General features: G+C 40.7%; 61 protein-coding genes and 4 pseudogenes (1 of these 65 running past the window's edge). 52 read left to right on the top strand and 13 right to left on the bottom strand.

Annotation, left to right across the window (positions count from 1 at the left end):
- The 29 genes from R0K30_RS09770 to R0K30_RS09630 all read left to right on the top strand — a co-directional run.
- Positions 1-412 carry the 3' portion of a hypothetical protein gene (locus R0K30_RS09770; RefSeq protein WP_144521587.1) on the top strand. Its footprint begins 53 nt before the window's first position, so the window shows 412 of its 465 coding nt (coding positions 54-465); its start codon lies beyond the left edge, outside the window; its stop codon occupies positions 410-412.
- 156 nt (positions 413-568) lie between these two features.
- The gene (locus R0K30_RS09765; protein WP_410610396.1) at positions 569-1,042 is read left to right on the top strand and encodes a hypothetical protein; all 474 of its coding nucleotides are present in this window, start codon (positions 569-571) and stop codon (positions 1,040-1,042) included.
- Positions 1,042-1,497 carry a hypothetical protein gene (locus R0K30_RS09760; RefSeq protein ID WP_410610394.1) on the top strand — a complete coding sequence of 152 codons (456 nt, stop codon included), beginning with the start codon at positions 1,042-1,044 and terminating at the stop codon, positions 1,495-1,497. Before R0K30_RS09765 ends, R0K30_RS09760 begins: the two co-directional genes overlap by 1 nt.
- Before the next feature lie 153 nt (positions 1,498-1,650).
- Positions 1,651-1,818, top strand: a complete 168-nt coding sequence (locus R0K30_RS09755) for a hypothetical protein (RefSeq protein WP_410610392.1) — start codon at positions 1,651-1,653, stop codon at positions 1,816-1,818.
- Between the two features lie 48 nt (positions 1,819-1,866).
- Positions 1,867-2,586 carry a phage terminase small subunit gene (terS, locus tag R0K30_RS09750; protein ID WP_409481927.1) on the top strand — a complete coding sequence of 240 codons (720 nt, stop codon included), beginning with the start codon at positions 1,867-1,869 and terminating at the stop codon, positions 2,584-2,586.
- Positions 2,573-3,877, top strand: coding sequence for a PBSX family phage terminase large subunit (locus R0K30_RS09745; protein ID WP_410610389.1), 1,305 nt, complete (start codon positions 2,573-2,575; stop codon positions 3,875-3,877). Before terS ends, R0K30_RS09745 begins: the two co-directional genes overlap by 14 nt.
- Positions 3,874-4,149 carry a hypothetical protein gene (locus R0K30_RS09740; protein WP_410610387.1) on the top strand — a complete coding sequence of 92 codons (276 nt, stop codon included), beginning with the start codon at positions 3,874-3,876 and terminating at the stop codon, positions 4,147-4,149. Before R0K30_RS09745 ends, R0K30_RS09740 begins: the two co-directional genes overlap by 4 nt.
- Before the next feature lie 3 nt (positions 4,150-4,152).
- On the top strand, positions 4,153-5,613 hold the full coding sequence (locus R0K30_RS09735; protein ID WP_410610385.1) for a phage portal protein: 1,461 nt from the start codon (positions 4,153-4,155) through the stop codon (positions 5,611-5,613).
- Positions 5,594-6,514 (top strand): phage minor head protein, encoded by a 921-nt coding sequence (locus tag R0K30_RS09730; protein ID WP_410610383.1) that lies wholly within the window; start codon positions 5,594-5,596, stop codon positions 6,512-6,514. Before R0K30_RS09735 ends, R0K30_RS09730 begins: the two co-directional genes overlap by 20 nt.
- Before the next feature lie 3 nt (positions 6,515-6,517).
- Positions 6,518-6,784, top strand: a complete 267-nt coding sequence (locus R0K30_RS09725) for a hypothetical protein (RefSeq protein WP_410610381.1) — start codon at positions 6,518-6,520, stop codon at positions 6,782-6,784.
- Positions 6,785-6,933: 149 nt separating this feature from the next.
- Positions 6,934-7,599 carry a phage scaffolding protein gene (locus R0K30_RS09720; RefSeq protein ID WP_410610379.1) on the top strand — a complete coding sequence of 222 codons (666 nt, stop codon included), beginning with the start codon at positions 6,934-6,936 and terminating at the stop codon, positions 7,597-7,599.
- Positions 7,600-7,611: 12 nt separating this feature from the next.
- Positions 7,612-8,598: a coat protein gene (locus R0K30_RS09715; protein WP_144521573.1), complete on the top strand. Its 987-nt coding sequence runs from the start codon at positions 7,612-7,614 to the stop codon at positions 8,596-8,598.
- The gene (locus R0K30_RS09710) at positions 8,558-8,860 is read left to right on the top strand and encodes a fibronectin type III domain-containing protein (RefSeq protein WP_080673871.1); all 303 of its coding nucleotides are present in this window, start codon (positions 8,558-8,560) and stop codon (positions 8,858-8,860) included. Before R0K30_RS09715 ends, R0K30_RS09710 begins: the two co-directional genes overlap by 41 nt.
- Positions 8,861-9,052, top strand: a complete 192-nt coding sequence (locus tag R0K30_RS09705) for a hypothetical protein (RefSeq protein ID WP_410610377.1) — start codon at positions 8,861-8,863, stop codon at positions 9,050-9,052.
- A 4-nt stretch (positions 9,053-9,056) separates the two neighbouring features.
- Complete coding sequence (locus tag R0K30_RS09700) at positions 9,057-9,353, top strand: phage head-tail connector protein (protein WP_410610375.1); 297 nt, start codon at positions 9,057-9,059, stop codon at positions 9,351-9,353.
- Complete coding sequence (locus R0K30_RS09695) at positions 9,347-9,688, top strand: phage head closure protein (protein WP_144521567.1); 342 nt, start codon at positions 9,347-9,349, stop codon at positions 9,686-9,688. The genes R0K30_RS09700 and R0K30_RS09695 overlap by 7 nt, the downstream gene beginning before the upstream one ends.
- Positions 9,681-10,100, top strand: a complete 420-nt coding sequence (locus tag R0K30_RS09690; RefSeq protein WP_046526966.1) for an HK97-gp10 family putative phage morphogenesis protein — start codon at positions 9,681-9,683, stop codon at positions 10,098-10,100. Before R0K30_RS09695 ends, R0K30_RS09690 begins: the two co-directional genes overlap by 8 nt.
- Before the next feature lie 15 nt (positions 10,101-10,115).
- Entirely contained in the window at positions 10,116-10,514 is a 399-nt protein-coding gene (locus R0K30_RS09685; RefSeq protein ID WP_007496092.1) for a DUF3168 domain-containing protein, read from the top strand.
- 13 nt (positions 10,515-10,527) lie between these two features.
- Entirely contained in the window at positions 10,528-11,052 is a 525-nt protein-coding gene (locus R0K30_RS09680) for a phage major tail protein, TP901-1 family (protein ID WP_046526964.1), read from the top strand.
- Positions 11,039-11,314 carry a fibronectin type III domain-containing protein gene (locus tag R0K30_RS09675; protein ID WP_410610371.1) on the top strand — a complete coding sequence of 92 codons (276 nt, stop codon included), beginning with the start codon at positions 11,039-11,041 and terminating at the stop codon, positions 11,312-11,314. The genes R0K30_RS09680 and R0K30_RS09675 overlap by 14 nt, the downstream gene beginning before the upstream one ends.
- A gap of 68 nt (positions 11,315-11,382) precedes the next feature.
- The gene (locus R0K30_RS09670) at positions 11,383-11,889 is read left to right on the top strand and encodes a tail assembly chaperone (RefSeq protein ID WP_410610369.1); all 507 of its coding nucleotides are present in this window, start codon (positions 11,383-11,385) and stop codon (positions 11,887-11,889) included.
- A gap of 20 nt (positions 11,890-11,909) precedes the next feature.
- Positions 11,910-12,218: a hypothetical protein gene (locus R0K30_RS09665; RefSeq protein WP_410610367.1), complete on the top strand. Its 309-nt coding sequence runs from the start codon at positions 11,910-11,912 to the stop codon at positions 12,216-12,218.
- A 4-nt stretch (positions 12,219-12,222) separates the two neighbouring features.
- Positions 12,223-17,295 (top strand): hypothetical protein, encoded by a 5,073-nt coding sequence (locus R0K30_RS09660; protein ID WP_410610365.1) that lies wholly within the window; start codon positions 12,223-12,225, stop codon positions 17,293-17,295.
- Complete coding sequence (locus R0K30_RS09655) at positions 17,292-18,059, top strand: distal tail protein Dit (protein ID WP_230031731.1); 768 nt, start codon at positions 17,292-17,294, stop codon at positions 18,057-18,059. Before R0K30_RS09660 ends, R0K30_RS09655 begins: the two co-directional genes overlap by 4 nt.
- 14 nt (positions 18,060-18,073) lie before the next feature.
- Positions 18,074-21,427 carry a phage tail spike protein gene (locus tag R0K30_RS09650; RefSeq protein ID WP_410610363.1) on the top strand — a complete coding sequence of 1,118 codons (3,354 nt, stop codon included), beginning with the start codon at positions 18,074-18,076 and terminating at the stop codon, positions 21,425-21,427.
- A 15-nt stretch (positions 21,428-21,442) separates the two neighbouring features.
- Positions 21,443-21,856, top strand: coding sequence for a hypothetical protein (locus R0K30_RS09645; protein ID WP_230031729.1), 414 nt, complete (start codon positions 21,443-21,445; stop codon positions 21,854-21,856).
- A gap of 101 nt (positions 21,857-21,957) precedes the next feature.
- Positions 21,958-22,167 (top strand): hypothetical protein, encoded by a 210-nt coding sequence (locus R0K30_RS09640; protein ID WP_230031728.1) that lies wholly within the window; start codon positions 21,958-21,960, stop codon positions 22,165-22,167.
- Between the two features lie 40 nt (positions 22,168-22,207).
- The gene (locus R0K30_RS09635; protein ID WP_230031727.1) at positions 22,208-22,627 is read left to right on the top strand and encodes a phage holin family protein; all 420 of its coding nucleotides are present in this window, start codon (positions 22,208-22,210) and stop codon (positions 22,625-22,627) included.
- Positions 22,628-22,677: 50 nt separating this feature from the next.
- Entirely contained in the window at positions 22,678-23,478 is an 801-nt protein-coding gene (locus R0K30_RS09630; RefSeq protein WP_410610361.1) for a peptidoglycan recognition protein family protein, read from the top strand.
- Positions 23,479-23,507: 29 nt separating this feature from the next.
- Here R0K30_RS09630 and R0K30_RS09625 read toward each other — a convergent pair whose 3' ends face one another.
- Positions 23,508-23,720 (bottom strand): hypothetical protein, encoded by a 213-nt coding sequence (locus tag R0K30_RS09625; RefSeq protein WP_410610359.1) that lies wholly within the window; start codon positions 23,718-23,720, stop codon positions 23,508-23,510.
- Between the two features lie 16 nt (positions 23,721-23,736).
- Positions 23,737-24,330, bottom strand: a complete 594-nt coding sequence (locus tag R0K30_RS09620; RefSeq protein WP_410610357.1) for a hypothetical protein — start codon at positions 24,328-24,330, stop codon at positions 23,737-23,739.
- Between the two features lie 479 nt (positions 24,331-24,809).
- Between R0K30_RS09620 and R0K30_RS09615 the strand changes: the two genes are divergently transcribed.
- The 4 genes from R0K30_RS09615 to R0K30_RS09600 all read left to right on the top strand — a co-directional run bounded on the left by R0K30_RS09615 (position 24,810) and on the right by R0K30_RS09600 (position 26,691).
- Positions 24,810-25,052 carry a helix-turn-helix domain-containing protein gene (locus R0K30_RS09615; protein ID WP_410610355.1) on the top strand — a complete coding sequence of 81 codons (243 nt, stop codon included), beginning with the start codon at positions 24,810-24,812 and terminating at the stop codon, positions 25,050-25,052.
- A 226-nt stretch (positions 25,053-25,278) separates the two neighbouring features.
- Positions 25,279-25,896 (top strand): hypothetical protein, encoded by a 618-nt coding sequence (locus tag R0K30_RS09610; protein ID WP_410610353.1) that lies wholly within the window; start codon positions 25,279-25,281, stop codon positions 25,894-25,896.
- Positions 25,897-25,909: 13 nt separating this feature from the next.
- Complete coding sequence (locus R0K30_RS09605; protein WP_099663596.1) at positions 25,910-26,197, top strand: hypothetical protein; 288 nt, start codon at positions 25,910-25,912, stop codon at positions 26,195-26,197.
- Positions 26,198-26,214: 17 nt separating this feature from the next.
- Positions 26,215-26,691: a protein-export chaperone SecB gene (locus R0K30_RS09600; RefSeq protein ID WP_268452788.1), complete on the top strand. Its 477-nt coding sequence runs from the start codon at positions 26,215-26,217 to the stop codon at positions 26,689-26,691.
- 9 nt (positions 26,692-26,700) lie between these two features.
- Here R0K30_RS09600 and R0K30_RS09595 read toward each other — a convergent pair whose 3' ends face one another.
- Positions 26,701-26,892 (bottom strand): hypothetical protein, encoded by a 192-nt coding sequence (locus R0K30_RS09595; RefSeq protein ID WP_410610351.1) that lies wholly within the window; start codon positions 26,890-26,892, stop codon positions 26,701-26,703.
- A gap of 594 nt (positions 26,893-27,486) precedes the next feature.
- Between R0K30_RS09595 and R0K30_RS09590 the strand changes: the two genes are divergently transcribed.
- Positions 27,487-28,461, top strand: a complete 975-nt coding sequence (locus tag R0K30_RS09590; protein WP_256499377.1) for a tRNA dihydrouridine synthase — start codon at positions 27,487-27,489, stop codon at positions 28,459-28,461.
- Between the two features lie 109 nt (positions 28,462-28,570).
- A pseudogene (locus tag R0K30_RS09585) lies at positions 28,571-29,020 on the top strand (SMI1/KNR4 family protein); the annotation flags it as partial.
- 134 nt (positions 29,021-29,154) lie between these two features.
- On the opposite strand, the gene R0K30_RS09580 reads toward R0K30_RS09585, so the two are convergent.
- On the bottom strand, positions 29,155-29,919 hold the full coding sequence (locus tag R0K30_RS09580; RefSeq protein WP_410610348.1) for a MurR/RpiR family transcriptional regulator: 765 nt from the start codon (positions 29,917-29,919) through the stop codon (positions 29,155-29,157).
- A 148-nt stretch (positions 29,920-30,067) separates the two neighbouring features.
- On the opposite strand from R0K30_RS09580, the gene R0K30_RS09575 reads away from it, so the two are divergent.
- Together R0K30_RS09575 and R0K30_RS09570 are read left to right on the top strand one after the other, a co-directional pair.
- Positions 30,068-31,657, top strand: coding sequence for an alpha-glucoside-specific PTS transporter subunit IIBC (locus R0K30_RS09575; protein ID WP_367308183.1), 1,590 nt, complete (start codon positions 30,068-30,070; stop codon positions 31,655-31,657).
- Positions 31,658-31,674: 17 nt separating this feature from the next.
- Entirely contained in the window at positions 31,675-33,003 is a 1,329-nt protein-coding gene (locus R0K30_RS09570) for a 6-phospho-alpha-glucosidase (protein ID WP_268254903.1), read from the top strand.
- 114 nt (positions 33,004-33,117) lie between these two features.
- Here the strand turns inward: R0K30_RS09570 and R0K30_RS09565 are convergent, their stop codons facing one another.
- A complete protein-coding gene (locus R0K30_RS09565) occupies positions 33,118-33,489 on the bottom strand; it encodes a hypothetical protein (RefSeq protein WP_099727344.1) in 372 nt (123 codons plus the stop codon).
- A gap of 184 nt (positions 33,490-33,673) precedes the next feature.
- On the opposite strand from R0K30_RS09565, the gene R0K30_RS09560 reads away from it, so the two are divergent.
- Together R0K30_RS09560 and R0K30_RS09555 are read left to right on the top strand one after the other, a co-directional pair.
- Complete coding sequence (locus R0K30_RS09560) at positions 33,674-34,111, top strand: Rrf2 family transcriptional regulator (RefSeq protein WP_410610345.1); 438 nt, start codon at positions 33,674-33,676, stop codon at positions 34,109-34,111.
- A gap of 64 nt (positions 34,112-34,175) precedes the next feature.
- On the top strand, positions 34,176-35,096 hold the full coding sequence (locus R0K30_RS09555) for an NAD(P)/FAD-dependent oxidoreductase (RefSeq protein ID WP_410610343.1): 921 nt from the start codon (positions 34,176-34,178) through the stop codon (positions 35,094-35,096).
- Between the two features lie 10 nt (positions 35,097-35,106).
- On the opposite strand, the gene R0K30_RS09550 is transcribed toward R0K30_RS09555, so the two are convergent.
- Positions 35,107-35,313, bottom strand: coding sequence for a hypothetical protein (locus R0K30_RS09550; RefSeq protein WP_410610342.1), 207 nt, complete (start codon positions 35,311-35,313; stop codon positions 35,107-35,109).
- Positions 35,314-35,426: 113 nt separating this feature from the next.
- On the opposite strand from R0K30_RS09550, the gene R0K30_RS09545 reads away from it, so the two are divergent.
- Positions 35,427-36,074 (top strand): DUF3885 domain-containing protein, encoded by a 648-nt coding sequence (locus tag R0K30_RS09545; protein WP_410610340.1) that lies wholly within the window; start codon positions 35,427-35,429, stop codon positions 36,072-36,074.
- Between the two features lie 35 nt (positions 36,075-36,109).
- Here R0K30_RS09545 and R0K30_RS09540 read toward each other — a convergent pair whose 3' ends face one another.
- Complete coding sequence (locus R0K30_RS09540; RefSeq protein ID WP_410610338.1) at positions 36,110-37,438, bottom strand: 6-phospho-beta-glucosidase; 1,329 nt, start codon at positions 37,436-37,438, stop codon at positions 36,110-36,112.
- 205 nt (positions 37,439-37,643) lie between these two features.
- Here R0K30_RS09540 and R0K30_RS09535 point away from each other — a divergent pair, with 205 nt between their 5' ends.
- Positions 37,644-38,375 carry a MurR/RpiR family transcriptional regulator gene (locus R0K30_RS09535; protein ID WP_099727339.1) on the top strand — a complete coding sequence of 244 codons (732 nt, stop codon included), beginning with the start codon at positions 37,644-37,646 and terminating at the stop codon, positions 38,373-38,375.
- A 13-nt stretch (positions 38,376-38,388) separates the two neighbouring features.
- Here R0K30_RS09535 and R0K30_RS09530 read toward each other — a convergent pair whose 3' ends face one another.
- Positions 38,389-39,591, bottom strand: a complete 1,203-nt coding sequence (locus R0K30_RS09530; protein ID WP_410610335.1) for an MFS transporter — start codon at positions 39,589-39,591, stop codon at positions 38,389-38,391.
- A 145-nt stretch (positions 39,592-39,736) separates the two neighbouring features.
- On the opposite strand from R0K30_RS09530, the gene R0K30_RS09525 reads away from it, so the two are divergent.
- A complete protein-coding gene (locus R0K30_RS09525; protein ID WP_099727337.1) occupies positions 39,737-40,216 on the top strand; it encodes an aminoacyl-tRNA deacylase in 480 nt (159 codons plus the stop codon).
- A gap of 32 nt (positions 40,217-40,248) precedes the next feature.
- On the opposite strand, the gene R0K30_RS09520 is transcribed toward R0K30_RS09525, so the two are convergent.
- On the bottom strand, positions 40,249-41,157 hold the full coding sequence (locus R0K30_RS09520; RefSeq protein ID WP_099727336.1) for a LysR family transcriptional regulator: 909 nt from the start codon (positions 41,155-41,157) through the stop codon (positions 40,249-40,251).
- Positions 41,158-41,261: 104 nt separating this feature from the next.
- On the opposite strand from R0K30_RS09520, the gene R0K30_RS09515 reads away from it, so the two are divergent.
- Positions 41,262-42,464 (top strand): MFS transporter, encoded by a 1,203-nt coding sequence (locus R0K30_RS09515; RefSeq protein ID WP_099727335.1) that lies wholly within the window; start codon positions 41,262-41,264, stop codon positions 42,462-42,464.
- Between the two features lie 99 nt (positions 42,465-42,563).
- Here R0K30_RS09515 and R0K30_RS09510 read toward each other — a convergent pair whose 3' ends face one another.
- Both R0K30_RS09510 and R0K30_RS09505 read right to left on the bottom strand, forming a co-directional pair.
- A complete protein-coding gene (locus R0K30_RS09510) occupies positions 42,564-43,643 on the bottom strand; it encodes a DUF3900 domain-containing protein (RefSeq protein WP_099727334.1) in 1,080 nt (359 codons plus the stop codon).
- A 198-nt stretch (positions 43,644-43,841) separates the two neighbouring features.
- Positions 43,842-43,991 (bottom strand): DUF1540 domain-containing protein, encoded by a 150-nt coding sequence (locus tag R0K30_RS09505; protein WP_099727333.1) that lies wholly within the window; start codon positions 43,989-43,991, stop codon positions 43,842-43,844.
- Between the two features lie 352 nt (positions 43,992-44,343).
- Between R0K30_RS09505 and rfbF the strand changes: the two genes are divergently transcribed.
- The 5 genes from rfbF to R0K30_RS09480 are packed head-to-tail and all read left to right on the top strand — an operon-like array spanning position 44,344 to position 49,125.
- Positions 44,344-45,108: a glucose-1-phosphate cytidylyltransferase gene (rfbF, locus tag R0K30_RS09500; RefSeq protein ID WP_099727332.1), complete on the top strand. Its 765-nt coding sequence runs from the start codon at positions 44,344-44,346 to the stop codon at positions 45,106-45,108.
- 4 nt (positions 45,109-45,112) lie between these two features.
- On the top strand, positions 45,113-46,084 hold the full coding sequence (locus R0K30_RS09495; RefSeq protein WP_410610561.1) for a GDP-mannose 4,6-dehydratase: 972 nt from the start codon (positions 45,113-45,115) through the stop codon (positions 46,082-46,084).
- A 12-nt stretch (positions 46,085-46,096) separates the two neighbouring features.
- On the top strand, positions 46,097-47,008 hold the full coding sequence (locus tag R0K30_RS09490) for a putative nucleotide-diphospho-sugar transferase (RefSeq protein WP_410610330.1): 912 nt from the start codon (positions 46,097-46,099) through the stop codon (positions 47,006-47,008).
- Positions 47,005-48,195: a glycosyltransferase family 2 protein gene (locus tag R0K30_RS09485; protein WP_410610328.1), complete on the top strand. Its 1,191-nt coding sequence runs from the start codon at positions 47,005-47,007 to the stop codon at positions 48,193-48,195. Before R0K30_RS09490 ends, R0K30_RS09485 begins: the two co-directional genes overlap by 4 nt.
- Positions 48,196-49,125: a putative nucleotide-diphospho-sugar transferase gene (locus R0K30_RS09480; protein WP_410610326.1), complete on the top strand. Its 930-nt coding sequence runs from the start codon at positions 48,196-48,198 to the stop codon at positions 49,123-49,125.
- Between the two features lie 220 nt (positions 49,126-49,345).
- Here the strand turns inward: R0K30_RS09480 and R0K30_RS09475 are convergent, their stop codons facing one another.
- Positions 49,346-50,584 (bottom strand): MFS transporter, encoded by a 1,239-nt coding sequence (locus R0K30_RS09475; RefSeq protein ID WP_410610324.1) that lies wholly within the window; start codon positions 50,582-50,584, stop codon positions 49,346-49,348.
- Positions 50,585-50,755: 171 nt separating this feature from the next.
- On the opposite strand from R0K30_RS09475, the pseudogene R0K30_RS09470 reads away from it, so the two are divergent.
- Positions 50,756-51,157 (top strand): annotated as a pseudogene (locus tag R0K30_RS09470) (plasmid recombination protein).
- A gap of 129 nt (positions 51,158-51,286) precedes the next feature.
- Positions 51,287-51,853: pseudogene (locus R0K30_RS09465) on the top strand (lytic polysaccharide monooxygenase auxiliary activity family 9 protein); the annotation flags it as partial.
- A gap of 438 nt (positions 51,854-52,291) precedes the next feature.
- Here the strand turns inward: R0K30_RS09465 and pbp4 are convergent.
- Positions 52,292-54,331 carry a penicillin-binding protein PBP4(5) gene (gene pbp4, locus R0K30_RS09460; protein WP_410610322.1) on the bottom strand — a complete coding sequence of 680 codons (2,040 nt, stop codon included), beginning with the start codon at positions 54,329-54,331 and terminating at the stop codon, positions 52,292-52,294.
- 282 nt (positions 54,332-54,613) lie between these two features.
- On the opposite strand from pbp4, the gene R0K30_RS09455 reads away from it, so the two are divergent.
- On the top strand, positions 54,614-55,999 hold the full coding sequence (locus R0K30_RS09455) for an SLC13 family permease (RefSeq protein ID WP_180275513.1): 1,386 nt from the start codon (positions 54,614-54,616) through the stop codon (positions 55,997-55,999).
- Between the two features lie 54 nt (positions 56,000-56,053).
- A pseudogene (locus R0K30_RS09450) lies at positions 56,054-56,164 on the top strand (hypothetical protein); the annotation flags it as partial.
- Between the last annotated feature and the right edge of the window lie 151 nt (positions 56,165-56,315).

Genomic DNA, 56,315 nt, shown 5'->3' with positions numbered 1-56,315 from the left:
ATTTATGTTACGAGAGATCGACAGGCTCACAAGGCTCTTGAACCGTGTTGAATTCGCTGGAGGTCAAAAGCTAACGGCAACATACGGTGATGAAGCTGCAATGCCTAAAGGATCAGCAGGAATAAGCCAAGCTGAACTAAGACATCTTGACCGCAGAGAAAAGCGACTGCTCAAATACGAAGCCATTGCTAATTTCCTTAATAAAGCTGTGGATCAAATGCAAGAGGAAAGACATTTAATCGTGTATGACTGCATGATGACTGGAATGAGTTACACCGCTATATCTGATCACCTTGAATGCTCAAGAGACACAATCAGAAAAATCAAAACTGAAATAATCGGCAATATCGTCAAAGAAGTCAAGAAAGTCAATTTTCTTCAACATTTGAAATCACTTAAAACCGCAGTGTAAACTTGAAGGCAGGACGGGGAGGCATAATTTTCCCGTGTCTCCGCAAATTAATATATTTTCACTTGCTCTTGCGAGCTTGGGATTCGTTCGACAAATTTTGCGAACACCACAATTTTATCAAACTTCTCCGATATTAATGTCGAGGAGTGAGTGAAATTGAGTAAAAAGAAGAAAACCACAACTAATAATAAGCAAAAGAGCGAGCGAAAGAACGAGCAATTAAAGGAATTAGAAGATGTGATCTACACATATCCAGAGAAAGATTTAATTTCTTATTTTAAAAAGATATTCATATACGGTAATACGAAGGAGCATTATAAAAAGAACTTGGCTTTACTTCGCAACTTAGATATGGATTCCATAGATTTTGCAATTGCTAGATTTTATCATTTGGATAATAGCTTAGATCCTGTCAGAAGAAACTTAATGGCAGTGATTCCTTTATTCGTTGCATATCTTACGGCTGTATTTAATGTTAATGTAATTAAAATATTAGGATTTTTGTTGGTGACTATATCGGTTCTAATTGTACTAATACTATTAAATAAAGACAGAAAGAATAGAATTATTACAGGTTACATGTTAAAAACATTTGAGCAAGTAAAGGCAAGAAAAGAGGAGAAATACTAATGAGTGATTTAAATAAATTATTTGGACAGTCAATTTTTCCGAAAAACAAATTTGCTTTAAATGTTCCTAAACCTGATTTAAGTCAAATGGAAAAGGTTAGGGATCAACTGGTTTTACAAAATCAACAGAGGGAAGAAAAAGAAAAACAACAAGAGAAGGATGAAAAAGAGTATAGGGAGCAAATGCTACTTCTACTCGCTGGAATTGAAAAAAATACAGCAATATTAAAAGAAATTTCATTCCTTGTAAGGGAAAATAACAGTAAGCAGGAAGAGACTTTTGCTCTAGTTGTAGAAATGCTAGAAGTATTAAAAAGTACCAACCAAGAAGAAGCTTTAAGTAAATATAGAAAGATAATGAATAAGATTAGTGAATTTAACGGAGATACTGAAACTGTTAAAACGCTTTATAATGTTGGTTCAACAATATTCAGTATGGTGAACACTCTAGTATAAATAAAGAAAATTCACTACGCTTAATTGAGCATCCTAACGGGTGCTTTTTTTGTTCCCTGTAAACTGCTTCCGATAATTCTTTACACCAAGTATCGGCTTAAAGGTAGAATGCGGCGGCAGTTTAGAGTGAATAAAACAAAGGGAGTGAATGACATGACAAAGGAACCGCCTTTAGGTGTTATTCCTAAGTGGCTACATGATGAACGTAGAACAGAAGATATAGCAGCAGCGATCGAACGAAGAATATCAGCAAGGTCAGAAATTCCTCTTGAGTGGTTTGAAGAGTACAACAACCTCATCAAGTACCAAGTGAAGAAATAAAGATCCCGAAACAAACACGAATCAGAAGGAGGCGGCAGGTGAATGTAAATGGAATCGAAGCACATTCAGGCGGAGAAAGATTACGTCAAAGGTATGAAATACAAGGACCTTGCCGAGAAATACGGGGTGTCGATCAACACCATAAAATCATGGAAAAAGCGGCATGGTTGGGAAAGGAAAAAGGGTGCACCCAAAAGAAAAAGTGTGCACACAAAAAAGGGTGGTCAACCCGGTAACGTTAATGCGTTAGGTAATAGCGGGGGAGCAGCACCAATACGAAACCAAAACGCCAAGACACATGGCTTTTATTCAAAGCACATGCCAGCAGAAGCGTTTGAGATCATGCAGGACATTCAGGAGTTTTCGCCCGTTGATTTACTTTGGGAACAAATACAAATTCAGTTCACAGCAATTGTAAGAGCGCAGAAGATCATGTTCGTTGAAAGCAAAGACGAAATGATCAAAGAGCTGAAAAAGAAAAAGTCAGTTGTTTCAGATTCAGCTGATATTGAAGAAGAAGAATACGAATTCCAGTTTGCTTGGGATCGTCACGCTACATTCCTAAACGCTCAATCTAGGGCGATGTCTGAGCTTAGGGGCTTGATAAAGCAGTTTGACAACATAGCCCATGAGACAGACGAAAGACGGCTTAAACTTGAGCAGATGAGGCTCAACATTGATAAAACAAAAGCCGAAGTCGAGAAAATGGAATTAGGTGATGTTGCTCCAGTTTACATTGTTGATGATATAGGTGATGACGATGATTAAAGTATCGGAAGTGCTGGCACCGGCATTTCGTGAGTTTTGGAGATACAGAAGAGCAAAAGAGCATCTTCATTACGTTCTAAAGGGCGGCCGTGCTTCTGGTAAATCATTCAGCGTGGGCGTTGGTGTGGTAACAGATATTATCGAATACCCTGTTTCCGCTCTCGTGCTGCGTAAAGTCCAGAACACACTTGTTAAATCTGTTTTCGCACAGATAAAGCAAGCAACGGTAACGCTGGGAGTCTCTCATCTATTCAAGTTTGTTCCTTCTAGGTTAGAAATCACATACAAGCCGAGAGGGAACAAGATTTACTTTGCTGGTGCTGACGATCCTGAAAAGCTCAAATCAATCAAAGACGCTGATTTTCCAATAGGTGTTATGTGGATAGAAGAGCTTGCAGAATTCAAATCCGACGAGGAAGTAAGCACCATCATGAACTCGGTGTTACGTGAAGAACTTACACACAAAACAAAGCCGGAAAACCCACGTAAACGAGCAGGGAAATTTGATTATACGTTTTATTACACTTATAACCCGCCAAAGCGTAAGCAAAATTGGGTTAACAAGAAGTATGAAACGTCATTCCTTGCTGAGAACACGTATATTCATCATTCAACATACCTAGACAACCCTCATCTATCAAAAGCGTTTATCAATGAGGCTGAGACAACTAAAGCCAAAAACGAAAAGAAATATAGATGGGAATATCTTGGTGAAGCGATCGGAACTGGAGTTGTTCCGTTCGACAACCTTTATATTAAAAAAGGCTGCATAACTGATGATATGGTCCGCTCCTTTGATAATATACGTCAGGGCGTTGACTTTGGTTATGGTCCAGATCCGCTTGCTTTCGTCAGATGGCACTATGATAAGAAGCGAAGCAAAATATATGCACTTGCTGAATTATATGATCACAAGGTTTCAAATAGAGAGCTGGCGAAGTGGATTAAATCAAAAGGCTATGAAAGCAACGAGATCACAGCCGATAGTGCTGAACCCAAAAGTATTGACGAGCTGAAAAAGGAACACGGCATTAGGAGGGTTTCAGGAGCAAAGAAAGGCCCTGACTCGGTTCAATATGGTGAGGAATGGCTTGGTGATTTAGATGAAATAGTCATTGATCCATTGAGAACACCAAATCTAGCCCGTGAATTTGAGAACATTGATTATCAAACAGATAAAGACGGCAACCCTAAACCACGCCTTGAGGATAAAGAAAATCACTCTATTGATGCGACTAGATACGCATTTGAGCGCGATATGCAACAATCGGGGGTGAGGGTATTAACATGAAAAAGGTCAGTTTTGAAACTGAAAAGCCGAATGATTGGCGTAAAAAGAATCGTGTGCAGCTTAATGAAGATCAGAAAAACATAGTGGAATCATTGGAAAAAATGCTTGCTGATGCAAAAAGCGGAAAGATAAACAAGATGATTGCTGTTTCTGAGGTTGAACAAGATCAGTACACATTGTTTTATCGAGGCGCAACTTATCAAGAGGCGTTAAACATGACACATACGCTCATGGATCACATGTTTGAACAAGGGTATAGAGAGGAGGAATAATAGATGTACCCAACTTCACCAACACATACAGAAGAGCTGCTCAAAATCATCGAGGACAGCGCAGAAACATCCGACAAGCTACCCGATACAACCATCCTTCAAAAGATGATTGATAAACATGCTGTAGAGCGGGATCAAATGCTCGAAGGTGTTGCTTATTATTTGAATCAAGCGGACATCAAGAAGCGTAACCGCTATTTCTATGAGCACGGCACAAAAAAGGTTGATACGGAGAAACCAAACAATCGAATCTCTCACAACTGGCATAATCTGCTGGTTCAGCAAAAGGTCCAGTACCTTTTAGGGAAACCAATCACCTTCAATGCGGAAGAAGAAAGGTTTCTTGAAGTTGTGAACGACTTTATAGACGAAGATTTTGATGATTGTATGCAAGAATTGCTCAAGAACGCCAGCAACAAGGGAAAAGAATGGCTTCATCCATTTGTTGATGAGGAAGGTAATTTTGATTATCTTCGGATTCCGGCAGAAGAAGTCATACCTGTTTACGATTCAACCAAAAAACGCAGCCTGCTTTATGCTATCCGGTACTATGATGTTAAAAACATAGATGATGAACTTACCCGAAAGGTTGAGTTGTACACAGATGAACAGATTTTCTACTATGTAGAGCATAACGGGTCTTTGATCCAAGACTTTGAATATGAGAAGAATCCTGAAAGCCATTTCTACGACAAACGAAGGAAAGGGTATGGCTGGGGTAAGGTACCGATGATCGAGTTTAAGAATAATGAAGAAGGTGTAAGCGACCTGATCTTCTATAAAGACTTAATTGATCAATATAATAACAACATTTCTAATAACGCTAACACGTTTGATGAAATGCAAGACTTGATCTATGTTTTGAAAAACTTCGCCGGGCAAGACTTGAGCGAATTTACAACAAATCTACGTCACTATAAAGCTGTGGAAGTGTCTGGTGATGGAGGACTAGAAATGAAGAGCGCTGAAATCCCGATGGATAGCGCAAACTCACATCTGGACCGATTAGAAGAGAATATTTACCGCTTCGGACAGGGAGTAAACAACAATCCCGACAAAGTGGGAAATTCACCGACCAACGTTGCAATTAAAAATCTATATTCCTTACTTGATCTAAAGGCGAATGAAGCAGAGCGGAAGTTCCGGCCAGCTTTAAGCGCTTTTTTTTGGTTCTTCACTGAATATCTAAAAATGACAGGTCAAGGAGAATACGATCCCACGCTCTTACAGATGACTTTTAACCGCTCTCGAATGACAAACGAGCTTGAGCAGGTTCAAATGGCGAATCAGAGCACAGATTTAAGCCGTGAAACACGTATTGCAAATCATCCGTGGGTAGATGATGTAGAAGCGGAATTGAAGCGTATTGAGGCAGAGGAAGCCGAATACAGAAACAGCATGCCGCCGTTAACTGAGATCGAACCAGAAGCGGGCGGTGATGAAGATGAATCAAAACGAGATTGATAAACTGCTCGACGACATGATCACAGAGGATGCCAAGAAAATTGATGCTGTCTTTGCTAAGAGATTGAAAGAGATTAATCAGCAAATGGCCGCTCTTTTTGCAAAGTATGGGAAAGATGGTTCTCTATCTATGGCTGATCTCAACAAATACAACCGCTTCAAAAAAGAAATGGAGCGGATGACCGAGGAATCAAGCAAAGCATTCAAAACTGTGATCATCATTGTCGAAGCATTAGCCGCTAAGCAATTTCTTGAGAACTATATGCGGTCTGCTTATCTCTACGAGATAGAAGCAGCGGTGAAGATGGGTTATACGTTGCCGACAACGGCAATGATTCAACAGGCAATATTAAACCCGATAGCTGAATTGACTCTTTCAGCCTTATATAAGCGTCACCGTGATGATTATGTCCGGCAGATTCAAATATCTATTGCTCAAGGCATTCAAGCGGGTGAGGATTATAGCAAAATAGCCAAGCGAATAGAAAGAGCGACCGAATTTACCCGGAAAAAAGCTCGTGACGTGGCGAGAACTGAAGTTCATAGGGTACAGATATCAGCAAGATTGGAAAGCGCTGAAAAGGCTTCTAAACACGCCAATTTAGAAAAGGTGTGGAATTCTACCCTTGACTTAAAAACAAGGGCGGGTCATAGAAAGCTAGATGGGAAGACCGCTAAAAACGGTTTGTTCGTTTCTATTTATGGCGGTGTCGGCCCCGCTCCGGGTCACATGAATAATGCCAAAGATGATATAAACTGCCGCTGCACTGTTTCTTTCAAAGTGAATGGCAAAATGCCAGACACAAGGAGAGCGAGAAAAGGCGGTTCGGGAGCGGGTGAGGTCATTCCATACCAAACCTATGAAGAGTGGTACAAAACAATTGAGGGGAAGGGGAAATAATTCATGAAAGAGAATGAACGTGTTAAATATCTTTTAGATATGCTCAATAGCGTAATTCAATACGGTGATCATGATACTTATGACGAAGTTGTCAGTGAGTTGAAGCAATCACTTTTTACTCATGAAGCGTTTGATACGAAGACTGCTGAAAAAATGGTTGCATTACAAGAAGAGTACAGAGCAAAAGACAATCATTCTAGTCAATTTAATGGGTGGGACATTGTTACTGCTAAGCTAACAAACATTTTCGACAAAATAGACAAGCTTTAAAGCTGGTTACTTATGTGACAGCTTTTTTCTTTTGTCCTGAGCATGACGTAAAAAGGCTCTTTTGCTCATTCTAAAGGCTTGGAGCCAAACTAAGCGTAAATCCTGTGCGTGAGGTGGACACGCAAAAAAACATCAAAGGAGAGGTTGAAATGAGTTTAAAAGAATTACTCGGTGATGATCTGTATGCTCAAGTGGTAGAAAAAGCTGGAGATCAAAAGGTTGATATTGTAAGCAATGGTCAATGGTTCCCCAAAGAGCGGTTTGACGCAGTGAACAATGAAAAGAAGGAATTGAAGAGCCAGCTTGACGAGCGGGATCAGCAGTTAAGCACACTGCAAAAGCAAGCCAAAGGAAACGAAGAGCTGCAAAACGCAATTGAGCAGCTGCAAGAAGAAAATAAAAAGGTGTCTGAGGAATATCAGCAAAAGCTGGACAAACAAGCCTTTGACTTTGCTCTCGAAAGTGCTTTACGTGATGCAAAGGCGAAAAACATCAAGGCTGTAAAAGCGAATTTAAACGTTGATGGGCTTAAATTATCTGACGATAAGGTAATTGGTCTTGATGAGCAGTTAACCGCTCTTAAAGAGAGTGACAGCTATCTATTTGAAGCGGAGAATGACAGTTCCCCGGGGTTAGCGGGTAGGCAGCCGCATGGAACAGGAAATTCAGCGGCTAATTTGCCAACAGTTAAAAATCCATTCAGTAAGGACCATTTAAACCTGACTGAGCAGGGTCAAATTTTAAGCAGTGATCCAGAGCAAGCTAAAAAATTAATCATCCAAGCAGGCGGGAATCCTGCAATCTATGGATTATAAAGGAGAATTTAAATGGCAGTAACTAGAGTTCAGGATGTTATCATCCCGGAAATTTTTAACCAGTACACAATGAACAACACTGTTGAACAAACAGCAGTATATCGAAGTGGAATTATTCAGGCTGTACCGGGCCTAATTGTTCCGAATGGCGGTGATACAGTGAATATGCCTTTCTGGAATGACCTTGAAGGAGATCCAGAAGCTATTCAATCAGATTTTGCTTTAACTCCAGAGAAAATCAAATCAGGTAAAGACGTTGCCCGGGTATTTGAGTATGGAAAGGCTTGGAGCGCAGAAGATTTAGCGGGAGAGCTTGCAGGATCAGATCCAATGAGAGCAATTGGGGATCGTGTGAACTACTATTGGGATAGACAGTTTCAAAGAATGATCTTCCTTATGTTGGATGGTGTCTTTGGTAGCAACATCACTAACAATGATGGTGATCTAGTCTTAGACATTTCGAGCGGTGACGGGAAAAAGTACACAACTTACCTATTTGCTGGCGGTGCTGTTGGTTATGCTCCGGGAATGCCTAAAACACCAACGGAAACAGATCGAAACTCACTAAAAGGTGAGGACATTCTGATCAATCGTAAGAAGTTTATTATGCATCCACGTGGTTTCAAATGGACTGAAGCTGATGTTGCTAAAGAAATGCCTACATTCAAAGAGTTAGCGAGCGCAAAGAACTATGAACGTGTTTATGACAAAAAGAAAGTCCGAATTGTGAAGATCATTTCCAATGAAGGGCCAGATGCAGCAGCTAAATCAAAATTAAGCGGTGAAGTGATTCTTGATGCAGCTCAATTACTTGGGGATGCTAAAGGGAAATTTACTTCAATTGCAATGCATTCGGTAACGCATACAAATTTACAGAAACAAAACTTGATTGAGTTCATTCCTAACAACAGAGCTGATGTAGGTTTTGGAACATACCTTCAAAAATCTATTATTGTTGATGATTCACTTCCAGTGGAAGAGCCTATTCCTACGCCCTAATGCGCCCCAAAACCTACGGTTTACAAGCACAAGTAAATCTGTGACTGTCAATTGGGATGCCGTAGCTGGGGCGGATTCATACAATGTTTATAGGGGAGCAGACAAGCGTTTTGATAAGAATGTAACCAAGCCTGAATACAGCACTGACGGTCTAACGCCTGATACTAAGTTAACAATCAATGTCACTTCTGTTAATGAGAGTGGCGAATCTGCAATGTCAGAAATCGCAACTAAAACAGAAGCAGAAGGAGGCACCGAGTAAATGGGAGCAACAACCTTTTGGCTCTTGGAACAAGAATTGAAAAGGCGTGCGAAGATTGAAGAAAATGCTCAAGACGACCTGTCTTATGAAGAAATGACTGTTGAGCAGCTAAAGCAGGAAGCGAAAGATAAAGGTATTGCTGGTTATTACAACATGAAGCGTGAAACACTGCTTGAAAAATTGAAAGGGTGATCCAATGGACATCCAACAGATTAAAAGAATGATAGAAATGACCACAGATAAGCACGATGATTACTTGTCTGAGGTTGTTCCTATTTTTGTTGAATATGCTTCTGATTTTTGTAAGAACAAGTTTGATGCAGATGACCTGCCGGCGGGTGTAAAGATATTTGTTGCGAAAGCCGCTGAGCACAACTTAAAGCCAGCAGGTTTGGCAAGTCGAAGTATGGGTGATGTGTCGTACTCTTATGACACTGATTTCCCTGAAACGATCACAAAGCACCTGTACCCGTATAGGAGGGCTTACTGGTGAGTTATGTATTTGAAGAGTTCCCACATGAAATCACGTTTCAAAAGCTTGAAAAAGTGCCGGACGGTGGTGGAGGTTTCACAGAGAAGCATGTGGACCAACTTACAATACCCGCACGAGTGACGAGTGTTAAATCGGGAGAATTTTATCAAGCACAACAGCTTCAAAACCCAGTTGATCACAATGTTTATTTCGAGTATAGAGAAGACATTGACAACACCATGCGAATTAAATACGAAAATAAAATACTCACATTGAAATCAAGTCCTATAGATCAAGGCGGGGAGCATGAAATCATGTGTCTCAAATGCCAAGTTTCAGAGGTGCTTAATGGCTGAGGTAAGCGGAAAATGGGCTAAGCAAATGGCGAAAACGGTTGAGAAATTTGAGCGCAAAGTCATAGATCGAGCAAAACAAATTGTCACAGAAACAGCAGAACTGATTTACAGTCATGCTGTCATTAATGCGCCAACAGCCATGATTGATGGTGGGAACCTTAAGAACTCTATTGAGGTCGAATATCGTGATGAAGGATTGAAAGCCATCATCACCGTTGGTGCCGATTACGCCATATACGTTGAATATGGAACCGGTATTTATGCAGAGGAAGGCGGCGGCCGTCAAACACCGTGGGTCTATTATGATGAAAAGCTAGGCCGATGGGTGATGACTAGAGGTATGAGGGCGCAACCATTCTTTAATCCTGCTGTAGAAGAGGGAATGAGGCATTTTGCCCGTGAAACGCAATAGAAAGGAGCTGCTGAAATGCGCTCATCATTGTGGCCGTTACAGGCTGCTATATTTGAAAGGCTATCTATGGATAAGCGGTTAAACGAACGTGTCACAGGCGTTTTTGATGCGGTTTCCAAAGATACTAAAAAGCCTTATGTCTCAATGGGTGATGACGATGTGTCCTTATTTGAGACAAAAACATCTGCTGGCGAGGTTGTAAACGTGGTTTTACACTGCTGGTCAGATTACAACGGAAAAAAGGAAGCGCAGCAGGTCATAGACCTCATGTTGCAAGCATTGACCAAAAGGCCCCTAGAAATAGAGGGCTTTTCTTTATGCCGTTCTGAGCTGCGAGGGATGCAGGTCATCACAGACATAGACGGATATACAAAACACGGTATCTTGCGAATGAGATACACGATAAACAATTGAGAGGGTGTTTTTAGTGGTAAACCTATTGAATGGTAAGGATGAAGTTTTCATTGTTCAACCAATTAGCGCAACGGATCAAAAAGGATTATTTATTGCTTTTCAGACTGAGGGTTCTCACACGAAAGAGCAAGATTCACTTGACGAAAGCACAAAATCAGGTCGTATCGTTGGATATGGAACAAAAAGTGAAAGTTTTGAGTTATCTTTTTATGCTGCGGACGATGATCCGGGTCAAAAAGCCATTGAAGCTGCTTTTGACAAAGAGGAAGCAGTACAGGTATGGAAAGTGAATCTTAACTTAAACGCAAATGGAAAACATGATGCTGAATATGGTCATGCGATCATTGAAAGCCTTGAGAAAAGCGCACCACAGGATGGTTTTATCGAGGTTTCAACAACTCTTCCTGTTCTCGGAAAGACGTTTAAAGACGAATTAGAGCCGCTAGATCCAGAATTAATTGCTCAAATCCGATCTGCTGCTGGAGCTGACAGCTTCAAGCAGTTTGGCGAACTTAATAAGAAAGTTGAGACACCCTAAGCAGCCCCAAAATCTATCGTTTACTGCCACGTCTGACAGTATTTCAGTAAAGTGGGAAGCGGTAGAAGGGGCGACTTCATATAACGTATACAGAGGCGCTGATAAACGTCTTGATAAAAACGTCACTGACACAAGTTATGTCGCAACAGGGTTGAACCCTGATACGAAACTTACCATTAATGTGACAGCAGTTAACGAAGCTGGCGAGTCTCCAATGAGTGAGATTGTCACACAGACGGCACCAACTGAAACAGGAGAATAACACTTGAAGGGCCTCTATTATCTGGAGGCTCTTTTCTATTACAAAAAACAAAACGGGGGTTTTTATAAATGGCTACTTTAACAATTGGAAATAAGGAATATACAGCAAGATGTGATTTCTCGTTTGACCGTACAGCAAATGAAAAATATACAAGTAAAGAGGAAGACAAATCAGGTGGCACGCTGAACATTTACATGGGTTTGCTAAATGAAGATGCTTTGATGTTATCAGCTTTTTGGGATTGTGCTCTCTCTCATTTGAAGAGTGGTAAACCAACCGCAGAACAAATTGAAGATGCAATTATAAAAATCATTGACGAAGACACTAAAGGTGATGCTACTGACCGTTTGATTAACGAAGCATTCCAGACGCTTGAGAATGCCGGTTTTTTCAAAGGCAAGATCCGTCAGCAATGGACCATGCTGGAGAAAATGACGAAAGAGAAGAAAGCAGCACCGAACGAGACACCAGAAATGGCGGCGAAACGGATCGAGGAACAGGAGCAATCGAAGGAATACATGGAAATGCTCAAGCAAGCCCGCAAAGAGCGGATGGGATCGACTACCTCCAAGTAATTGAAGATGCAGCTCGTTGGATGGGTGTCTATGACAACGATCTTATCATGTCATGGACTCCAAACGAGTACAAGCGCAAGCTCAAAGCGGCCAAGCTGCGTGAAATTGATGAAATAGAGCGAATGACAATAAACGCAATGTTTAATCGGTATGCGAATAACGCCAAAAAAGTTAAGCCGTCACAAATGTTTGATGCACAAAAAGCAAGAGCTGATCTTGAGAGGGATGTCACTGGAAATGGCTTCAAAAATCAAGTGGATGCCAAACGCTTGAATGATCTTAATATCGGATTAAGGAACATGCTTAGAAAACCAAAAGAAGAGGGGTGAGGGTTTGATCGAAAAATTAACGGCGGTTGTCGAGGCGCAAACGCGCAAATTTAAAAAACAAATGGACAAAGTGAACGATATGATGCGCCGCATGCGTGATCATCACACTGTCGAAGTAGATGCTGAAATCGCTGACTTCCAAAGGCGTGTACGTGAGGCAGAACAGCAGATGGATAGTTTCTTGCGCCGACACGAACGCAACCGGGTTGACCTAGACGCTGATGCAGACCCTTTAACTAGGGCTGTTCGTATGGCTCAGCAGAAATTGCGTGAGATTCCTCAACGTATTAATACTTATTTTACGGGTGATAACAATCCATTAACCAGTTCAATAGCTCGTGCTAAAGCGGGGCTAAGGTCAATCGCTCAACGAGTGACAACCGTCATAGCCGGGAATCCTACTCCTTTAGGACGTGCTGTTATCGTAGCTCGTACGGCATTATCTTCTATTTCTCAAAGAGTAACTTCGATAATCGCAGGAAACGCCAGCCCGCTTGTTTCAACGGTTGCCGTTACTCGTACTGCGCTTGCTTCAATAACGCAGAGAGTGACTACAATGATTGCAGGAAACGCAAGCAACTTAAGTTCATCTGTCGCCGCTGCTCGTGCTGCATTAGCAACTATACCAAACAGAGTGACAACAATTATAAATGCAAGTTCAGCGGCTTTGATTCGTTCTGTGGCGATTGCAAGAGCAGCATTAGCGAGTCTTCCTAATACTGTTGTTATAAAAATAATGGACATATGGGGCGGCTTTGAAAAGCGACTAGATAAATTTGAGAATGCGATGAACAGGCTTTCCAAAATAACAAACTCCATATCAAATGTCATGGGGAATGCTTTACGTGGTGGATTACTTGCTTTACTACCTGCAATTGCTCCTGCATTATCTGGTGCCGTTGGGGTAATTGGAGCACTTGGTCCAATGATTGGATCGGCTACGAGTGGATTAATGGGGCTTGTCAGTGCTTTTTCTACTGCTGGTACTGGCGCAGTGGCTTTTGGTGCATTGGCTGTTACATCAATTGGTAGTGTTATCAAAACTGGTCAAGACTTAGACAAGCTTCAAGCAAAACTCGATGATGCTACTAGCGCGAAAGAGCGCGCTAAAATCATGGAGAAAATAAAAGTTTTGCAAGAGTCGCTAGGTAAAGAAGAGAAGAAAGCCCTTGCTACTTTAGAAGATTTTAAAGATAACTGGCAGGACATCGCAAAGATCACACAAAAACCTATCTTGAAATCGTTCACGAATTCGCTCACAACGTTTAAAAAGGTTCTTAATAGTCTTAGACCTATGTTTGTTAACGTTGCAAATGGAGCGGTTACATTAACGAAAAACCTTGATAATGCTTTCAAAGCAAAAGACATGCAAAACTTCATTAAATGGATGAACAACAATGCAGGTAAAGCATTTGTGACCTTCGGAAACATTGCCGGGAATGTCATGAGAACAGTCATGAACCTTATTGTGGCTTTTGGTCCATTAGGTAATGACATGGCCGCAAGCATGGAAAAAGCAACTGCTTCTTGGGCTAAATGGGCAGCTGGATTAAGCTCATCACAACGATTCCAAGACTTCATAGCTTATACAAGAGAAAACGGTCCGAAACTATTAAAAGTCATTACTAACTTCTCAGGTGCTTTGCGCCGTCTATTTGCTGCGTTCGGTCCGATGTCAGCAGACATGCTTACCTCATTAGTTGACATGACAGCTAGATTCAGAGAATGGGCGGGAAGTGTTCAGCACACAGAGGGCTTCAAAAACTTCATCGCCTACATTGAAAAAACAGGTCCGACAGTGTGGAGCACGCTTGGTCAAATTTCCCGGACTATTATAAATCTACTCGTTGGAATGGCACCACTAGGAAAGACAATTTTAGAGACTGTAAACAGCTTCTTGAAATTTTCTAATGCTGCAATGGAAGCAAATCCGGCAATTGGACAATTTATCGCAGCTGGCTTATCTCTTATTGGTGTTGTTAGAGCGATTGTTCCAGCAATGGTTGCTGTGAGTTCTTTGACTAATGGATTTAAAGATTTTAAAGCAGCGGCAATGTATATAAGAAACTTTAAAGAAACAGCAGCTGGCGTTAAATTAATCGGATTAATATCTCAATTAAAGTCAGCAATCGTAACAATGGGTCAATTCATTGCGAAATATGCACTAATGGCAACTCAAGCAACAGTAAACGGAGCAAAAATGGCCGTTGCATGGACTGCAATGAAAATTTCATCTTTAATTACATCATTGAAGAACGGAATTATTCAAATGGGGCTTTGGATAAAGAACATGACAGTCATGGCTGCTCAGTCTGTAGCACAAGCGACTAGAATGGCCGCAGCATGGACCGCAGCAAAGATAAGTTCATTCATTCTCATGCTTAAAAATGGGATAAAACAAATGGCTTTATTCATTGCTCGAATGGCAGTTATGGCCGCTCAAGCGATGGCAAATGCTGTACGAATGGCCGCAGCTTGGGTTGTTGCGATGGGTCCTATTGGTTGGATAACGGCCGCAGTAATTGGAATAGTTGCTTTAATCATAGCCAATTGGGATAAAGTCAAAGCGTTTACTCTAAAAATATGGGGAGCCGTTTCAAATTTCCTTAAAGGTTTATGGGAAGGTATAAAAAAGGTGGCTTCTACAGTATGGATAGGCATTGTAAATTTCTTCAAAACGACATTAGCAGTCCATCAAAAGATTGTGAAAACAGTTTGGGGAGCCATTAAAGGATTTATAACTGGTGTTTGGAATACCATTAAAAAGATTGCAACCAGTGTGTGGAACGGTATTAAATCCTTCTTTGTAAATACGTTGAATACACACAAGAAAATATTCACGACTGTCTGGAATGCCATAAAATCTGTTGTATCAGGTATTTGGAATGTTATCAAAAATGTGGCTAAATCAATTTGGAGTGGAATTAAATCATTCTTTAGTAGCATTTTATCCGGCATTAAGAACGTCTTTGTGAACAACTGGAACAATATAAAAAAGGTTACATCAACAGTGTTTAACGGGATAAAGGCATTTATTTCAAGTGTGTGGAACGGCATTAAAAACACCGTTAAAAATCTTGTTATGGGTATTTTCAATACTGTTAAATCAATTTTTAATACTATGAAAAATGCTATTGCCAATTCTATGAGAACTGTTAAAACAACCATTAGTAACATCTGGAATGGAGTTATGCGGTTCTTTAAGGGGATAAACCTGTTTAGCATTGGTAAAAACATCATAGCTGGGCTTATTCGAGGAATTGGAGGAATGGCATCTAGTCTCTATAACAAAGCAAAAAGCATCGTCAACAACGTCAAAAACACCTTTACGAAACTATTCAACATCCATTCCCCTTCACGATGGATGCGCGACGAAATCGGGTATAACTTGGGTGCTGGTATGGCTGTGGGTTTAGATAAATCAACAAATACAGTTGTTTCTTCTGCTAAGAAGACAACGCAAGCAGCGCAGAAAGCTTCACAGGCAGAAATGAAGAAAGCTCAAAAGCAAGCGGCAGCATTGAAGAAAAAACAAGCTGCTGCGGCACGTAAAGCGAATGCGAAAAGAAAAATAGGCGTTGATAACAAGATCAGAGCTGTAGAAACCAAGTTTGATACGGGAAAAATCAGTTCTAAAACCTTCATCAAACAGCTTAATGCGATTAAGAAACAAAATAAGCTAACATCCACGCAAAATGCGAAGATCCAGCGCGAAATATACAATGCTCAGAAAAAGTCACAAACGCAACAAAAGAAAAAGGCTCTTGAGGCACAGCGCAAAAAGGCAAAAGCGCAGCTTGCTTATCAAAAGAAGGTCTCTCAAAAAATTGCTAATGCAGAAGTGAAATATGACACCAAGAAAATAAGCGGTCAGACGTATATGAAGCAGCTTGAAAAGATTAAAAAGAAAGAAAAATTAACTGCTGATCAACGTAATAAGATTCAGCGGGAAATCTATGCAACGCAGAATAATCTAACTAGGGAAGCACTAAAGAAGAAAGAAAATGAGAGAAAAGCAGCTGATAAGCTGAATAAAGGTATTCTTTCAGCAAACAATTCTTATCTATCTAAGTTCAAAAGCATTAACGACAAGCTAACCAGCGACATCAAGAAGGCAAATGAAGAATATAAGAACGCTCTTAAAGATCGTACGGATTCCATTTACAATGCAATAGGATTGTTTGATAGTGTCACCACAGAAAAAGTAAGTGGTTCCAAGCTGTTAAATAACCTGCAAGCGCAAATTGATAGAATGAAAGGTTTCCAGTCTGACCTATCAAAACTAACAGGCAGTGCCCCGAAAGAATTCGTTGATGAATTAAGACAAATGGGCGTGGGGTCAGCTGATCAAATAAAAGCTATTGCTTCTATGTCTGCTCCAGAGCTAGATAAATATATCTCTCTATGGAAACAAAAACACAGCTTGGCAAGCCAACAAGCGACCAAAGAGCTTGCGGATCTCAAGAACGCAACAACTAAAAAAATCACTGAATTGAGAAATGCGGCAAACTCGGAACTGAACAAACTGAAAAATGATTACATGAATAAAATAGCCCAATTGACTGTCAATGTTAAGCAGCTGGGATCACTTAAAAAGAGCGGGAAAGCTATTGGATATAACACGATGGCTGGTATTATATCCGGCATGAAAGGGATGAAAGGCGAGCTTGCGAAGGAAGCCAACACTATTGCTGCCACAATCGAGAAAACCATCAAGAAGAAGTTGAAAATTCATTCGCCATCACGCTTGATGCGTGATCAAGTGGGTGTCATGGTGCCAGCTGGTATTGCTGTGGGGATTCAGCAAGGCGTAGGTACTGTGAGTAAAGCAATGAATGCTGTTACTGACGCTATGTATATCAAACAAGAAGATTTAAACATCGCTTACGATGCTTCTATTACGAACAGTAAAATAGGAGCAGTTAAACATGAGTTAAGCGCAGAGCTTCAAAATATTGAACTGCCTGAGCAAGTTATTATAATAGAAATGGATAGTAAAAAGGTTGGTCAAGGTGTTGCAAAGCCAGTTGAAAACGAGCAGAAAAGAGCGAACGCAAGGAGGACGAGGATTACATGATAAATTATCAACAACTTGTCCCCAATGAATGGAAGATCACTTTTAACGGAACTGACATATCACAATATTTCTACCTTAAAGAGACACCAAGCGGTAGGGGTGTTGTGGGTCGAGAGGTGAAAATTGACACGATAGGGAACCGCCCAGGCGGTTTTCTTCGTGTTACTAGATTACCTGTTAGAGTGATAACCCTAGAAGTGCTATTTGCATTCAGTAGTGAAAGTGAATTGAAGAAAAAACAGGAGGAATTGAACTATATTCTTCACACAGATGAAGAAAAGCCGCTTGTTTTTTTCGATGAGCCAGACAGGACATATAACGCTATATTCGAGAGTCTGACAGAGGGTGAGACAAAGGGAGGCTTACAGCATGCCACACTAACTTTTCTTTGTTCAGATCCTAAGAAATATGGAGTTGCGGCAGCTTATGAATTAGCCAAAGGAGTACAAACATTTACAAACCCTAGTTTAGCGTCAATTGAACCACAAATTGAATGTGTATTTACAGCAGCAGCCACTTCATATGAGGTGGCTCTTTTAAATTCAGATGATAGTGTCAACAAAGTCATAAAGGTTGTACACAACTTTATTGAAGGAGACACACTTGTGATCGACATCGCTAAACGGAAGATAATGAACAACGGAAAAGCGATCATGAACGCATTGCAAATTCAGTCAGCATTCTTTAGTTTTCCTGCTCAAAAGCCGGTCAAACTAAAATTCAGTCACAAAAGCAGTATCAAATTCAATGAAGCATATCTATAGATAGGGGGTCCGTCATGGCTGAAATATTCATTTTATCGCCAGAAGACGAACTTTTGGCTGTTCTGTCCAGTGACGGACAGGACTCATGTAATTTTTGGGATGCAAAATATAAAGAAGAACTCAACTTGGGTTCTTCTTTTTCTTTTATTGCTGACGCTTCTCATCCAGATGCGCGTTATCTTTTTGAAGAGAATCAAGTCGTGTTCCGAGATAAAGACGGCTTTTTGCGGGCATTTGTTATAAAAGAGCTTGATGATACGGATGATGGTGCTGAGATCAATACGCTTGTTACTTGTGAAGCAGCAATGATGGAACTAGCAGAAACAATCATCAAAGAAAAACGGCCAAAAGATAAAACAGCACAGTATGTTCTTGATCAAGTGTTTGAAAGAACTCGCTGGACCGCAGAAGTGACCGCCGAGCTAGGAATAAACTCGACATCATTCTATAAAATGACTGCTCTTGAATGTTTAAGCGATGTCTTGAACAAATGGGGCGGCGAATTTAAAGACGTGGTGGAGTTTGACGGGAATACCATCACCAAACGCACGATCAAGGTATTATCACGAAGAGGAAAAGACAGCGGCAAGCGTTTTGAAATTGATAAAGACACTGAAAGCATCCGCCGTACTGTGATCAGCTATCCGAAAACGGCTTTATATGGTTATGGAGCATCATTACAAACAACTGATGAAGACGGGGAAGAGACGGGGGGATATTCTCGTTTCATCGACTTCGCAGATGTTGAGTGGAAAAAATCAAATGGTGATCCAGTAGACAAACCAAAGGGGCAAGAGTGGGTAGGAGATCCAGCTTTATTGCAAAAATACGGTCGCTTAAAAAATGGGGAATTGATTCATAGAGAAGATATTTACAGCGATGAAGATATTGAAGATCCCGAAGAATTGTTGAAAGCAACTTACAATCATTTAATCACTGTGGCATCAAAAACAGAGGTCAATTATGAACTATCAGTGAAGCTGCTTGAAGGCGTTGAGGGGTATGAGCACGAACATGTTGATCTTGGAGATACAACCATTGCTATTGACCGTAATTTTGCTATTCCTATTGAAACATCACAGCGCATCATCTCAATGGAATATGACATCACTGATCCTGAAAATACATGTGTCGTTGAGATCGGGCAGTTCTTGTCAGCCTTACAGGGCGATGATCGAGTAAAGCAACTGCAAAAAATAATTGATAACAACCGTGGCACATGGGAGCGGAAGCCGGATGCAGGAAATGTGACAGACGGTAGTTTTCCAAATACGAAGCCGCCCCGTCCATCAAATATCAAGGCAGAGGGTTTGTTCAAGACGGTGTCTCTTACATGGGATTACAACCCTAGTTCATATATCGCCGCATATGAAGTGTATGCATCGCAAAATAAAGGATTCACGCCAACAGCCGCGCAGCTTATTTTCCGCGGTAAAACAGGAGGCTGGCACCATCAAGACGGTGTAGATGTTGATCAAGTATGGTATTACCGATTCAGAACAATAAATACTCATGGGACGCCCAGTGATTGGTCGGGTGAATATGAGGCGAAGACGGTAAGAGTTCTTAATAATGATATTATGTTTGGTGCTGTTACAGCGGATAAACTGGCCGCTCTATCAGTGACAGCAGACAAATTATATACGGATATTGCAAACTCAAATATCTTACCAGGTTCATTGTTTAGGTCTAGTGATCTAGCTGGACTAAATGGATCTGCAATAGCTGTAAATGAACAAGAATACAATGAGGTTACGATAACAAAGACAAGAACTAATAATAAACTTTTTGGAGTTGTGACGGATAATCGCAGATCTTTGAAACTTGTTAACGGGGAAACGTATACTTTTTCAATAGAAGTTAAACGTGGCAACTTGACGAACTTCAATTACTTGAATTTTCGTTATTACTCATCACCTACAAATCTTAAAAGTAAATTAATAGACACACCATTTAGCGATATTTCTAATCTTCCATCAGATGAGTTTGTACGATTAGACTGCACATTTACTTATACGGGTGATACGGCAAGCAATTATTTTATGCTTTTCGGAGCTTATACAGAAAACGTCACGGATGCTGGATCGTTTGTCGTTAGAAAATGTCAATTGCGAATGGGTGAAGCTATAAAAGAATGGTCTGCCAGTCCTTACGATGTCATGTTAACCGAAAAATCTGTTACAGCATTGCACGTAAATGATGCTGCAATTGGAACGGCAGCCATTCAAAATGCCGCAATCCAAAAAGCACATTTAGGCACAGCGATAATTGACACGGCGCACATCACAGATGGTGCCATTACAAATGCTAAAATAGCCAATTTATCTGCCGACAAAATCACAGCTGGCACGATTAAAGGGATTACTATTGAGGGTTCACTTATAAAAGGGGCTAGAATCGAACCAATCTCTCAAAACTGGAGATATAATTCGTATATAACTGCTAATGAGATATATCAAGAATATTATGATGGGAAGACAAACGTATTAACTATTAAAGATGGTGTTTTTCAACAGTCTTATAAAAGTGATGAGAAAGTATTAGTTGGAGGAACAACTATTGATAAAGGTTCTATAAAACTAGAAGGTGGATCTGGAACAACTGTTTCAAATGGGTATACCTATCGTTCGTATCTCTATTCAGATTGGTTAACTGGATCTGGGTACAGAATGGCAAAGTTTGATGGCAAAAAGGAAATTGACACTTTTTTTATTGGAACTGATTATCCGGGAATTTATGAGTTTGGTACAATGATTGCAGCGCTGGAAGGAGATTTGTTAGTCTCTTCTGCTGGAGAATTGACTGTCACTTCTCCAAAAGAAACGATCTTAAATAATCAAGGAACAAATATCTATATCAAAGGTGAAGGAACAATAGTTGGTTCCTTTAATGATGTAAGTACAAACGGAAATTTTAATGCTCATGTCTCCGATGGTTATTTTGCCGCGTATGCTGCAAAAGGATTTCTCCTATCCTCTGGAGTTGGATATGGGGATCTGAGAGCCCATACCATCGATATGTATAGCGGAAACCAAACTAGAACCCTTTTGAGAGCTGCTGGTGTTTGGCATGAACGGTACATGAACTCACTTCAAACAAACTGTCAAATTATTTTTGATAATGTTACTGTCAGAATGTCCGGCAATTCTGGAAGCTATGATTACACATTTGGAGGCTTTCGGAATATAGAAAATGTCTTTAATGTTTTTTTGCAGGTGGAAGGATCGAACTCAAGTGCTGTCATAGCAGCATTTGAAAATAAAACAACTTCAGGTTTCAGGATCTATATAAGAAATGCTGCTGGAATAGCTAGTGCCAACGACCGGAATTACACTGTTAACATAATGATGATTACAGAAGCAATATAGAAGGAGGTATTCAGTTTGATTCAAGTTAGAGAAGATGAGAGGTTTAATCCCTTTTTCCGCTCTCTAAAAGCTAAAGAGACAGATCAAGGAATTGAATTGAGCGCTTGTACTATTTATCACAGGTATGAAGGGGAATTAGTTACAGGTGAGCTTCCAGCAGCCTTGATAAAGCTAGATGCGGATGAAGAAAACAGATATTCAGTGCTGTATGATCTTTATATAACAATGGATGAGAAAAAGAACCACTCTTTCCATTTAGACAAAAGTTACATGTCACCTGATCAAATGCCGTGCTATGCCGGATCCGACTATCTCGTTTTAACTCTATTAAGTATCAGAGTAGGTGTTGAAGGTGAAAGGGATGGATATATAAATGCTTTTACAGAAAGGGTGATTGAAGATGAAGGAACTGATACCCAACGTAAATAGAGGAGCCGCTCCTACAAAATCGCTAGAAGAAAGATTGAAAGAAGCGGAAAAAACACTTCAAGAAATAAGAGAAGAAATAAAGATACAGGAGGAGATAACACATGAGTAATGAAATGACAAAAGAACAGCTGCAAACAGAGCTGAGGGCGACACAGTTAAAAGTTATCAGTTTGAGCGAGTTACTTAATGAAGCGAACAATAAATTTGCAGAAGTGAGAGCGACATATACGATGTTGTCAGAAGAACATAAGAAGCTTAAAGAAGCTTTATTAAATCAACAAGGAAATGACACAAACGCAAACGCTGAGTAGGCGTTTTTATTTTGCCTTCTTTAAGGAGGTGATTAAAGAAATGGAGGAAACGATAGTGTTTATAAACTTTGAAACTTTGGATCTTGCAAGAACATATCTATTCGGCGGAGTGAAATTTCTGGACTTGCTTTTGCTGCTAAGTGTTATTGATGTGCTTACTGGTATCATCAAAGCGTGGAAATTTGGGAAGTTGCGCAGTCGCACGGCTTGGTTCGGTTACGTGCGAAAAATGCTTAGTTTTGTTGTCGTGATTGTGGCTAACATCATTGATCAGATTATGGGTTTAAATGGAGTGCTGACCTTTGGGACAGTGCTTTTTTATATTGCAAACGAAGGTCTTTCGATCGTAGAAAACCTTGCACAGATCGGCGTTAAAATTCCGGCTGCAATCACTGACAGGTTGCATGTGATTGAAAAGGATAGTCAAAAAGGAGAATCGGAAAAGAAAGCTGCTGAGTAATCGGCGGCTTTCTTTTAATACTAAAAACAATTTTAAGGAGTAGATGAACAATGGTGAAAGTCATTAAAGACTTCATTCCGAGAAGTAATAAGAACCGCCCAGGCAACTATATGAAGCCTTTATATATTACTGTCCATAACACCGCTAACACAGCCAAAGGTGCGAACGCATCGAGTCACGCTAATTTTGTGAAGCGTCCAAACACGGCGGTGAGCTGGCACTTCACTGTGGATGAAAATTGTATCTATCAACATTTGCCGTTGAATGAAAACGGTTGGCACGCAGGAGACGGCAGAGGAACGGGAAATATGAAATCGATTGGTATTGAAATTTGTGAAAATGCAGACGGCAATTTTGAGAAGGCGGTCGAAAATGCTCAATGGTTGATTCGCCAGCTGATGACAGAGCAAGGTATTTCATTTGCTAATGTTGTACCGCATAAGCATTGGAGTGGAAAAGAATGTCCCCGCAAACTGCTTAATCGTTGGGACAGTTTCAAAGCCGGTATTGCCATTGCTCACACAAGTAAAAAGCCAACTGTTAAACCAACAAAAGCAGCACCATCCAAAACAGCAGCTTCCAAGCCTGTTAAAAAGTCATATTGCTTGCCAGCAGGCATTTTAAAAGTTACAAAGCCTCTTACGAAGGGAGCGGGAGTAAAAGCCGTACAGCAAGCCCTAGCGGCAGTTTACTACTACCCGGACAAAGGAGCAAAAAATAATGGCGTTGATGGTTACTACGGACCAAAAACAGCGGATGCGGTCAAGCGGTTCCAATTAATGCATGGGCTTGCTACTGATGGCATATACGGACCTAAGACTAAAGTTAAACTTGAATCATTATTAAAATAATAAATAAGCCTCTCTGAATTCAGAGAGGCTTATTTATTGTCTTTTTTTAAATTTTTTATATTATCGATTGGAAGTTCATCATACTCTACATGTCTTGGATCGAAGTCTTTATTTTTAGGTGGTATGGCGTGATTTAGTACTGTTCTTGAAGTCAAAAAAATGTTTTCTTTATCTGGTTGTTTATCAGTCGTTGATTTTTTATTAACCACTGTATCTTTCCACCAACTGTCCTTGTCTGCCACTTTCTCCCCGCCTTTTTTATATCATTAAAAGAATGATTTGTTTAAAGAAATATACTAAAACTATACCAATTATTGATATGTATATTTTTTCTGTTCCTTTTTTGAAAAGTTTAGCTTTAGTATCATTAGCCATACTGTTTTTCTCGACAACAGCATGGTATGCAGATGTTAAAAGCAACTGAAGCTCATCTTTGCCACGTTTGGCGCTCTTCTCTAGATTTAATGAATTAAATCCATCTAACCCAAGTGACTCATATTGATATGTTTTTAATACATTTATTAAGTGCTTAAATGCAATCAATTGCATAATTGCAGGGAAAATGAATAGTAGAGCTATTATAACAAAACATAACATCTCAACTGGACTGTTCGCTTTCTTGAAAAAAGAAAAATCCAGTGCTGTTGCGTAAAAGCCTATTAATGCTCCTAAAAGTGCAATAAGAACTCCTGCTCTTGTTTCGATATCTCTCTTTCTATTAGCTTCAGCATCATATTCTCTAGTTATAGTTGAAAGTAGAATTTCAGAGCTAGGGTATACATTTTCAGTTTCGGCTGCTGTTGCTAATTCTTCTTGATCTTCACCTGAATTTGTCGTTTCTTCATTTGACATTTTATAATCCTTTCATCTCAATTATTTCCTTTATTTTAAATAATAAGGTTAATAATTACAAGAAAATATTTACTGCTAAGGATTATTTTTTGTAATAACTATAGACATTAGTCTATAGTTATAGTATAATAAATATAGGAGGTGAGGAAATGCTAGACAACATGATAAAAGTCCTTCAAATCATCTTTTACGTTGCATCTATAGCGTGGATTGCCCAACAATCGCACGACGCAAACAAAGATAATAAGAAGGACTAACACTGGGGAAGCGAGTTAATCGCTCGCTTCTCAATATAATTATAACCAGTCTAGCATATAATATGAACCAAAAACAATTGATCTTCTTTATGATCCTCTTGAGCGCAGCTTCAATTGTAACGCGTTCAATATGGACAAATACTTTCACAACGGTAATCATGGCCGCTTTAATACTTGCAACGCTTTTTGTAATCATCAAAGATGTAGTAAGGAGCAGATAACATGGAATATAATTTGAAGAACCGGCAGCAGGTTGAGGACTTTATTCAAAATGAGGTCCTCACCTCATCTGAAGCACAGGAAATTTTAAACGTTAACAAACAGCGCATGAGTAAATTGCATACAGATGGTCGAGTAAGCACGATAAAAAAAGTGGGGAAAACTGTTCTATTCTTAAAGTCAGATATTGAGCAGTTAAAAAAAGAATTGGAAGAAGGAAGAAAGAAATATCGGCCATTTGAATAAATACAGTGGGTCTTACTATTGCCAACTATATAAAAAAGAAGTTTAATGATTTCCTTACGTTTTATAGGGCATTCTAAAGGGAATATCAATTATGGATCGTTTTTCTTTAAGGCATCTTTTAATTTTTGAGATCAAAGTGTTTACAAATATTTCTTGAGAAATTATGCTAATTAGAGTAATATTCATTTAAGGTCAAAGAAAAAAATAAAAGGTGCTATGTTATAAGATGAGTAGTCGGAACGTTGTAGGTTACCATGGAACATTTGAAGAGCATTTAGACAGTATATTATCTGATGGATTTAAGCCTGAAAAACGGAAAAATCATTGGTTAGGGCAGGGGACATATTTTTATACAGATAAGAAACTTGCTCATTGGTGGATTAGTAAAAATTCACAAACAGATCCATTAAAACAAAAGATAAAGAGCAATCCAGTTATAATTAAAGCAAATATCGAAGAAAAAGCAGATAAATTTTTAGATTTAGACTCACCAGAAGGTGTAGATTATTTTTACGAATGTATTAAAAACTATTCTTCCGCTATAAAAAAGCTTTATTTAACTGATAATGAAGATATTAATCGTTGCGCAATAATTGATTTCTTGACAAGAGTTTATAAATGGAATGTAATAATAATGACATTCGAAAAAAACACTCACAAACCATCGTACGGAAAAATTGATACAATAACTTTCGATTCCAAAGTGATCCCATTAAATGTTCATTATAAAGAGACTCAAGTTTGTATAAAAGACGAAAAATGTATTAAATCCAAAGAAATTGAATATCCTACAAAAGAGTATAGTTACCCTAAAAAGATTCGGTTTGATTATGCTAATAATTAGGGAGTGATTAATTATGAATAAGGATGTAAATTCAATTATTAAAGAAGTAGCAGAACTGTATGGTTTAACTTATGATGAGAACAAAACAGAACATGCGATTTTAAGTTCGGACGGCAGTGTGAAGACTATTGACGATGCAGAATTTTTCAAGGCTATTGGATTACCCAAACGAATTGAAACTAAATGGGCTTCTGTACCAGGACATAATAGGTTGCGATGGTCTAATTACAAACCAATAAATTATGTTCTTAGTGAAGAGAGCAATGAATATAAGGTTAAAAATGAGAAGGTAGTTGCATAACAAGAGGTGTAATGAAAATGCAAGGTATTATAACATTTCATGGTTTTAAATTAGATATGATGAGTTATGAAAGAAGCGATCAATATGATGGACAAGACAATATGGAATTGTCACCTGATTTCATGCTTTATCGCATTGAAAATGATTTGGACTCTTCTTTTTTTAATATAGTACTAGGAGTAAGAATAGGTGGGGAAGACAGTGATCTGCCATTTAATGCTGAGGCTGTAGTCAGGGGATATTTTAGCTTTAATAGTGAAGAAAGCCTAGATTACAATATAGATGATTTGCAAAAATTCACACTTGTTAATGGTAGTTCAATTTTATTCCCATACTTAAGATCTATTCTTACGGATATCACTAGCAAGAGCAATCATAATCCTGTGATTCTCCCTACAATTAATTTTACTAAGTTTATAGAGGAAAGAGATTTAGAAGAAATGATTTTAAGTAGTGAATATTATGAAGAAATGGAAGAAGCCCACAGTAGGTGAGGCTTCTTTTTATTTAAACCGCCATTCTCTTTTCTCTTTATCCCATGTGAGCTCTTTTCGAGATATTAGATTTTTAACGGCTTTTCTTATAGATGCTTCATCTTTACCCGTTTTCCTTTTCAGATTCTCCATTGTGGGGTTATTGCGGAAACGGCTCATATTATAAATGATTCGATAAATTTTTCTTTCGAGATCAGTCATATCAACATCACCAAGAATAGTTTATCAGAATGTTTGTTCGGTGTGCAAGTGTGGTGTATAATTAGAATATACGGTTTACCCGCGGAAACGGGATATGAAAAATTCGTATATTTCAATGATTAACTTCTTCTTAATATTACTCACAACTTGGCCGCCCAAAAGGACGGCTTTTTTTGACCACTGACCACATAAATGACCACATTTGATCTAAAAGTTTGCGAAAGTTAGCGAACGTATATTCTTGTTCGTGATTATTAAAATTTTTGTTCATACTGGTTGCGAAGGTCGAAAAATGTTGACGAGGAAGATGATTAATACGAGTCATGTGGAATGTGTGGCAAGTCTAGTGATCACTCAGTAATTTATTTAAACATCCCGATTTCGTGAAAAACATCGATATCGGGATATTTTTATTTTCATTTGCCCTACCAGCACCATAAAAACAATATTTTCAACCCGTATTTCATCACTAAAATTACTTTTTTGCAATTTTGCCCGGTTCATATTAAAGTATATAATGATAAAAATTGCTGAAAGAATTTATAGATGGACATGCCCTTTAGGCGCTATGTCATGAGAGGAATTGGATGAAAGATGAGTAAAAATTTCTGGCGTGATTTACCACGGCCATTTTTTATATTAGCACCAATGGAAGAAGTGACAGATGTTGTGTTTCGTCATGTTGTGAGTGAGGCGGCGAGACCGGATGTGTTTTTCACAGAGTTTACGAATAGTGAGAGCTATTGCCATCCTGATGGCATTCAAAGTGTGAAAGGCCGTTTAACGTTTACGGAGGATGAACAGCCGATTGTTGCTCATATTTGGGGAGACAAACCTGAAAACTTTAGACAAATGAGCATTGGAATGGCGGAATTAGGATTTCAGGGGCTGGATATTAATATGGGTTGTCCTGTACCGAATGTGACACAAAACGGGAAGGGCAGCGGATTAATTCTTCGTCCTGACGTTGCGGCAGAGCTGATTCAAGCTGCGAAAGCAGGTGGATTACCTGTCAGTGTGAAAACAAGACTTGGCTTTACAGAGGTTGATGAATGGCGCGGATGGCTCAGACACATATTGGAGCAAGACATTGTGAATTTATCGATTCACCTTCGCACAAGAAAGGAAATGAGCCAAGTGGATGCGCATTGGGAGCTCATTCCAGAGATTAAAAAGCTTCGTGATGAAGTAGCACCTGATACCCTTTTGACCATTAATGGTGATATTCCTGATCGACAAACGGGCTTAAAGCTCGCTGAGCAATATGGAATAGACGGAGTGATGATTGGGCGTGGGATTTTCCATAACCCATTTGCCTTTGAAAAAGAGCCGAAGGAACATACGAGTGATGAATTCCTAGGTCTTTTAAGATTACATCTTGATCTCCATGATCAATACTCCTCATTAGGTCTGCGTCCGTTCAAGGCGCTTCACCGCTTCTTTAAGATTTATGTCAAAGGATTCCGAGGAGCAAGTTTCCTAAGAAATCAATTAATGAACACATCATCAACAGATGAAGTGCGTGCGATGCTTGATGAATTTGAAGCGAGAAATAAAGAACAATCATGATGAAAAAAGAGGAGGGAGAGCCCTTCTCTTTTTTCTTTGTAATAGGACTATTAAACTAGTTTAAATAAATGGTAAGATGAGATAGAAATGACATTTGGAGGTATTTATATTGAAACCATTCTGGGATAAAGACAGAGAAAGCGATGAAACATTTAAGAAAATCAATGAGAAAGGAATTGCAAAAGCTGAAAAGAAGCTAGGCGTCATCCTGCCGGATACATATAAGAAACTGATCCTTGAACAAAATGGCGGATACACCCTTCATAACGCCTATCCGACGGATCAGCCGAATGGGTGGGCAGAGGATCATGTGTCATTTGATCATTTAAGAGGAATTGCCAAAGGTGAAGGCATTTTGGATAGTGATTATTTAATAGAAGAATGGGAATTGCCTGAGGGGCTTGTGCTCATTTGTGGGGATGGGCACACGTGGATTGCGCTGGATTATAGAGAAACAAAGGAGCATCCGCCAATTCATTACTTTGATCTAGAATATGAGACGGATTTCAAATTAGCGGATTCGTTTGATGAACTGCTTGAGGGGCATTATACTGCTGAATAACATTAAGCAGTCATCACTTATTTCAGAAAAATATTTTGGTGTTTTTTGAGAGAGACAAAAGAGTCTCTCTTTTTTGTGAAGCAATATTCAACCTTTCACCATTTGACTCCAAAAATGTGTGCTTGTTATTTTTAATTCCTATTATTCAATTGGTTCCATTTCCACTCACTAAATTTCCTGACGATAATATCTGCCACAATATAAAATGGCAGAAAGCTTGAGTTGTCCACTTTGTTATACAAGGGAAACGGGGTGCTGCTTACATAGATGTTAAACATGGCATTTTGTGCAAGGAAGTTATTTCTCAATGTGGTCATACTGATAAATTTGATATGTCTCGTTTTCATCAGTTGAATGATTTCATCTAAATTCTTCGATTCTCCTGATAAAGAAATAATAAATAAAAGGTCATCCTCACCAAATTCAACGATTCCATCTGTTAAGTCTCGCTTACTTCGTAAAACTTGAGATTTCTTATGCAGCGACCATAACTGTCGTTGTACATCATTGGCCAAATCGAGCTGTGCTGTTCCTGTACCATAAATATAAATATACGGTGCGCGATCAATCAGTTGATTTAATTGATGAAAGTCCAACTGCTCCATATATTTCCTTGTCTGCTGGATATCTTGATCGAGCAGCTTCATTAAATCTTGTGTTGTTTCTTCAGTATGATTATTCAATTTCACATAAGACTTTAAGTCACTGTAGCCGTCGAAGCCTATTTTCTTGGCAAGCCGATGGATGGATGAGATGGAAGTATGAGCATAACGGGCAAGGTCCTGAATTTTCATGGTCTTCATTTCTTCAAGGTGATCGTGAATCGTTTTAATAATGTGCAGGTCATTCTTATTTAAATCTTCGAAGTATTCATTTACCAGCTTGTCCAATATCATGCGATGTGCCCTCCAACATGAAAATATTTTCTTCCTGTGAAAATATAATCTAATGTTACAACTTGATTTCTAAATACGTCAAACCTATTGGTTTTTGTAAGCGCTGCCTTTACAGTGGTCTTATGGATCAAACAAAGGGGTTATGCTTATGAATGCAATCAAGCGATTTGGCAGTGCTATGGTAGTTCCAGTCCTTTTATTCGCGTTTTTTGGTATTGTTGTAGGTCTTGCGACTTTATGTAAGAATCCAGCGATTATGGGGGAAATGGCCGCAGAAGGTACGATGTGGTATAAGGTTTGGGCACTGATTGAAAGCGGGGGATGGACGATTTTCAATCATATGGAGCTGGCATTTGTGATTGGCTTGCCGATCTCACTTGCAAAAAAAGCGCAAGCACGTGCTACGCTCGCAGCTTTGATGATTTATCTTGTGTTTAACAATTATATTCATGCTATTTTGACACTTTGGCCGTCTACTTTTGGTGTTGATTTATCGCAAGGAGTCGAGAACGTAGCAGGAGTAAAAGAAATTGCGGGTATACCTACACTGGATACAAGTATCATTGGTGCGGTGATGATATCTGGAATCGTCATTTGGATCCATAATCGTTTTTATGATCAAAAACTGCCTGAAATGCTCGGGATTTTCCAGGGGCTTGTCTTTGTTGTCATCATCGGATTCTTTGTGATGATTCCTATTGCTTTTATCGTGGCTTTTGTATGGCCTTATGTTCAGCAGGGAATTCAATCTCTCCAAGGGTTCATGTCACAGTCTGGTTATATTGGTGTCTGGCTGTTTCATTTCTTGGAAAGGGTGTTAATTCCCACAGGACTTCACCATTTTATTTATACACCTTTTGAGTTTGGTCCAGCGGCTGTAAATGGAGGGTTAAAACCATATTGGATTGCTCACTTAAATGAATTTGCGACCTCAACTTCCAATTTGAAGGATCTTTATCCATACGGATTTTTACTGCATGGAAATATAAAGATGTTCGGCTGTTTAGGGATAGCTCTAGCCATGTATTTTTCTACCCCGAAAGAAAACAGAAAAAAGGTTCTGGCATTGGTATTACCCGCCACATTAACAGCGGTATTTGCCGGAATTACAGAACCACTTGAATTTACATTTCTATTTCTCGCGCCTTATTTATTTGTCATACATGCACTTCTTGGAGCCACCATGGTGACAATCATGAATATGTTTGGTGTTGTCGGAATGATGGGTTCCGGGCTTATTGAAATAGCTGCATTGAACTGGATTCCGCTCTCTTCAAATCATGGAGGGATTTATCTGATCCAAGCAATGATTGGACTTCTATTTACAGCATTGTATTTTGTCATATTTAGATGGATGATTGTAAAATTTGATATTCCATTACCAGGACGAAAACATGAGGAGGAGACGAGGCTATATACAAAACAAGATTATGAGAATGCTCATAAAAAAGCTCATGACAAAAAGGAAGCGCCCGTTTATGCGTCTGAGTATGAAGAGAAAGCCGTTTATTTCTTAGAAGGCCTTGGCGGTAAAGAAAACATTAAAGATGTGACAAACTGTGCCACGCGTCTGCGTATTACAGTGATTGACCCTAGCTTGGTGAAAGATAGGGAATACTTTACAAAAAATAAACGGGCACATGGAATGGCTAAGAGTGGTCAAAGCATTCAAATCATTGTTGGCTTAAGTGTACCGCAAGTAAGAGAGTCCTTTGAGACAAAACTTTCATTAGATTGAAAAAGGAGCTGGATATCATGAAAAAAACATTTAATATTACTATTGCTGGAGGCGGAAGTACATTTACGCCAGGGATCATTTTGATGCTGTTAGACTATCTAGAGGAGTTCCCAATTCATACAATTAAACTCTATGATAATGATGAATCTAGACAAAAGACGATTGCAGATGCATGTGAGATTATGTTAAAAGAACGAGCACCAGAAGTGCGATTACTGGCAAGCACGGACCCAGAAGAAGCTTTCACTCAAGTCGATTTTGTGATGGCACATATCCGTGTCGGCAAATATGCAATGCGTGAATTAGATGAGAAAATTCCATTGAAGCATGGAGTCGTCGGACAGGAAACATGCGGTCCAGGTGGAATAGCTTATGGAATGCGGTCCATTCCAGGTGTATTAGAACTTGTCGATTATATGGAAAAATACTCACCTGAAGCTTGGATGTTAAACTATTCTAATCCTGCAGCGATAGTAGCAGAGGCAACTCGTAAGCTAAGACCGAATTCCAAAATTTTAAACATATGTGATATGCCAATTGGCATCGAAGAATTGATTGCAAAGAATTTAGGCTTATCTTCACGAAAAGAACTGGAAGTAGATTACTATGGTTTGAATCATTTTGGCTGGTGGACAGATATTCGAGATAAAAAAGGAAATAGCTTAATGCCTGAGGTCATTCAGCATGTAAGCCAGCATGGTTATGCAACAGATGGAACATCTGAACTAGAACAGCAGAAGAGCTGGAACAGCACATTAAAAAAGGCCAAAGATATTCAAGCACTTGATCCAAAAACAGTACCGAATACGTATTTGAAATACTATCTATTTCCAGATGAAGAAGTGGCACATGCAAATATAGCGTTCACACGTGCCAATGAAGTGATGGAGGGGCGAGAAGCCTTTGTTTTTAGTGAATGTCAGACCATCATTGATAAAGGAACTGCAAAGGAAACAAAGCTGACCATTGATGAACATGCTTCTTATATCGTTGATTTGGCAAGAGCCATTGCTTTTAATAAAAAGGAACGGATGCTAATGATTGTAGAGAACAATGGCGCAATCATGAACTTTGACCCAACAGCCATGGTCGAAATTCCTTGTATCGTTGGCAGCAGCGGTCCAGAAAAATTAGTGGTTGGAGAAATTCCTAGATTTCAAAAAAGTCTCATGGAGCAGCAAGTTGGCGTAGAAAAATTAGTAGTAGAAGCATTTGAAGAAAGCTCCTATCAAAAACTATGGCAGGCCATCACATTATCGAAAACGGTGCCGAGTGCTAAAGTAGCAAAAGATATTTTAGACGACTTAATTGTGGCAAATCAAGCATTTTGGCCAGAGTTAACATAACATGAGAATAAGCAATATGGGCGTGATAGCGCTCATATTGCTTATTTGTTTTTTCAATTGATGTATTGTGATGGAGACGAAAAGACCCCCTTACCAAAAGGGGGCTCCATTTTCTTACTCTGCACTCTCCTCAACCTCACGGCTATCTTCTGTTTCACCAATATAAATTGGGCCGTTTGCGTGATCGACTCGGATTGGCCATTCGTATGGGACTTGCAGGCGTCTGGCGATGGCTCTCCAAAATTTTGTGGAATCGAGTTCGAATTCTTGGAAGTCTTTTAATAATTCTTTGTAAGATGAGCCATCAAATTGAATGTACATGTCTTGCAGACGCATGAATGCGACATGTCTCACTTCTAGTGCTGCCGCAGCTTCCATTTCTTCTTCTGTTGCTTCTCCGATGATTGTACCTGCGGGCGGAAGCATGTCGTATACGTTGAATTCCTCTTCTTCTTCGTGTGCTGCATTGTGCTGTTGATCTGACATTTTTCTTCACTCCTTCTAGTTTTCAATCAAAACTTTATTCCGTGCTTACTTCTATTATCGGAAGGAAATGTGAAATGTGGAATGAAAAGAGGAGCAGATCCACAACACTTGCTTTTTTCTCTTGAATCATCTATGATCAATTACAGATATAAAAGGTCTATAATAGATAGAAAGGAGCTTCCTCATGAAATATTCTAAAGCGACCAACTATGCGCTGCATACGATGGTGTTTTTAACTCTTGCGCCAAAGGGCAAAGCGATTGGTGTTGAGCCTCTTGCTAAGATGCAAGATCTTTCACCTACCTATTTATCCAAAATTTTAACAAAGCTTGTGAAGGCGGGATTGATTGAATCAACGCCTGGTGCAAAGGGAGGATACACCATTATCAAACGAAAGGAAGACATTTCGTTTTTAGATGTCATTCAGGCTGTAGAAGGACAAACGAATTTATTTCGCTGTTCCTTAGAGCATGAGTCTTTAATGTCTCACGATGGTTGTTTGATTGAACAAGTCATGCAGGATGTTGAAACAAAAATGCAAGAAACCCTCAGTCAAAAACGTTTAATTGATATTGCGAACCAAATTGAGCAGACAGAAAAAAATCCATTTCTCAAGATGTGATTTTTTTGAACCTATTATAGATATAAAGAGTCTTTAAAGTCTTTAATAAAAAGGAGAGATTCACATGTTAATAGATTGTGCCATTATCGGAGGCGGACCAGCTGGATTAAATGCAGCACTTGTTGTGGGAAGGGGCAGAAAACAGGTCATCGTGTTTGATGACGAGCAGCCAAGAAATCGAGTGACACAGGAATCACATGGTTTTATTACAAACGATGGAATGACACCGTTTGAGATTAGAAAAGCGGGAGAGGCAGATCTTCAGACATATCCTAATATCCAAATGAAACGAAGTAGAATTGTTGATATACAAAAGAAAGAGGACCGCTTTACGTTACTGACACAAGAGGGGGATACGGTTGAATCAAAAAAAATCATATTGGCAACAGGACTTCAGGATATGTTACCAGAGATCAAAGGGTTTCATGATGTGTATGGAAAGACGTTGTTTAGCTGTCCTTTCTGTGATGGATGGGAATTAAAGGACAAGGCACTTGCGCTCATTGCAGAGAATCAACGTGCCTTGCATATGGCTAAGCTTCTTTCCAATTGGACAAAGGATTTGATCGTGTTGACGAATGGACAACAAGTGTTAGCTGAAGAGGAAAGGGTACTTCTTTCGGCGTATTCTATACAAGTCATTGATGTGCCAATTGTGTCGATCGAAAATGACAATGGGCAGCTGTGCTCTCTTCAACTTGCGAATGGGGAGAGAGTAAAAAGAGAAGGCGGGTTTGTAGCAAGTGATTTCAAGCAGTCAGCCCCATTTGCCGAAAAGCTTGGCTGTCAAATGACGAAGAATGCGGGTATTGAAACAGATATCCTTGGACGCACATCCGTCAGCGGTGTATTTGCATGTGGTGATAATTTAGGCGGTCCTGCTCAGCTAGTTCTTGCAGCAGCAGCTGGCAGTCAGGCAGGAATGGGCGTGATTCATGAGCTTGTACAAGAGGCGTTTCAAGAAAAAGAAAAAACATCTCTATGAAAAGAGATGTTCAAAGATGAGCGGTTTTTCGTTTTGATAGGACGTGAGCTGTCCATTCGAAAAGAGCGTAAATGACAAAGAAGATGATGATCCAGCTGCTGGCATCGACCCATACATTGGTGACATGAATGATGTTCGCCTGATCAAGTCCAGCCTGAATCCACATCGTGATCAATGCTGTGAGAAACACGTGTAAAAGCCATTTTGATTTTTTCAATTGGTCACACCTCCATCTCTTTCCATCATATAAGAAATGACAGTTCATTTCCAATTGTTTTTCCATATGCTTCAATATTAAAATAAGAAATAAAACCAATGGAAGGACATTATATGAGCGATCAAATAGATATGTTTTTAAAAAATAATTTTCCTGATCTTTTACTAACGCCATCACTTTTTTACCAATGGCCCTTTGGACTTCGGTTTGAAGTGGCAGATTGGTCGATAGAAAAGGAAGCGGACGTGTTAGAGAAAGCAGGGGATCGTGCTTTTGAGATTGTGAAATATGCTTTTCATCCAGGGGACGACATACTGCTTGTGACAGATGTGTATACAAAACATGCACATGAATTAACGAAACGTAAGCTCCTTGTCTATCAAAAATATGTCCACCGGCAAGTGCGTAACCGATTACGTCACGAGCCTTTGACCTATGTACGACCAGAACTAGAAGAAGCACTGAAATTAGAGAGATTTACACTCAATTGCCAGCTGCAAGATATTCGATTGCGCCCGCTTCTCCATGCCATGTGCCAAGAGGATTTCTATGCACCGAATCAAATCATGAAAGGAAAGCTTGATTATGAAATTTATCTCATCAATTTATCGAAACAGATGATTTTTCACTTATATGATGATCGAGGCTGTGATCTCATTGCGGCAGATCCTGAACGCCTACGCCCACTCTATGAAGGCTTACCGCACTGGCTATTAGACTATGATCGCGCTCAGATGGACAGGCTGTTTGCAGGTAAATAAGAAAACCGCACTTTCAACAAGTGCGGTGTTCCTTTTTAAGCTTCTACTGTATTGAAAAACTGAGGCAAATACTCTTTGTGTGCTTCTAGCATTTCATCTAGGATGCTTTTTGCGATGGCATCTGATGGGACAAGCGGGTTGATGGTCATTGCCACAAGTGCTGTGTTGTAATCGCCTGTAACGGCAGCTTCTGCGGCTACACGTTCAAAGGATTTAATTTGAGAAATCAGTCCTTTCACAGCGACCGGCATTTCACCAACAGCGATTGGTTTTGGGCCGTCTTTTGTGATGACACAGTTCAGTTCAACCGCAGAATCATTTGGAATGTCGCTGATGGCGCCATTATTGATCGTGTTCACAGGCTGAATGTCATGCTTGTCGTTATAAATCGAAGCAATCAAGTTACAAGCTGCATCACTGTAGTAGGCACCGCCTCGTTTTTCAAGCTGTGGCGGCTTGATATCAAGATCAGGGTCTTTGTAAAGCTCGAACAGGTCATTTTCTAGTGTACGAACGACTTCTGCACGAGTCCCTTCGTTCGCTGCTGCTTTCTTTTCTTCAGCCAGCATATCACTTGTTTTGTAGTAGTAGCGGTGGTACGGACAAGGAATCACGCCAAGACCTTTTAAGAAATCTGCATCCCACGGGATTGCTTGAATGTTGTTCATCGACATCGTGGAGTTTGGATCTGCCATATCTTCGATGACTTGATCCATGATGCTTTTGCCATCTAAGAACACGTTGAGTCCAAATACCATATGGTTTAATCCAGCAAAGCTGACTTCGACTCTGCTTGCATCTACATCCAGGCCTTTGGCGATACCCATGCGAATGCCGATTGGCACGTTACATAGGCCAACGACTTTGCGGTGGTTTGAATAGCGAAGAACTGCTTCTGTGACCATACCGGCAGGGTTCGTGAAATTCACTAGCCATGCGTCAGGGCATAATTCTTCAATATCTTTGACAATATCAAGAATGACAGGAATGGTGCGCAGCCCTTTGAATAAGCCGCCTGGACCATTTGTTTCCTGACCAATGACATCATATTTTAAAGGAATGCGTTCATCCTTCATGCGTGCTTCAAGCAGTCCGACACGGAATTGAGTTGTGACAAAATCAGCTCCTGCAAGCGCTTTCTTACGGTCTAATGTTAAATGGACGTCGATTGGAAGTCCTGCTTTTTTGACCATTCGTTTTGCCAGGTCTCCAACGATCTCAAGCTTTTCTTTTCCTGCTTCAATATCGACGAGCCAAAGTTCGCTAATCTGAAATTCATCGTACCGTTTAATGAATCCTTCCACAAGCTCTGGTGTATAGCTTGATCCTCCGCCAATTGTGACAACCTTTAATCCTTTTGCCATGTTCTGCACCTCCGAATAATGTAACGCCCAATGTTATAATAGAGTGGAGCCAATTCTTATTCTTTTGTTTGTACATCTATAGCTTATCGTGAGAGTATCTAGCGCGTAAATGACTTCAGCGTCTTTAGGCAAGGGTGTCTCATTTAGAGATTTGTTACATAGGAGAAACACCTTGTGACATATTGTTGGAGAAAGGGGAAGTCAGATGTTTTCAAGTGAGGTCATTTCCAGCTTTAATGAACTAGAAAGCGCTTTATACCGATACATCATGGAAAACAGTGAAAAGGTCGTGTATATGAGAATTCGGGACTTAGCAGATGCTGCTCATATTTCCACCTCGTCTGTCCTTCGCTTTTGCCGAAAAGTGAATTGTGAAGGCTTTTCAGAGTTTAAAGTAAAGCTCAAAATGTATTTAGAATCAGAGCAAACACCTTCTTTGAAAAGCACCCAGCATTTTCTATATGAATTTATAGAACGAACACTCAAAGGGGACTTTGAGGAGAAAATCAAAGAGGCAGCAAGGCTCATTGCCGAAGCAAAAAATGTGCTGTTTATCGGGACTGGCAGCTCTGGCATTTTGGCGCAGTATGGGGCAAGGTACTTTTCGAGTCTTGAGAAATTTTCATTTTACATCAATGATCCGTTTTTCCCGATGAATATGCAGTATTTAGACAATAGTGTCACCATTGTGCTGTCTGTAACAGGGGAGAACCGTATTACGATTGATCATATTTCGAAGTTAAAACGAGAAGGAAGCACAATCATTAGTATTACAAACAATCAGCACTGCACGATTTCGCGAATTTCTGATTTAAATATTGCCTATTACGTCACAGATGAACGAGTGCACAGAGCCAATATCACCACACAAACACCGGTCGTGTATATATTAGAAACAATGGCCCGTGAGATGTTTGCGATGTTAAAAGAAAAGTAAAAGAGCCGCTGCATTAAACAGCCGCTCTTTTTTTCTGTCTCATAAAAGCGAGGATGGCAATACCGGAACAGACGAGCACAAACAGACCGCCTAACAAATACACAAACCGCGCTCCGAATGCATCTGCGATGACCCCAACAAAGAATATAGATAAACCGACAGATACTGAAGAAAGGACGTAGTGAGCGGAATACACCTTTGATAAATCATGGACTGGTGTTTCCGTTTGAAGAATGGTTTGCTGCGAAACATCCCGGATTTGATAGGCAGGTCCCATCAAAATACAAAGCAATAGAGCAAGCCACGGAAGGCTGTTCAGTGCAAAAAGAATGGTCAGGACTGCATAGATGAATGAACCTGCTGCCATAAAGAGGAGCAGCTGCTTTTGAATGAAACGACTCATCCACGCAGCCAAGAGCCCACCTATAATGGCGCCAGTATAATAAGCAGCATTGATAAAGCCCCACCAATCCTCACTTTCCTTTAAATCGTGTGTGACAAAGGCAAGCGTAATAGCCCCGATCCAAACAGCACCTGCTATATTTTCACAAACATCCATAAAGGTCAGGGTGCGAATCGTTTTATTTGTCCAAATAATCGCCCAGCCATCCTTGAAACTGTTCATCTTATTTGCTTTTCGATCTATGTCTTCTTGCTTGAGAAGAGGAAAAACAGGGATGAAAAACAAATAAGACAACACAATCATGAGACAAGTAATCCCCAGTAAATAAAATGGCCCAATCCACAAGACGAGCATTCCAGTAAACGAATAGCCGGCGATTTGAACCATTTGATGAAAAATGGAGGCTGTACTGTTCGCTTTCACAAGCTGATTTGCTGGCACAAGCATTGGCATGATGGCCTGTAATAAAGGACTGATGAATCCGCCTGTCATCGAAATCAACATGAGCGCACCAAACATCCAGACCATATGCTGCTGAAAGAAATGAAATTGGGATGTAAACACGATGAGCATCACAAGACGTAAAAGTGGGACCCATTTCAATAGACGATAGGTTTGAAAGCGATCTGTCAAAACAGGGGAGATGAGCCCAGCTAATAGCTGGCATAGCGTTCTTATTAGCGGAAATAGAGCCGCATAGGCAACAGATTGTGTATCTTGATAGATCACAAACGTGATCGTCATCACAAAAAGAATATCACTTAGCATGAGAAGGCTTTTACTGCCTGTATAAAACCAAAACTTGTTTCCCATATCAAACCGGCTCCTTTTCAAAAACAAGTTCAGTATAGCATGGGGATGAAGTGCCCAGAGGCTTTGCATTGAAAAATACATCTTAAGGATGAGATGATTGTGATAAGCTAAATGAAAGACACCGTAAGGAAAGGGGTTCAATCTAGTGAGAAAATTACCGGCACATGATTTTTTGGACAAGCTCGGCATCCCATATGACATCAAAACATTTTCTTCCGAAACAGAAAAAGGTGCAGCAAATGTAGCGGCAGCCCTTGGTTTTCGTGAAAGACAAATGATCAAAACATTGATCTTTGAAACAGGGGAAGGGGAGCAGCTGCTTGTGATGGTTGGCGCTGACCAGCATATCAAATCAGGAAAACTAAAGAAAGCGGCCGGCTCCCGTAATATCAAAATGGCTGCACCGGACACGGTTCTTGAAGTGACGGGCTATCGAATTGGTTCGATTCCGCCATTTTGCTGGCAGCCTGAAGGCTTCCGCACGATGATCGAAGCTTCGCTATTAGAAGAAGAGGTATTAGGAGTTGGAGCGGGCGAATGGGGAAATGAAATACTGATAACACCAGAACGATTAGTCAAAGCGGCCAAGGCTTTACCGTTTGATATTGTTCAGCCATCTGAATAGAGAAAGTGCCTGTTTCTTCAGCAGGCACTTTTTTAATTTGTTGCAGGAGTTGTAAACGGATCAATGTCTTTCATTTGCAGGAAGGCATTCACCGTCTTATTTTCTTCAAGATCATTCGCTCGTTTGCAGATAACAACAGGTCTGACGATTTCAATTCCTTCAATGTACACGCGCCCAATTTCTTTCCGTTCGAGACTTTTGTGAACAGCATCACGTGGAACAAGGGTGATGCCATAGCCTGCTTTGATCATTTGAATCGCTTCATGGACACCGCTGAATTGTAAATCAACGGTCGGTTTTTTAATTCCTTTAGAGGTAAAGAGAGAAAAGAGCTTTTCTCTTGTGGAACTGCCTTCTTCGCGCATTAAAAAAGGTTCATGGCTCAGGCGTTCAAGCGGGACGGTTTTTCCGTTCAATGGATGGTCCGCTGGGACAATAAAATCATAGCTTAAATGAGTCAAATGGGAGATGAGAATCTCCTCGTGGTGCAAATCTTCAATCACAGCGATGGCCACATCTGATTGATATTGAAGCAGGCTCTCTATGACTTGAGCGGAGTTTCCACTTTTCAATTCAATTTCTGTCTGTGGTGATGCTGTTTTAAAAGCAGCAAGCCAATCAGGCAGCAAAAAGTTGAGCGGTACGTAGGTAGAAGCGATTCGGAGTCTCCCTTTTTTTCCGCTTTGTAATAGTGTGATCTGATATTCTACTTCCTTTTCAGCTTCAAACACTTGCCGGGCGTAAGGATACAGAATTTTCCCCATCTCCGTGAGTGTAATTCCCCGGCCATTACGTTTAAAAAGGCGAAAACCGATCTCTCGTTCAATGCTCCTTAATTGAGCCGTCACAGCTGGCTGTGTCAATGCTAACACGTCTGCCGTTTGTGTGACGCTTTTTGTCTCTGCGACCTTTGCAAAAATTCGGAGGGCATGTAAATTCATTTTTGCACCACCTATCAATTATTTTGATGATTAAATCAAAAACATTCATTAGATTTATTATAAGGCATCCCTTATCGTAAAGGTAGCGAAGGAGGCAGGGAAAAATGGACCGTCGTCAAAAGCAAGTCGTCTCAATCTCGCTCATCACAGCGTTTGCACTTATTGGAGATTCAATGCTTTATGTTGTTCTTCCGATCTATTGGAGAGAGGTTGGTTTATCATCGATTTGGGAGGTCGGATTACTGCTGTCGATCAATCGATTCATTCGCATCCCTCTAACGCCTGTTGTTTGGTGGCTATACCGATATGTGCCAATGAAGACTGGCGTATTGATTGCTATCTTGATCGCCTCAGTGACAACGATACTATATGGTGTCAGCGGTTTTTGGCTGCTGCTGATCTGCCGCTGCGTATGGGGATTGGCATGGACTTTACTTCGTATGAGTGGAATGCGGTTGATTGCTGAAATGGATGAAGGCTCACAAGGCCATTTGACGGGTCTTTATAACGGGCTTTACCGCCTTGGCAGTTTATTCGGCATGTTATTTGGCGGCCTATTCGCAAGCTTCATCGGCTTCCAATCCATGACGCTCATCTTTGGTTTACTCACATTGCTAGGCTGCATTTTTTATGTGTCTTTGGATGATATTGAAAAGGGGCAAGGTAAAGAAGTGTATCTAGGCATTAAACAGAAGTGGTTTGCACGAGATGTAGTAAAAGTACTGCTGACTGGTATGCTTGTAGCACTAGTGATACAAGGTTTATTTGCTTCAACGCTAAGTCATGTGATTGAAGCAAAGATCGGTCATGGTGAATTTGCTCTTTTCGGTTATGTCATAGGCGCATCTGCTTTAAGTGGAGGGATTCAAGCGATCAGATGGGGATGGGAACCATTTGTCGCACCGAGAACAGGCAGATGGTTTGACAGGCTTGTGCTCAAGGAACGAATGCTTTGCTGGATGTTTCTTTCGTTTGGAGGTCTCAGTATTCTTGCAGTCATGCTGAAGGTAAGTGGCTGGTTTCTTGTTATGTTGCTTTTGATCCAGCTGCTGTCAACGATCCTAACGACGATGACAGATACGCTTGCTTTTCAAAAAGCCTCTACTCAAACAGATAAGAACCGCTTCCTTGCAAGCTATTCCTTCGTTCAAGATATTGGTGCTGCTTTAGGACCTTTGTGCGGGTATACGATGATTCAATTTTTTGGATCGAGCAGCGTCTTCTGGCTGATGATCATCATAAGCTTACTGCTTTTAAGCATGTGGGCGGTAGGCGGCCGGCTACATGTCTCTTCTGATGCAGCGTAAAAAGTTTACGCTTTACGATGTTGATGTCAGCATATGCAAAAGCTGATATAAGTAATAAACTGCCTCATGCAGCTGAACGCAAGAGGCAGTGATATTCTCTTAATCTATGTCTGAATCGTATGCTTTTTGCGTCAGCTGGCTGACGACCTCTTTTAAGCCATTTGGTTTATGGAATTCAACAGGTGTGCTTCCTTTTTCGAATACGATTTGGTCTGCTTCAACCAGCACGACATATCGATTGTTGACCTTCGCAATATGGATTGAGTGGCCAAAGTCTGCTAGAAGACCTTTGATTTCCGTTTCCCCTAGACGCATTTTCATCGTGATATCAGGGGTTTGTTCAACAATGTGTGAAGCTGCTAACGTAACCTGTTCTGTATCAAGTCGTTCCCTGATCTCTCGTTTCTCACTCGCTTCCCATATTTCAAGGTCCTCTTCAAATTGTTTTAATTCTTCACTTTCATCCTGTAATGTTTCAAATACTTGTTCCTGCACCATATTCATGACCTGTGATTTCATGATTTCAGGCATTGATTCTCCGTATTCGACGAATTTTAGAAAGTCCTCAAAATAACGGGCGTGTGAGGACTGGTGAATTTTCACTTCTGCTTCCTCTGTCATGCCCTCTTCTGGCATAAACGGATATTGAATTGATTTCATGTTTTTGGTTGTAATGGCCATTTCGACTTTTCGAATCAAGGTAGATGTATCGGCGATAGAAGCGACTTTCTGTTCAAAATCGCATTTCATGATAAAGACAAAGGAGTCATCGAAATACTTTTTAGGAACCGCAGACGCAACTAAAAAAACGCCGCCTCTGACAGCACTTGTATCTAAATACGTGCGAACAAACTGTTCACTGCACTCATTAAATACTTCTTTTGAATCAGCAAATCTTGTCTGATGAAATAAATTATAGTTTGGATTTGAATCGAGCTCATGGCCCGGTTCTACAATGAAACGGCCAATTTTGGTCGGTACTTGTTCAGATTTAGGGTGTCTGTCCACTTTTCTTTTGACGATTTTTTTCAGCTCTCCGTCTAAAAAGTCCTTCAGCTCACTTTGTTCAAATTCCTCTTGGTCTAATGTTTGATAATGTTTAAATCGTTTATTTGCTTGTTCATCTTTGCCTTCGACTTCAACGACAAAGAATGATAGAAAACGCATCGTAAAATCCATTGATTGGTCACCACTTTTTCTTCTTCGGATAAGTTGAGTATAGAAAAAGGAGTGAAAATCGTCAACGAATGGAGAAATATCGTGTCATTATTTCCCGAGAAATGTTTATTGAAAAACACTTGATAATAATTATCATTCTTGATAGAATGATAAAAGAAAAGAAGGAACCTGCCAGTTCCTTCATCTTAGAAAAATGTATTATTTTGTTTCAAATGTTTCGCAATCAGTTTCTGCATTGCGAGTCACGTCAGTCATTGTGCTTTTACCAATTTTAATTGTAGAAGCTGTACAGCTGTTTTTAGCCCAAAAACGGCAAGAGTTCACTTCACAAAGTACGTTTTGTGCCATGGGAATTCACCTCCGTGATTCATATTGAGAATGAAGCAAGCTGCCACTTGAATTCATTCAATCTAGTAGTCTCTTTATAGAAAGAGGCTGTTTGTGCTTCCTATGCACGTGTTTATCATACCATCTACCCTGAAAATATACAATTTAAACTCCGAAAGAGCGAGAATACATATCTCGCTCTTTTTTATTTGTAAAAATAGTTAAATGCTAGGTGGCACCATCTCTCATTTCGACATATGAATAGAGTAGATTCAAAACCTGATGTCGGACAAAGTATGAGAATACATGTACTAATTTCCACATAAAGATAGGGTTTTCAATCAAAATCTTCATAGAGAGATGAGGGGAGAAGATGAAAGCAGTCATTCTCTGCGGAGGAAAGGGAACGAGAATGAGTGAGGTCACACAAGCGCTTCCTAAACCACTTGCTATGATCGGAGATCGGCCTATTCTATGGCATATTATGAAAATCTATCAGTATTACGGTGTAGACGAGTTTATCTTATTGCTTGGATATAAAGGAGAGAAGATCAAAGAGTATTTTCTCAACTACGACTGGCGGAATCACAGCATGCAGCTGGATATGTCGACAAGAGAAATGAAGCTTTTAGGGAAATCAGAAAGCTGGAAAATCACCTTTTTAGATACGGGCGAGAATACGATGACAGGCGGACGTTTAAAACAGGTGCAGGACTACATTGGTGATGAGACATTTATGATGACGTATGGTGATGGGCTCGCCAATATCAATATGTTTCATTTGCTCAAGCGCCATCAAGATCTTGGGGCAGCTGCCACTGTCACGGGAATTGAAAAGATGTCACAGTACGGGACGCTGAAGGTGTATAACGGGATGGCACAATCCTTCTCTGAGAAGACAGACAGTATCGGGATGATCAATGGAGGATTTTTTGTGTTGTCTCCAAAGGTATTTGATTATTTGACAGACGATGATCAATGCGTGTTCGAAGCGGAGCCTCTTCAACATCTGGCGAATGATGGAGAGCTTGCGGTTTATGAGCACCACGGGTTTTGGACAGCAATTGATACGTATAAAAATCTGAAGGAAATCAATGGCATGTGGGCAGAAGGAAAACAACCATGGAAGGTTTGGTGACAGCATGAGCGGATTTTGGAATGGCAAGAACGTATTTGTGACTGGATGTACAGGGCTGTTAGGAAGCTATCTCGTCAAGGAATTGATTGATCAAGGCGCCAACGTGACAGGGCTTGTGCGTGATCAGGTGCCAAGATCGAATTTATATCAAGACAGTCAATTTGAAAAGATGAATGTGGTGCAAGGCGCATTGGAGGACATGCAAACGATTGAACGTGCGTTAGGAGAATACGAAATTGATACCGTCTTCCATTTGGCGGCCCAAGCCATTGTTGGGGTCGCAAATAGACATCCTGTTTCTACATTTGAAGCTAACATTTTAGGTACATGGAATGTGCTGGAGGCGTGCAGAAGACAGCCGCTGATCAAACGAGTGATTGTGGCTTCAAGTGACAAAGCATACGGTGATCAGGAGCAGCTTCCATATGATGAAGAGATGCCGCTTAACGGGAAACATCCGTATGATGTATCGAAAAGCTGTGCAGATTTGATTTCTCACACATACTACAACACATATGGTCTTCCGGTTTGTATTACGCGATGCGGCAATTTATACGGAGGCGGAGATTTGAATTTTAACCGAATTATTCCGCAAACCATTCAGCTAGTTTTAGAGGGGGAGACACCGGAAATTAGAAGTGACGGCACTTTTATTCGTGATTACTTCTACATTGAAGATGCGGTCAAGGCCTATTTGCTGCTAGCTGAAAAAATGGAGGAAAAAGGGCTGGCAGGAGAAGCCTTTAACTTTAGTAATGAAATTCAGCTGACGGTCCTTGAGCTCGTGGATAAGATTTTAAAGGCAATGGGAAGCGATCTGAAGCCTCGTATTTTGAATCAAGGAACGCATGAGATTAAGCATCAATATTTATCGGCAGAAAAAGCGAGAAAACTGCTTGATTGGAAGCCTGACTACTCCATTGATGAAGGTTTAGAAAAGACAATTGAATGGTACCGCGAATTTTTTCAGAAATAGAGGTGTAAATAGATGAACAGCATATATTGTACGGTTCTATCAAGTGGAAGACTTTATCAAGCCATTGCGTTTTTCTTATCGTTGAAGCAAGTAGAAGATGATGCTGTCATCAAGACGTTATGTATGGATGATGCTGCATTTGATTTGCTTCGTCAAATGAATTTCCCACATGTCGATCTTGTTCATGTACGGGAGCTTGAAACGCCGGAGCTGCTAGAGAAAAAAGAGAAACGGGATGCGTCGGAATATTGCTGGACATTAAAGCCGATGTGGATTGAGAGGTTATTTGAACAGGAGAAGACGGAGGAAGTGACATATTTTGATGCGGATTTGTTCTTTTATGAGAGCCCGCAAGTCATTTTTCAAAACCAGCCGGATGCCTCTGTTTTACTATCGAGAGGAGATATTGTCATTCCAAGCTTTGATCCAGAGGAAGTGAAAATGCTTCAGAAGCTTTTAGGACGCTATAACTCGGGCTTCCTACACTTTAAAGGAGATGAAGCCGGGCGGAAGTGTCTCAGCTGGTGGAAAGAAGAATGTCTAAAAGAATGCAAAAATGCACCGGGAGAAGGCAAGTTTGGAGACCAAGGGTATCTGGATCATATGCCGATGCTATTTGAAAAAGTAGAAGATATTAAAACAAAGGGCGTCAATATTGGTCATTGGAACTATGGGCAGCATTCCTATCGGGAAGAGAATGGGCGTATTCTGCTTGAGGATGGGAGCCCGCTCATTTGCTATCATTTCAGCGGCTTTCGAATCGTGAGCAAGGATCATATGCAGCAAATCCATGAAAAAGGGAGAAATGACTTGCCATTTTTCCAAGAAGCCTATCGGGAAATGCTTCGTCATGTGATTGAATCTGTGGAGCGAGTCAACCCAATGTTTAACGGCTATGCCAAACTCGAGGGGGATGACGCATGAACAAAAAGCCAAAGGTAAGCGTCATTATTCCAAGCTATAATGCGAAAGAGCGCTTAGAAGGCAGCCTCTTTTCCTTAACGCTTCAGGAAACGGATATTCCATTTGAGGTCATTGTCGCCGATAATGGGTCAACGGATGGCACGATGGAAATGCTCGAAAAAATTGAGGTGAACTTTCCGATCAAAAAGGTGCGTATCCCTGTCAATCAAGGGATTGCCAAGGGACGCAATCATGCCATTCGCGAAGCAGAGGGAGACCTGCTGATTTTCCATGACAGCGATATGCTGGCAGAGCCGAGGTTTATTCAAAAGCATAGAGAGGCGCATGCAGATCAAGAGGATCTCGTCATTTGCGGTGTGTGCTGGAAGCGGATCTATCGTTATTTTTACACAGCATTTGATGAAGATCACGTGAAGCGATTGAAAACACAAGGGCTGTATCAGCGGGAAATGAAGAACAAAACGCCTCTTTTATCAATGGAAGAAGTCGAAAATGGTGCATTTCTAGAGAAAAGCTTTGATTTGCAGTCTGAGTTTATTGATATCCTCAAAGACATCTTGCACACGTACCACTATGATTTAAGTTCTTATGAGCTGCCGTGGCGATTTTTCATTACAAATAACTCCTCAGTAAAGCGAAAGCATGTCATGGCACTGGGGATGTTTGATGAAAATATCGTTCGGTACGGGTTTGAGGATTATGATTTAGGGATTCGTCTGCATCAGCTTGGCCTGTCATTTGAATTGAGAGAGGATATCATGAGTGTGCATCAGGAGCATCCGAGTAATTTAACGTCATTTGATGACATTAAATATAACATTTTGTATATGTGCGAGAAGTATAACAATATTGATTCCATTGATGCCCATTTGGCATTCTCTGGCCCGTTTTCTCACACGGTGACAAATGACATCGTGAAAGAAATTCGTCAGCTGCGTGAGAATCCGTCATTTGATGGTCTGTTATCTTATTTTTTAGAGCTGCTTCATTTGATCACAGAGCGGAATGTAGGCATCAAACGTGATCAACAAGATGTGCTGACAGCAAAGCACTTTCCTTTGAAAAAGCTGTCAGAGACTGCGCAGCTTGCAAGGCAGGAATATGGCTGCACGGTTCTTGTGGAAGCAATTCAAAGGCTGACGAATGAGCTGTTATGCGTTGATTTGTTTCAAGTGGATGTGTTGTAGATGGCATCCTATCATTTTACAACCATTGTGTCGAATACCCATGTATTTAAGCTGCTCGCACTGATTCATTCACTTGAACAAACCGCCCATTCATTCAAGCTGTCTGTTTTATGTGCGGACCCTTTGGCTTACAAGGTGTTAAGTGAGTTCCCTCATCCGCATGTCCAATATGAACAGCTTGAAGACATTGAAGATGATTCGCTGCGAAAGGCAAAAGGTGATCGTACGTTTCATGAGTATTGCTGGACGTTAAAGCCTGCCTTTCTACTCAAAATTCTTGAGTCCTCAGATGCGGATTATCTCGCTCATTTGGATACTGATTTGTATTTTTATCATGATCCAGGGGCGATATTTGAAGAGAATTCACTCGCTCATTTATTTTTGACGGATCATATGAATTCCAAGCGATTCTATCACTTTTATGAATTGTCCGGCCGCTTTAATACTGGTTTTGTAGGCTGTCGTAACACAGACGTTGCCAAACAGGCGGTAACGCAATGGAAAGAAAACTGCATTGCGCACTGTACAGTAGAAATGGATACGGAAAAAAAGACGTACGGAGACCAGCGGTATGTTGAAAGTTGGATTGATGATTTTGAAGGTGTCCATGTGGTGACATCTAAAGGGGCCAATGCGGCGATTTGGAACATTGAAAACTATAAGCTTTCCATTGTGGAAGGGGATATTTACCTCGACGAAAATCCTCTACTGTTCTATCATTTTTCTGCCTTTACGATCATTGATGAGAATACCTTTAATCTCAATTGGTATTACTATATGAAAGAACAAAAGCTTGTGGATCATCTGTATATTCCGTATGCCAATTTGGTTCATCAAAAAATTAAACAGGTGCAAGAGATATTTCCAGAATTTCAGCAAGGGTTTATTGCGAAGAAGCATGTTCCCGACACGCATTTTTATGAGATATGAAAAAACCGCTCATTATCTGAGCGGTTTCAGCGTGTAGATAAACCCTCGCATTCGGTGTCAGTCCTCACGAATCTCAAATTCGCTCCGCTCCGGTACTCGTCCATCCTAGACTTCAAGGGTTTTCATAACACGCTGAAAAGAAGACAAAGGGCTAAAATAAAGTTCATTTTAGCCCTTTGTCATCAATCTGAACCGCTCATTTACTGAGCGGTTTTTAATTTTATGATTCATTCCATTTGGAGATGGTGTGATCACTAGGAAGTAAAACGGCTAAAATCCCTAAAATCGGTAAAAAGGCAGCACCGATCATTGTAGGGGTTAAACCAAAGGCGTCAATCAATGAGCCGAGGGCAATCGATCCGATCGCACCCATTCCAAACGCAAGCCCAACAGTTAAACCAGACATTGTGCCAATTTTCCCGGGAAATAGTTCTTGAGCATATACCACTGTGACAGAGAAGCTTGACATCAAAATCAGGCCAATGAGTCCAAGCAAAGCGTATGCAAGAACAGGTCCAGCAAAAGGTAATAGAAGTGCAAGTGGAAAGGATGCCAATAATGAAGCCAAAATCACATTTTTCTTACCAAATCGATCTGCAAGCGGTCCGCCTAAAAATGTCCCGACTGCACCTAGAATAAGAAATATGAAGATATAAGTCTGTGATTCTTTAATCGTCACACCGTATTGTTCAATGGCATAGAACGCATAGAAATTCGAAATGGCATTTCCATACCAAGAGCGGGCAAAAATAAGGAAGACGATAATGCCAAGTGCTGTGAGTGCTGACTTACGGTGAATATCAGACCTTGGAGCTTTCGCATGTGCTTTCTTCGCATGTGCTCTAATGGCTTGAAGCTTCGCAGCGTACCATCTTGAAATATAGAGAAGGAAACCGACAGCAAGCATTCCAACAATCGTAAACCAAGCCACTCCTGGCTGACCGAGCGGAACGAGCATTAATGCAGCGATAAGTGGTGCAAAGGCTTGACCTGTATTCCCGCCTACTTGATAGATGGACTGGGCAAGTCCTCGTCTTGGACCAGCTGCCATGTTGGCCACACGTGAACCTTCTGGATGGAAGATCGCAGAGCCGAGTCCGATAAAGACAACGCAAAGCAAAATGGTCGCAAAGGATGGGGCAAACGCAAGTCCGAATATACCGACAGCACTTGAGAATAAAGCAATAGGAAGTGCATAGGGCATCGGCCGTTTATCTGTGTACCACCCAATTGCAGGCTGCATCACGGAGGAGACCATATTTAATGTAAAGGCAATCAGCCCTAATTGTGTAAAGGTCAGCCCCATTGAGCGTTCTAAAATAGGGAACATGGCAGGAATAACGGCTTGTAATGTGTCGTTGAGCATATGACAAATACCAATGATCAATAAAATGGGATAAACCGTTGAGCCGGTTACAGCTTTTTGGGATTTATCCTTTGCACGAGCAGCAATAGCCAATGAGACTTCCTCCTTTCATCCAACTGTTTTCTTTTTGCATTCCCCTCATTTTATTCATAAGGTGAACTATAAAACAATAGAAAATTTTCATGATTTAGAAAAAAAGAGAATACCTTACATAGAAGTGTCGCCGGAAACATGGCGGTTCAGCGGGGAGGGTGAGAGAGGAAATTGTCTTACATCATTTGCAATATGCTGAAGTTCAAAAATGCGGATTTGAAGGGTCTGCAAATTCATAATGAGAGGGGAAAAGAGAGCCATACGAATCCAGATATTGATGAGAGCCGGACCAAGCTGAATTATGATTTATTGCACCACAGATGATTGATTATAAGTCCATCATCAATGAGCACATTTCAAAAAATGGGGGAAACGAAGCGCGCGATTCGGAAAGATGCCGTCCGGTGCTGTTCGTTCATGATTTCAGCCAACCCCGAATTTTTTGAGGGGCTTTCGCCGGAGTGCGAAAAGGCATTTTTTCAATCGAATTTGGCGTTTCTTCAGGAGCGCTACGGAAAAGAAATCGAAAAAACCATGAGATCGTCCCTTGGCTTTATAATGGTCAGATGTTAAAATCGAATGGGTAATATTGGAATGGTCGCGTATATTTTCTCTTTGCATCAATACCCGTCTCAACACTGTGAAAAGAGAGGGGATTGTAACGTGTATTGTTTGCCAAAAACCACCTTTAGCACTGCTTTCATTTTAGCAGCCGGATTGCTGTGGATGTCCATCGTTCCTCAGCAGGCCTTCGCTCATGGGTTTATCGAAAAACCGGGGAGCAGAGCGGCTCTGTGCAGTGAGGCTTTCGGATTTCTCAATCTGAATTGTGGAAGCGTGATGTATGAGCCGCAAAGCCTGGAAGCGAAAAAAGGGTTCCCGCATAGCGGCCCGGCAGATGGACAAATCGCATCCGCGGGCGGACTGTTCGGCGGAATTCTTGATCAGCAGTCGGAAAATCGCTGGTTTAAACATATCATGACCGGCGGAGAACACACCTTTACCTGGACATATACCGCCCCCCACAATACGAGCCAATGGCACTACTATATCACCAAAAAAGGCTGGGATCCTGACAAACCGCTTAAGCGCGCAGACTTTGAACTGATTGGCGTCGTTCCGCATGACGGGTCCCCTGCATCTCGCAATTTATCTCACCACATTTATATTCCTGAAGACCGCCTCGGGTATCATGTCATACTTACCGTTTGGGATGTGGCTGATACTGAAAACGCTTTCTATCAAGTGATTGATGTTGATCTAGTGAATAAATAAAGCATGGACTTTTCTTGATCTGTTTGGAAAACCGACTTGTGAATCAGCGGGTTTTGGTGGAAACAGAGAAAATAAGCGATCAAAAACCCCGGCTCTCCAAAACATGCCGGGGTTTTTGAGATTCGTTATATCTTTTTCTTCATTGCGGCATCCATAAACGGCAGCAAGGTGCCGAACAGCATCGTACCGCCGAAGAAATTCCCGAGGCAAGATTGTGAGGGGACTGGGTGCGGCAGGGATGGAATAAAAAGCGCGGGATTTCTGGAGAATACGAAAAGCTGGTATACTTTTTGAGGGGTAGGAAGGGGAACAAGTTTCCCAACCCTACACATGAGTCAACGGTAAGCGGAACGAAAGTGAGCATTAAGGAGTTGACTCATTCACAAAACCAAAGAGACACAAGCTCTTGATTGAGCGTGTGTCTCTAAAGGATTATTGATAAAAAGAAGCGATCACAGGCTTCATTTTTTGAATGACAAGTCCACTGCCGCCGCGGTTTTTCACACCTTCGATCATGCCGACGAGGACGTAATCTTCTTTTTTAGGATTAAACGCAAGTAAAAATCCATTTTCAGTGCCATCTGTTGCACCTTGTTTGCTCTTCAGCTCTGCCGTTCCAGTTTTAGCGGCGATATCTGCTCCTTTGATTTGTAAGGAGTGAGCTGTACCGTTTGGATTGGTGACGACTTGGGTCAGCGCGTCTTTCACCGTGTTTGCTGAGTCTTCTTTGATGATCTGCTTTGGTGATGCTGTTTTTTCATCTTGAATCACTCGAGGATAGACAAGCTTGCCTCCGGTTGCAAAAGGAGAATAGGCATGCACTTGCTCAATCGGTGACATGAGTAATTCACCTTGACCATATGCCGAGTCAGCGAGTAGGATGTCCGATTGAATGCCATCGTTCGATACTTGTGCTGGTTTCATTGTAAATGGCATGTGTAAGTCTTCGCCAAACCCAAAAGTTTTCACTTTTTTCTCGTAGGTGTCTTTACCAATTTCAAGTGCTTCCTGTCCGAAGTAAATATTGTCAGAGTACACAAGGGCATCGACCATATTCACTTTTTCTTTGGCGTGCACCCGTGTAATTTGATAATTTCCCCATGATTGATCCTTTTGCCATTTCAGTCCATGAATGGTGCGCACTTTATTAGGCTTTGTGACACCTGTTTCCAGCCCAATGGCTGCTGTAATGGTTTTGAATGTGGACCCTGGTGCATACCGGCTCGCATATCGAGCTTGGAATGGGAGGTCCGGATTTTCACTGTATGCCTGATATTGCTTAGGTGTTATCCCGTTTGTCATGAGATTGACATCGTAGGAAGGGGTGCTGACAAGCGCTAATAGATCACCAGATGATGGATTCATGATGGTGACAGCCCCTTTTTCACCTTTCAGCTGCTCATAGGCTTTTTTCTGTAATGAAGCATCAATGGTCAGCTTCACTGTTTTTCCGTCTTTTCGGTCTGTTTTTTGCAATGTCTCTTCAATACCTGTTTCATCATGGACAATGAGAATGCTTCCGCCATCTTGTCCTCGTAAATTTTGATCGAATGTGAATTCAAGACCGGTTTTGCCAATGATTTGATCAGCCTTTAATGCTGGATTCCTTTTGATATCATCCGAATTTGCTTTTCCGACATAGCCTGTTAGATGAGCAGCGGCTTCGTTATATGGATAGTAGCGCATTTCCTTCGATTGATAGGTGACGCCGTTTACGTCCTTTGGAATCGGCATTTGCTTTAACATAGATTTCAGCGGAACAAACGTGTCGTCTGTGACCCATGTTTGTTTCAGCTGATTTTGAATCAGTTCTTCATCTATATCAAAAGCTTTGCTGATCTTTTTCATATTGCGTTCTTTTTCTTTCCCTGTCCCGAGCTTTCCTGGGATGATGCCAAGAGCGTTTCCACCAGTTGTTTCTGCTAAAGTACGGCCTTTCCGGTCCACAATATTTCCACGTACAGCAGGATCTGATTTTACTTTGATGGTATCTCCCTTCTCCATTTGCGGGAAGATGAGATTTTGCTTCCAGTCCACTTTCCACTTGTCAGCCTCTTCGGTGAGAACCCCCTTGTATGACAGCTTGTTCAGCTTTCCAAGAGACGTTTTCATCGTGACATCATAGGTGAACTGATACCCATTTCCTTTGTCCTGTTTTTCGACTTTGACCTTTGATACGTTCAGATCATAAGCACCAATTCCATTAAAAATATTGTCGTATTTTTCGGCTAGTTGTTTTTTGGAGAAGTCATTGGCTTTCAGAGACGCACTCGTTACCTCGTCTGCCAGCTTCGCAAAGTCTTTCTTCTCCATGTGTTTCGTAAAGGACTCGGCCGCCTGTAACGCCTCTTTTTCTTTTGAGAGAAGAGTATCTTTTAAGAAAAAGAAGGCAGCAGCAATCACGATCATACTAAGAATGGGTATAATGACTTTTTTTTGTTTCCAAAATGATTTTCGTTGATCTGTATACAATGAAAACACCTCAATTTTTGATTAGATCCTCTATATTTTACAGTTATTGCGTGTGATTTGTATAGTTTCTCCTATGAAAATAGACCAAGTCATGGTTTAGGAATGTGAATAATGACAGTAAGTTTATCTAAAAGATATCTTCATTTTTTCTTATGATTTAAAGGATTTCTTTAGAAATCATCGAATGTGGAAAATCAGAAAAATTTTTAACAAGCGTTTTCATTAGGGGGGATTGTCATCGTTTATAAAAAAGTGAATTTGACTGGACTTGTTCTTGGACCAATGCTCTTCTTCTTGATTTTTTTTCTCATACCAGAAGATGAATTGGCCTATGCTGCGAGAGTGGTATTAGGCATTACGGCTTGGACTGCGACGTGGTGGGTGACAGAAGCATTGCCGATACCAGCAACCTCTTTATTGCCAATCATCCTTCTGCCAACACTTGGCGGACTCTCTATGGAGCAAACATCAAGGGCTTATGGAGACCCGATTGTCTTTATGTACATGGGCGGATTTATGATCGCAATCGCAATTGAAAAATGGAATTTACATAGAAGAATGGCATTACATATTTTAAAGATCATTGGCACAAGAAGTGACCGCATTGTATTAGGTGTCATGATCGCGACTGCTTTTTTATCTATGTGGATTTCTAATGCAGCTACAGCACTGATGATGCTGCCGGTGGCATTGGCTGTTATTAAAGAGGTCAAAGCGAACGAAATCTTATCTGGTGCATCTCTTGATCGCTTCAGCAAAAGTATCTTACTATCGGTTGCTTATTCAGCGTCAATTGGTGGCTTGGCGACACTTGTTGGGTCAGTGCCAAATGCTGTTTTTGCAGCGATGTCAAAAAAGCTGTTAGATCGGGAAATTATGTTCTTTGAATGGTTTTTGTTTGGTTTTCCCGTGGCGATTGTTCTTCTTATTCTCTTATTTCTGTATTTGACCAAGATACAGTTCAAGGTAGAGCATACAGGTGAAATGAGTGCAGCGTTCATACGGAAGGGGTTAGAAGATTTAGGCAAAATGAAACAAGAGGAAAAATGGGTTTTTGTTATTTTTCTCATGACGGCTTTTTTGTGGATATTTAAAATCTTTTTGTTTGGAGGGATCACCGTATCTGATACATCTATCGCCATTTTTGGTGCGATGTTGTTATTTCTCATTCCAGCGACAAATGGAGAGAGAATACTAGAATGGCAGGATATGAAGCAGCTGCCGTGGGGACTTTTGCTTTTGTTTGGGGGCGGGCTTTCGCTCGCTACGGGCTTTGCAGAGACCAATCTAACAGGATGGATCGGGGAAAATTTACAGCATTTAAATGGGCTTTCATATCTCATGCTCCTGATTATTTTATCAAGCGCTATTTTATTTATGACAGAAATTATGTCCAATACAGCTGTTGCCAATATGATTATTCCGATTACGGTAGGACTTGGCCTTGCGATTGGCATCGAGCCGTACGGTTTAATGGCTGCGGCTGCTTTAGCTTCCTCTTGTGCGTTTATGCTGCCCATTTCTACACCGCCAAATGCGGCTGTCTTTAGTGCGGACGTGCTGAAAATCTCTGATATGGTCAAGGCGGGCTTTTGGTTAAATATCATCAGTATTGTGGCGATTGTCCTTGCGGTTTATTTCTGGCTGCCGATCGTGCTTAAAAGCTGAACCGATGAATGTCGGACAAATAGCTAGCAGATTGGCAATCACGGGTAGGGATAGAATGTTGGAGATGCAAGCGGTTTTGCCGGGACAAAAAGCCACGTAGATGATCGAGATCAAGTGGACTCACCTGCCTCTTTTTCACCAGCAGCTAAATCCATTCAAAGGAAGTATGTGTGTGGACTCGAATTCAGCAAAAAACAGTTTCATTTAAACAAAAAAAGAGACCGGGAATCCCCGTGTCTCTTCAGCGTGTAGACAAACCCTCGCATTCGGTGTCAGTCCTGCGTGCCGGTGCTCACGAATCTCAAATTCGCTCCGC

Origin of the sequence: Bacillus sp. SIMBA_154, assembly GCF_046536015.1 — a bacterium.
In the GTDB taxonomy this organism is placed as follows: domain Bacteria; phylum Bacillota; class Bacilli; order Bacillales; family Bacillaceae; genus Bacillus; species Bacillus pumilus_P.
The sequence above is the reverse complement of the archived record's forward strand: the minus strand, read 5'-3'. Positions and strand labels throughout refer to the sequence as shown.

Excerpts from the sequence above, each read along its gene's own strand:
- R0K30_RS09510 (WP_099727334.1), bottom strand. The coding sequence starts at position 43,643 with ATGGATTTTACGATGCGTTTTCTATCATTCTTTGTCGTTGAAGTCGAA.
- R0K30_RS09755 (WP_410610392.1), top strand. The coding sequence starts at position 1,651 with ATGACAAAGGAACCGCCTTTAGGTGTTATTCCTAAGTGGCTACATGAT.
- R0K30_RS09590 (WP_256499377.1), top strand. The coding sequence starts at position 27,487 with ATGAGTAAAAATTTCTGGCGTGATTTACCACGGCCATTTTTTATATTA.
- R0K30_RS09655 (WP_230031731.1), top strand. The coding sequence starts at position 17,292 with ATGATAAATTATCAACAACTTGTCCCCAATGAATGGAAGATCACTTTT.
- R0K30_RS09635 (WP_230031727.1), top strand. The coding sequence starts at position 22,208 with ATGGAGGAAACGATAGTGTTTATAAACTTTGAAACTTTGGATCTTGCA.
- R0K30_RS09605 (WP_099663596.1), top strand. The coding sequence starts at position 25,910 with ATGAATAAGGATGTAAATTCAATTATTAAAGAAGTAGCAGAACTGTAT.
- R0K30_RS09710 (WP_080673871.1), top strand. The coding sequence starts at position 8,558 with ATGATTCACTTCCAGTGGAAGAGCCTATTCCTACGCCCTAATGCGCCC.
- terS (WP_409481927.1), top strand. The coding sequence starts at position 1,867 with ATGGAATCGAAGCACATTCAGGCGGAGAAAGATTACGTCAAAGGTATG.
- R0K30_RS09570 (WP_268254903.1), top strand. The coding sequence starts at position 31,675 with ATGAAAAAAACATTTAATATTACTATTGCTGGAGGCGGAAGTACATTT.
- R0K30_RS09670 (WP_410610369.1), top strand. The coding sequence starts at position 11,383 with ATGGCTACTTTAACAATTGGAAATAAGGAATATACAGCAAGATGTGAT.
- rfbF (WP_099727332.1), top strand. The coding sequence starts at position 44,344 with ATGAAAGCAGTCATTCTCTGCGGAGGAAAGGGAACGAGAATGAGTGAG.
- R0K30_RS09715 (WP_144521573.1), top strand. The coding sequence starts at position 7,612 with ATGGCAGTAACTAGAGTTCAGGATGTTATCATCCCGGAAATTTTTAAC.
- R0K30_RS09685 (WP_007496092.1), top strand. The coding sequence starts at position 10,116 with ATGCGCTCATCATTGTGGCCGTTACAGGCTGCTATATTTGAAAGGCTA.
- R0K30_RS09485 (WP_410610328.1), top strand. The coding sequence starts at position 47,005 with ATGAACAAAAAGCCAAAGGTAAGCGTCATTATTCCAAGCTATAATGCG.
- R0K30_RS09610 (WP_410610353.1), top strand. The coding sequence starts at position 25,279 with ATGAGTAGTCGGAACGTTGTAGGTTACCATGGAACATTTGAAGAGCAT.
- R0K30_RS09745 (WP_410610389.1), top strand. The coding sequence starts at position 2,573 with ATGACGATGATTAAAGTATCGGAAGTGCTGGCACCGGCATTTCGTGAG.
- R0K30_RS09530 (WP_410610335.1), bottom strand. The coding sequence starts at position 39,591 with ATGGGAAACAAGTTTTGGTTTTATACAGGCAGTAAAAGCCTTCTCATG.
- R0K30_RS09495 (WP_410610561.1), top strand. The coding sequence starts at position 45,113 with ATGAGCGGATTTTGGAATGGCAAGAACGTATTTGTGACTGGATGTACA.
- R0K30_RS09735 (WP_410610385.1), top strand. The coding sequence starts at position 4,153 with ATGTACCCAACTTCACCAACACATACAGAAGAGCTGCTCAAAATCATC.
- R0K30_RS09615 (WP_410610355.1), top strand. The coding sequence starts at position 24,810 with ATGGAATATAATTTGAAGAACCGGCAGCAGGTTGAGGACTTTATTCAA.
- R0K30_RS09490 (WP_410610330.1), top strand. The coding sequence starts at position 46,097 with ATGAACAGCATATATTGTACGGTTCTATCAAGTGGAAGACTTTATCAA.
- R0K30_RS09480 (WP_410610326.1), top strand. The coding sequence starts at position 48,196 with ATGGCATCCTATCATTTTACAACCATTGTGTCGAATACCCATGTATTT.
- R0K30_RS09730 (WP_410610383.1), top strand. The coding sequence starts at position 5,594 with ATGAATCAAAACGAGATTGATAAACTGCTCGACGACATGATCACAGAG.
- R0K30_RS09600 (WP_268452788.1), top strand. The coding sequence starts at position 26,215 with ATGCAAGGTATTATAACATTTCATGGTTTTAAATTAGATATGATGAGT.
- R0K30_RS09540 (WP_410610338.1), bottom strand. The coding sequence starts at position 37,438 with ATGGCAAAAGGATTAAAGGTTGTCACAATTGGCGGAGGATCAAGCTAT.
- R0K30_RS09515 (WP_099727335.1), top strand. The coding sequence starts at position 41,262 with ATGGACCGTCGTCAAAAGCAAGTCGTCTCAATCTCGCTCATCACAGCG.
- R0K30_RS09640 (WP_230031728.1), top strand. The coding sequence starts at position 21,958 with ATGAGTAATGAAATGACAAAAGAACAGCTGCAAACAGAGCTGAGGGCG.
- R0K30_RS09650 (WP_410610363.1), top strand. The coding sequence starts at position 18,074 with ATGGCTGAAATATTCATTTTATCGCCAGAAGACGAACTTTTGGCTGTT.
- R0K30_RS09720 (WP_410610379.1), top strand. The coding sequence starts at position 6,934 with ATGAGTTTAAAAGAATTACTCGGTGATGATCTGTATGCTCAAGTGGTA.
- R0K30_RS09565 (WP_099727344.1), bottom strand. The coding sequence starts at position 33,489 with ATGTCAGATCAACAGCACAATGCAGCACACGAAGAAGAAGAGGAATTC.
- R0K30_RS09630 (WP_410610361.1), top strand. The coding sequence starts at position 22,678 with ATGGTGAAAGTCATTAAAGACTTCATTCCGAGAAGTAATAAGAACCGC.
- R0K30_RS09705 (WP_410610377.1), top strand. The coding sequence starts at position 8,861 with ATGGGAGCAACAACCTTTTGGCTCTTGGAACAAGAATTGAAAAGGCGT.
- R0K30_RS09700 (WP_410610375.1), top strand. The coding sequence starts at position 9,057 with ATGGACATCCAACAGATTAAAAGAATGATAGAAATGACCACAGATAAG.
- R0K30_RS09595 (WP_410610351.1), bottom strand. The coding sequence starts at position 26,892 with ATGACTGATCTCGAAAGAAAAATTTATCGAATCATTTATAATATGAGC.
- R0K30_RS09535 (WP_099727339.1), top strand. The coding sequence starts at position 37,644 with ATGTTTTCAAGTGAGGTCATTTCCAGCTTTAATGAACTAGAAAGCGCT.
- R0K30_RS09520 (WP_099727336.1), bottom strand. The coding sequence starts at position 41,157 with ATGAATTTACATGCCCTCCGAATTTTTGCAAAGGTCGCAGAGACAAAA.
- R0K30_RS09665 (WP_410610367.1), top strand. The coding sequence starts at position 11,910 with ATGGGTGTCTATGACAACGATCTTATCATGTCATGGACTCCAAACGAG.
- R0K30_RS09725 (WP_410610381.1), top strand. The coding sequence starts at position 6,518 with ATGAAAGAGAATGAACGTGTTAAATATCTTTTAGATATGCTCAATAGC.
- R0K30_RS09740 (WP_410610387.1), top strand. The coding sequence starts at position 3,874 with ATGAAAAAGGTCAGTTTTGAAACTGAAAAGCCGAATGATTGGCGTAAA.
- R0K30_RS09760 (WP_410610394.1), top strand. The coding sequence starts at position 1,042 with ATGAGTGATTTAAATAAATTATTTGGACAGTCAATTTTTCCGAAAAAC.
- R0K30_RS09580 (WP_410610348.1), bottom strand. The coding sequence starts at position 29,919 with ATGATATTGGACAAGCTGGTAAATGAATACTTCGAAGATTTAAATAAG.
- R0K30_RS09560 (WP_410610345.1), top strand. The coding sequence starts at position 33,674 with ATGAAATATTCTAAAGCGACCAACTATGCGCTGCATACGATGGTGTTT.
- R0K30_RS09575 (WP_367308183.1), top strand. The coding sequence starts at position 30,068 with ATGAATGCAATCAAGCGATTTGGCAGTGCTATGGTAGTTCCAGTCCTT.
- R0K30_RS09690 (WP_046526966.1), top strand. The coding sequence starts at position 9,681 with ATGGCTGAGGTAAGCGGAAAATGGGCTAAGCAAATGGCGAAAACGGTT.
- R0K30_RS09620 (WP_410610357.1), bottom strand. The coding sequence starts at position 24,330 with ATGTCAAATGAAGAAACGACAAATTCAGGTGAAGATCAAGAAGAATTA.
- R0K30_RS09555 (WP_410610343.1), top strand. The coding sequence starts at position 34,176 with ATGTTAATAGATTGTGCCATTATCGGAGGCGGACCAGCTGGATTAAAT.
- R0K30_RS09505 (WP_099727333.1), bottom strand. The coding sequence starts at position 43,991 with ATGGCACAAAACGTACTTTGTGAAGTGAACTCTTGCCGTTTTTGGGCT.
- R0K30_RS09455 (WP_180275513.1), top strand. The coding sequence starts at position 54,614 with ATGCTCTTCTTCTTGATTTTTTTTCTCATACCAGAAGATGAATTGGCC.
- R0K30_RS09545 (WP_410610340.1), top strand. The coding sequence starts at position 35,427 with ATGAGCGATCAAATAGATATGTTTTTAAAAAATAATTTTCCTGATCTT.